The following is a 53956-nucleotide window of genomic DNA, read 5'->3' as shown; positions in this document are numbered from 1 at the left end:
GCGCCGCAGCACCCAGCTCAAGCCGGTCCACGATGTCGACCTCATCGTCGTCTTCGACCGGGAGCAGCACACCGACTGGGGTTCGCTGGGCACCTCGTCTCAGGACGCCCTCGATCACGTGCGCAAGCAGTTTGTGTCTGTTGCAGGATGCAGCGACGTGGACTGGTCGTGACTCGATCGTTGACCTGCTCCTAAAAGCTGCTGGCTGGCGAGTGGAATACGCCCTCCTCAAGGCCGACGTAGTCGAGGCGCTGACGGTGAACGGGATCGTCACAGACGCCAGCCAAGATCACCTGATTGAGGAAGCCCTCGCGCAGGCGCCACCATCGGGTGAGGAGCAAGTGTGAGCGGCCTCCTGGTCCTTGTCCCTTATCCTGCCGCGCAACGTATCCGCGACGGGGGGCAATGGGGTCAGGTCACCTACAAAGCTTCCGACACCGATAATGTCGGAGCGGTCACGGCGGTATCGCACGGCAACGATCCGATCCTGCCGGCCGCGCTTCAACCTAAGACCCATTTCCTTAACTCGGCTGATTCCCGTGGCGGCCACCGGTGGTACCGAGTCCCGCCCGAGTTGCATCTTCTTTGGTGGCACCTCCGCAAAATACGAGGTGGACTGAAGCTTGATGGATTCAAATCGTCGATCGACGCGGGATGGATGAGCCCCGGCGGAGGTAGCTATCTAGCGCTGACGGTTTCCGCCGACGTCCGCACCTCCTACCCGGAAGTGGATATTCCAGACATTGCCGCGTGGTACGTCACCCCGACCGCCGCGGAACCCGTGGATCTCGACGTTCAGGCCCCCGACCAGGGTATTCAGCAACTTGCCGGACATTGGCCCGTTGCTGACCTCGCCACGACGTCGGTGCTCGTAGTGGGTGCTGGCAGCATCGGAGGTGCTGCGGCCCATGCGCTGGCTACCTACGGAGTAGGGCGCCTGATCTTGCTCGATCCCGACCGGCTACTAGGACGCAACCTCGTCCGTCACCTCGGCGACGCCCGGTACGTCGGCCAGCGCAAAGTCGACGTACTTAAGCGGCAGCTCAGCGATCTTCGCCCTGCGGCTGCGCGCGCGTTGCTGGCCGTACTGATCGAACTGACCAAGGTACCGGTGCTCGACGGACCAGCGAGGGAGGCGACCGATGTCCGCTGAAATCAGCGACCCATGGTCGAAATTGGACGAGATCCTTGGGCTGGACGTGGCCGCGCCCGTTGACGAAGGGATCGGCGCCTTGGCCGTCTACGGGCGGTGCTCGACGGAGGACAACCAAGACCCGGAGACCTCGCGTGGCTGGCAGTTCGGGAACGCGCGGAAGTTCGTCGAGCCGCTGGGCGGCCGAATCGTGGCGGAGTTCTTCGACATCGGGCAGTCGCGCTCGGTCCCGTGGGAGCGCCGCACCGAGGGGTCGCAGTTGCTTGCCGCGCTTAAGAACCCGCGTCGTGGCTGGAATGCCCTGGTCGTCGGCGAGGGCACCCGGTGTTGGTTCGGAAATCAGTTCTCGCTCATCGCGCCGCGGTTCGCTGCCTACGGCGTGGACCTGTGGGTGCCGGAACTGGGCGGGAAGTTCGATCCGCGGAACCCGTCACACAAGATGCTGATGAGTGTGCTCGGCGGCATGAGCGAGTCGGAGCGGCAGCACGTTCAGGCTCGCGTGCGGGCTGCGATGGATGCGCAGGTTGGCAACGAAGGACGTCACCAGGGCGGCCGGGCTCCGTATGGATACGTCGTGGTCGACGGCGGGCTGCATCCGAATCCGAGAAAGGCAGCGGAGGGATTCCGGTTGCGCCAGCTCGCTCTTGACGAGTCTGCCGCCGAGGTTGTGCGTCGTATCTTCGCGGAATACCTCTCCGGCAATGGAGACCGGGCGATTGCGAACGGGCTAAATCGCGACGGCATCCCCTGCCCGTCGGCGCGGCGGCCGGATCAGAACCGGCATCGCCTTGCCGACGGCTGGCAGGGCAGCACGGTGCGAGCGATTCTGGAGAACCCGCGCTACACCGGCTTCGCGTTCTTTGGCCGGTGGGCGCGGCAAGAAATGCTGCTTGATCCTGACGACGTCGCAGCTGGGAACATTGTGCGGTTCCGGCGCGCCAAGCCGGATCGAGTGGTTCGCTCGCGCCAGCCGGCGCATCCCGAGATCGTGTCTGTCCAGGACTTCACGCAAACGCAGTTGATGCGGCGAGCCAAAGCGGCGGGTGGTCTGCAGACCGCGCGCAAGACCGAACGCGCCGGACGCACGGTCAAGCACGCGTACCTGTTCCGTGGACTCATTCGGTGCGCTGCCTGCGGACGGAAGATGGAAGGCAGCCCAAGAAAGCACGGCATGTACTACCGCTGCCCGGCCCGGACGCTCACGCCCGGCTCGCCAGCCTTGCTCACGCATCCGCCGACAATTTACCTCAAAGAAGAGCCACTGCGGGACGCCCTGAACGAGTGGATCGGTGGCCTGTTCGACCGGCAGAACATCGCGCGGACCGTCGAACAACTGGTTCAGGCTCAACCGACACCGCGGGCGGCGGACGACGGGCCCGCACGGAAGCAACTGGAGGACGCGGAAGCCAGGCTGCAGCGGTTCCAGAACGCCATCTCCGCTGGCGTCGACCCGTCCGCCGTTGTCGAGGGCATCAACCGGGCGCAAGCCGATCGGGCGGCAGCTCAGGCGGAACTGATGGCAGTTGGCGAGCCTGCTGGACTCGGCGAAGCCGAGGTCTACGCGATGATCGACTCGCTCGGCAACGTCAGCGCCGCACTCGCCGACGGTCAGCCGGGCCGGCTGGCCCAGCTGTACCGGGACTTGCGGCTTGACCTGCGGTTCGACCACGAAAGAGAGGCCGTCGACGTGACGGCCTCTCCGCGGGTGAATAATGCGTGTCCGAGGGGGGACTTGAACCCCCACGCCCGTTAAGGGCACTAGCACCTCAAGCTAGCGCGTCTGCCATTCCGCCACTCGGACCTGCTGAGGAAAGAGTATACGGCCGCCCCGTGGGGGTCTTCAGGGGGGTCTGGATCGACGGGCCTGAGGTGGCTGGGATGATCATGCGTTTTGGCGCTCCACTGTATCGATCCAGTCCTCTTGGCCTGCTCGGCTTCGGGCGAATGCTCGCAGGGGCTCCCGGTAGCTTTAGGTGTCCGGGCCTGCCGGTTCCAGTACCAGGGACTCCAGCAGCGCCACGGTGTCCGGTAGGGGGAGGTTCGGCGCCGGGAGCGAGATGGTGGGCGGTTCCAGGTGGGAGAGCGCGCGGAACGCTTGGGACTGGGCTGGGGACAGTTCGGCCAGTGCCGACTCGTACGGCTTCTCTATCGCGCCGCACTCCGGGGTGTGACCGGCGAACCTGGAGCCGGGCGGCCCAAGCGCTGCAGGCCTGGGGCATCGTCCAGCCCGGGCGGGATGCCACTCGGGCTCCCACCGCCTGCAGGACCTGGGGTAGGCCTGCTGTGCGGCGGATCAGTTCGTGGGTTGCCGACGGGTCACGAGTGAGTCGGGGGCCGATCAGGCGTTCCAGCAAGGTCAGGGACTCTGGAGTGGTCAGGCCAACCAGTTTCTGCCAGTGGGCGTACGGAAGGCCGTACAGGCGCTGGCGGACTGTGATCACCACCGCCAAACCTCCTGCTCCGGGGAGGAGGGGGCGGATCTGGTCGGCGTCTTGGGCGTCGTCCAGGATCAGGAGTAGGCGGCGGCCTGTTGTGCGGGTTCGCCACAGCTCTGCGCGCTCGCTTGAGAACGGCGGTAGGTCCCTGACGCCGATGCCTCTCAGCAGCTCGGCCAGGGGATCTGTTGAGACGGCCAGGTCCGTGAAGAGCTGGCCGTCCGGGAATGTTGGGCGAGCTGGTGGCCCAGCTGGACCGCCAGGGTCGTCTTGCCGATTCTTGCCGGGCCTTCCAGGCCGATCACCGGGACGCCTGGGCGGGTCAGGGCGTCGGACAGGGAGGTCAGCTCGCTTGAGCGGCCGGCGAACTCCGGGAGTTCTGGGGGTAGCTGCGTGGGGCGGGTGATCGTAGCGGCGAGGGTCGGGTCCGAGGACAGGATGCGGCGTTGCATTTCCCGCAGCTCGGGGCCTGGGTACAGGCCCCGCTCGTCCTCCAGCAGGCGCTGGATGCGGGCGAAGACGTCCAGGCGGCCGGAGCGGTACAGGGCCAGCATCTGCAGCTCGCGCGGGCGTTCGCGCAGCGGCTGCTCGGCGATCAGGTCGGACAGCACGGCCGTGGCTTCTCCGTGTCTGCCTGCCTCGATGTCGGCCGCCGCCAGGTCTTCGATCGCTTTCAGGCGCAGCTGCTCCAAGCGGACGCGCTCGGCTTCGAGGCCGTTGACGCCCGACAGTGGCGTGCCGTGCCACAAGGCCAGCGCGGCGCGGGGGTCGCCGGCGGCTAGCAGGTGGCTGAACTCCGTGAGGTCCAAGGCCGGCGTGACCATCGCGTAGCCGCCGCCGATGGACTTGATCGTGGTGTCCGGCTCCAGGGCGTGGCGCAGGCGGGAAATGTACGAGCGGACGATGCCGGTCGCCGTCCTCGGTTCCGCGCCGCTCAGAGGGCTTCGACCAGCTGGGCCGGCGACAGGGACGTGCCGCCCTGCAGCAGCAGGACCGCCAGCGCCGCCCGCTGCTGGGGCGGGCCTAGCTCGAGCTCGACGTCGCCACGCCACGCCGGGCCCAGCACCTCGAACCGCAGCGATTCGGTCACGCTCTGCGCAACCGCTGGTGGCGGGTGGCATTCCACCGCGGCGAGCGACCGGTCTCCTCCAGCGACGGGCCACCGCCGCAGATCGGCGAGTGGTCGAAGTATGGGCGGAACTCGGCGATCGCGTCCTGGGAGCGGCGCCGCATGAACGCCTGGCCGCCGATCGCCGTGTCGGCCCGGCCGTGACCGTGGTGCTCGAAGCGCTCGCGGTAGCGCCCGATCATCCGCCGGGTGTGCTCAACCGGCCAGAAGATGTTGTTGTGGAAGAACCCGTCGCCGTAAAAGGCCGCCTGCTCGGCGATCTGCGGGCTGCGGATCGACCCGTGCCAGACGAACGGCGGCACGCCGTCCAGCGGACGTGGGGTCGACGTGAAGCCCTGCAGCGGAGACCGGGACTTGCCCGATCAATCGATGACGTCTTCGCGCCACAGCCGCCGCAGCAACGCGTAGTTCTCGACGGCCGGCGCGATGCCAGCCAGGTGCCGAAGTCCTGCAGCCGCGGGTTCAGCTCGCACACGGCTTCCGGGTCGCGCGCGCCGGCGAAGACGTTCTCGTATTCGGCGTAGTAGAAGAACATGGTGGCCAGGTCGTCGGCGCCCGGGAACCCCTGTGCGCGCACCGCTTCGACGGTGACCGGCCGGTAGGCGACGTCCTGGCCGAGCTCCTTGGCGAACGCCGCCGCGTACTCCTCGCCGGACAGAGAACGTCGTCGGCACGCCCGCGTCGGCGAAGAACTCGTCGGGCGGCGTCGACCAGATGGCGTGCTGCAGGCCCGCGCTCTTGGCGGCCGTGGCCGGGTGATGGCCCGCAGCGCGAAGCGGCCGGCCGGGTCGTCGAGGGTGGCGGGGGCCAGGCCGCCGCCCTGCTGGCCGGTGGCACCGACGACGGCGGTGATCTTCTGCTCGGTCATGGGTTCTCCGCTGGTTCGGTGACCGGGACGTCCGGTCGTGAACCCGGGTAACCGCCGCGGTGTTGGCGGCTCGTGCACGTGGTTTACAAGACCCACCCGGATTCCTAGGATTCGCCGGGCACGAACGGGAGGTTCTGGATGGCGCGCCGTGCCCGGCGAGACGGCGACGAGATCACCGTCGAGGAGCTGCTGAGAGAGACCGGCGCCACCGCACGGCCGCTGACCGGCGGTTCCCTGCCACCGCGGCCGCCGGTCCCCGAGGCGATGTCGCCCGAAGAGCGCATCGAGCAACGGGCCAGGGAAGCCGCCGCCGCGCAGCAGCGGGCCGGGACGCGGATCCGCTGGGCCAGCGCGATCTGCGGGGCCGTGGTCGTGCTCGGCAGCGTCGTCGTCATCCTCGTGACCACCACCGGCTCGCCCGGGCGGGAGGCGTCGCCCGCGCTGATGCCGCTGCTGCCCGCGACCACGCCGAAGCCGTCCACCAGCGCGAAACCCCCGCCGAGCCCGACGCCGATCCCGACCGTCATGGCCGGGCGGCAGACCAGCACACCGGCGAAGACGACGACACCGGCGCCGTCCAGCGCAGCTGCTCCCCCGGCGCCCTGTTCGGTGCGGTTCACCGTGCAGGACCAGTGGAACGACGGCTTCACCGCGGCCGTCGCCATCACGAACAAGGGCGGCAAGACCTTCTCGCCGTGGACGCTGAGCTGGACGTTCGCGGCCGGGCAGCGGGTCACCCACGGCTGGGACGGCGACTACGACCAGAGCGGCGCCCGCGTCACGGTGAACGCCGCGGAGTGGAACACGACGCTGGCGCCCGGCGCGACCGTCACCACCGGGTTCAACGGCTCGATCCGCGGTGGCAACCCCGCGCCGGGCGCGTTCACGCTCAACGGCGCCGCCTGCGACGCGGGCTGACTCCTCAGGTGGTCTCTTCGGGACGGCGTCGCATCGTCGGTTCCGGGAATTCGGACCGGCGGTCGGAGTCGCGCAGGACCTCGCGGGCCTGAGCTTCGGGGTCGGCGCTCTCGACGGCCTGTTCCTCGGGCAGGAGCTCGGCCCGGCCCGCCGTGCGCTCGTCGTCGTCCTGTTCACGTGCCATGACGGCGAGGTACCCACGGGAGCGGTCTGTAACGCTTCCGTTCACCCGGACGACCTGCCTGCACAGGATCACCTGAAGGAGGCCTGATGCCGGACGCCAGCCCTTGGCCGGAGATCCACCGGGAACGCGCCGCGCTCGCCGACGACCTCGCGGGCGTGTCCGACGCCGCGTGGTCGACGCCGTCGCTGTGTCGCGGGTGGACAGTCCACGAGGTACTCGGCCACGTCGTCGCGACGGCGAAGCTGACGCCGGTCACGTTCTTCGGGCGGCTGGCCGGGTCCGGGTTCCGGTTCGGGGCGATGGCCGCGAAGAACGTCGCGCGCGAGACCGCCGGCGGCCCGGCGGCCACGCTCGCGCAGCTGCGGGCCCACGCGAACGCCACCACCGGGCCGCCGGGACCGGCGGACTCGTGGCTCGGCGAGATCGTCGTGCACGGCACCGACATCCGCCGCCCGCTCGGGCTGGAGCGCGCGTTCCCGACCGCGACGCTGGTCGAGGTCGCCGAGTTCTACCGCCGGTCCAACCTGCTGATCGGCGCGAAGAAGCGGATCGCCGGCCTGACGCTGCGGGCGAGCGACACGGACTGGTCGACCGGCAGCGGGCCCGAGGTGCGCGGCCCGCTGCTCGCGCTGATCCTGGCGATGACCGGCCGGGGCGCGGTGCTCGAGGAACTCGCCGGGCCCGGGGTGGACCAGCTTTCGGCTCGCTGCGGTGCTCAGGCTTGACCCGAGGTCAAGCCGGTTCGACGCGAAAGACCGCGATGCGGCCGGCCGCGTCGGCTACCGCGTCCGGAGTCGGAGCTTCGGCCAGGCCTGTGGTCACGTAACGGTTTCCGACGCTCGCGGGGCTCGTCGCCACCAGCTTGCGCAGGATCGGGCCGCGCTCCGGCACCGGGACCTCGACCAGCCGGGCGGTCGCCGCACGGCGGCCGCGGGTGAGGGTGACCGTGTCCGCGGCCCGGACGTTCGCCACCCAGGCCGCCTTCGGGTAGGCCTGGATGATGTAGCGCTCGCCGTCCTGCGGGATGACCGCGATGGGAAAGGTGCGCGGGACGCCCGTGCGGCGTCCCGCGACCGTGAGCAGCTGCATCGGGCCGAAGGCGAGGCCGAGCCGCTGGAGCCCGACCACCAGTTTGTTCCCGGCGTTGACCATCCGCCGGTAGTTCTGCGCTGTCGTCATGCCTTCGACGATACACCAACTCGTACGAAACTCATATCTTCGGGAACTCGTACGTCAGGTCGGGTCGGGACCCGGCGCGGATTCCGGTGGGATGGGATCCGGCACGGGCACCCCGCTGGGCTCGGGTACCGGCCGGTCCGGGCCCGGGCCCGGCGGCACGGGATCCGGGCCGGGCGGTGCCGGATCCGGGTCGGGCCCGACCGGGTCCGACGGGATCGGCTCGGGTGGTGCCGGGGGTGCGGTCATGCGGTCCGCTGCGATCGGCATCGATCTCCCTCCGCCGTCCGAGGCTCGGGCGGCTGTCACTCTTGGTTACCCAGAGCGGCAGTCCGGGAAAACCCCGGCGCGCCGTGTCGAGTTACGGTCGTGCCGTTCGTCATCCTCTGCGAACGACCAGTCATCGGGAGGATCTCGTGCTCTACCTGCTCCTCATCTACAACTGCGACCGGCCGGAACCCGGGGATCCGGGCTTCGAAGAGGCCCTGACCGCGGTGAACGCCTTCGCCGACGAATGCCGCCGCCGGGGATCGCTGCTGGCCGGGCACCCGCTGCAGCCCGAGCACACCGCGACGACGGTGAGCGTCCGCGAAGGCCGGACGCTGATCACCGACGGCCCGTTCGCCGAGACCCACGACCACCTCGGCGGGTACTACCTGCTCGACTGTCCCGACCTCGACGCCGCGCTCGACCTGGCCGCGCTGTGCCCGATGGCCGCGGTCGGCTTGATCGAGGTCCGGCCGGTCGCCGGGGTACCGGGTGTCGACCACCGCGCCGCCGGTGACCGCTGACCCGCTCGCGGCCGCGGTGGACCGCGTCCACCGCGAGCACCGGGCCCCGCTGCTCGCGGCGCTCGTGCGCGTCCTCGGCGACTTCGAACTGGCCGAGGACGCGCTGCAGGACGCCACCGCGCTGGCCCTGCAGCGCTGGGACGTCGTCCCGGACGACCCGGTCGCGTGGCTGCTGACCGCGGCCCGCAACAGCGCGATCGACCGCCTGCGCCGGGCCCGGCGGGGCCGGGAAAAGCTGGCGGAACTCGGCGAACGGCGGCCGCGGGTGACGGAGTTCGGCGAGGAACGGCTACTGGCCGTCGGGGACGAGCGGCTGAGCCTGATCTTCACCTGCTGTCACCCCGCGCTGGCCGAGGAAGCCCGCGTCGCGCTGACGCTGCAGGCGGTCGTCGGCCTGACCGCCGGCCGGATCGCCCGGATGTTCCTGGTCGGCGAAGCGACGCTGGCGCAACGGCTGGTCCGCGCGAAACGGAAGATCCGCGACGCCGGGATCGGCCTCGCCGTGCCCGCCGACCACCTGCTGCCGGAACGTCTTTCCGGCGTCCTGGCCGTGGTGTACCTGATCTTCACCCAGGGCTACACCGGCGCGGCCGGGGAGGCGCTGCGTGCGGAGGCGATCCGGCTCGGCCGGCTGATCGCCACGCTCATGCCGGACGAGCCCGAGGCGCTGGGCCTGGTCGCGCTGCTCCTGCTGCACGACTCCCGGGCCGCCACGCGGCGCACGGCCGAAGGGGACGTCGTGCTCCTGGCCGACCAGGACCGGACCCGGTGGGACCGCGGGGAGATCGTCGAGGCCGTGCGGCTGCTGGACCGGGCGCTGCGCCACGGCCGTCCCGGGCCCTACCAGCTGCAGGCGGCCATCGCGGTCCTGCACGCCCAGGCGCCGACGCCGGAAGCGACCGATTGGGCCGGCATCGCCGCGCTCTACACCGAACTGCTCGCCGTGGCGCCCTCGCCGGTGATCGCGCTGAACCGGGCGGTCGCGGTGGCGATGGCCACCACCCCGGACGAGGGCTTGGCGCTGGTCGAGGAGATCGACGGCCTCGACCGCTACCACCTGCTGCACGCCACCCGCGCCGACCTGCTGCGCCGCCTCGGCCGGCTCCCCGAGTCCGCCGCGGCCTACCGGCGCGCGCACGAGCTCGCCACCGAACCCGCCGACCGGCGTTTCCTCGCCGGCCGCCTGCGCACCCTGGAGTCCTGATGCGACTGTCCGTCCTGGACCGCGGCCACCGCCGCCGCGCGAAGCTGTTCATGGGCCTGACGTCCGCGATGTCCCGGGTGGACAGTCCGGACATCGTGCGGATGCTGTTGTACCGGCCGGGGTTCCTCACCCGGGCGCTGCTGGACCTCACCGCGCCCGCCATGCGCGGCCCGTCGTACTGGACGGCGGGTGAGCGCGAGTTCCTGGCGATGAGCATCGCGCGGGGGCACCAGTGCCCGTTCTGCCTGGACACCCACGCGGAGCTGGTCCGGATCGCCGGCCAGGGCGAGGTCACCCCCGACTCGGCCCGGCCGGAAGTGCTGCGGGCGCGGGACTTCCTGCTGTCCCCCGGCGACGGCGTCACCGGGCTGACCGACGACGCGGTGCTCGAGGCGCTGCGCGTGGGTCTCGTGTGGAACGTCGTCAACCGGCTGGCGAACGCGTTCGGGTTCGCGCTGCGCGAGGGCCAGCTGCACAGCGGAACCCGGGCGCTGCACCGCTTCGGCTACCGGTTCCCCGCGTTCCTGCTCGCCGGCGGTGACCGCCCGGACGGCGACGCCGTCGACGTTCTCCGGTACTCGGTGCTCGAGGCCCCCGCCGTGACGCCGGTGGAGCTGCGCCGGGCGGCCGCCGGGGACGGGCCGCTGCCGCAGGAGTGGCGCTCCTACGCCGAAACCGTCCGCGACGCGTCCTACCGGGTGACCGACGGCGACGTCGCGCGCCTGGCCGCCGCCGGCCACACCGAGGACGAGATCTACGAGGTCACCGTCGCGGCCGCGCTCGGCGCCGCCCTGCGCGCGTACGACGCGGGGCGGCGGGCTCTGTCAGGCGGGCACCGGTGACCACGCCCGGCGGCCGACGAACGCGAGCATCCGGGTCTGCGCGTCCGCGTCGGCCGGCGGGGTGAGCTCGGGGCCGAAGAAACCCGGCCGCCGCACGACGTTCGCCCGCGCCCACGCGTCGGCCAGCGCGACCAGGTCCGGCTCGAGGCGCGCGCCGCGGTCGACGTCCCAGGTGTGCACGACGTGGTCGGTGGTCAGCAGCGCCACGACGCCGGCCAGCGGGATCTCGCCGAGGCCGGGCAGCGTCACCGGGCGGCGCAGGGCCTCCTCGGTCAGCGTGGCCGCCGCTTCCGCCCGCGCGGCCCGCCAGGTCGCGACGGGGTCATCCCCGGCCAGCACACCCGGCTTCGGCGACCCCGGAGCGCCTGCCGTCTCGGCGTAGTCCTCGCCGGTCGCCCAGGCCCGCAGTTGGCGCTGGCCCCAGACGACGTGCCCGGCGACGTCCCGGACCGTCCACTCGGCACACGCCGACGGCGCATCCCACCGGCTCACCGCGGCCAGCGCCGCGTCGAACCCGTCCTGGGCGCGCCGGTACGACTCCATCGTGTCCATTCCCGCTCCTTCTCGAGGTGGTTGTTCCTCCCGAGGACGAGCGGGACCGGCCGGACTCGACACTTGACCCTGACACCGTGTCAGGCCGTACCCCTGGGGCATGACCTTCCGAACCGCCACCGAAGTGGCCACCGGGATCCGCCGTGGCGCGCTCTCGGCCCGTGACCTGACCGAAGAGCTGCTGGACCGCATCGACGGGTCCACCCTCAACGCCGTCGTCGAAACCCATCGAGACGTCGCGCTCCGCGCCGCCGAAGACGCCGATCGGGCGGTCGTGCGCGGCGACGACGTCGGGCCGCTGCACGGCGTCCCGATGACGATCAAGGACGCCTTCGCCGTCGCCGGGATGCACACGACCTGGGGTGAACCGGCGTTCGCGGAGTGCGTCGCGGACCGGGACGCGGCCGTCGTCGAGCGGCTGCGGGCCGCCGGCGCGATCGTCGTGGGCAAGTCGAACGTGCACCGGATGCTCGCCGACTTCGGTCAGACGGTGAACCCGGTGTACGGCCGCACGCTCAACCCGCGGGACCCGTTGCGCACCCCGGGCGGCTCGTCCGGGGGCGCCGCGGCCGCGGTCGCCGCGGGCCTGAGCTACCTGGAGTACGGCTCGGACCTGGCCGGCTCGATCCGGATCCCGGCCGCCTACTGCGGCGTCTACGGCCTCAAGCCGACCGCGGGAACCGTTCCCCTGCGCGGGTTCCAGCCACCCGGACCGCTCGCGGAGCCCGGGCGGGACTTCCCGTCGGCGGCCGGACCGCTCGCACGCTCGGCCGCCGATCTGCGGCTCGCCCTCGGCGTCACCGGCGGGCCGGACGGCGCGGAGGCGCACGCGTATTCGTGGCGGCTCGCGCCTCCGCGGCACACGCGTCTGGCGGACTTCCGGGTCGGCGCCGTGCTCGACGACCCGCGCTGCCCGGTGACCGCCGAGGTGGGTGACGCGCTCTCGGACGCCGTCGACACCCTCGTTCGCGCCGGGGTCGAGGTCACCGAGGGCTGGCCGGACGGCGTCGATCCGGCGGCCCAGGCCGAGTCGTTCGGGTTCCAGGTGGAGCTGTTCTTCGCCATGCACGAAGGCGACCTCAAGGGGGTCGTCGAGCAGGAACGACGGCGGCTGGCTTCGGCGGCGGCGTGGGCCCGGTACTTCCGGCACACCGACGTCTTCCTCTCCCCCACGGTGTTCACCACGGCGTTCCCCTGCGACGGCGAGCAGAGCCGCTACGACGACCAGGTGTTCTGGATCGCGCAGGCCTCGCTGCCCGGCCTGCCCGCGGTGACCGCGCCGGTCGGCGGCCCGCTGCCGACGGGCCTGCAAGTGACCGGTCCCGCGCACGAGGACGACACGGCGATCACGTTCGCCGAGCTCGCCGCGGACGTCACGGGCGGGTTCGTCCCGCCTGGGGAATGATCGGCGGATGTTCTCGATCGGGGACTTCGCCCGCCACGGCCGGGTGTCGGTCCGGATGCTGCGCCACTACGACGCGCTCGGGCTGCTGCGCCCGGCGCGGGTCGACCCCGCGACCGGCTACCGCAGCTACACCGCGGGGCAGCTGGCCCGGCTCAACCGGATCGTCGCGCTCAAGGACCTCGGGTTCACCCTCGAGCAGGTGGCGACGCTGCTGGCCGAGGAGGTGCCGGTCGAGCGGGTGCGCGGGATGCTGGACCTGCGGCGCGCGGAGCTGGCGGCCGCGGTCGCGGAGACCGCGGCGAAGCTGGCGCAGGTCGAGGCCCGGCTGCGGACGATCGAGGACGAGGGCCGCGCGCCCGCCTACGACGTCGTGGTCAAGGAGCTGCCGGCCACGCGGGTGGTGGAGCTGACCGGCGTCGCGGCGGGGTTCGCACCGGAAACGATCGGCCCGGTGGTGCGCCCGCTGTGCGCGGAGCTGGGGCGGCGGCTGCCGGCCGCGGACGTGACGCCGGCCGGGCGGCTGACGTGCTACTACGAGCAGCGCGCGGAGGACGAGGTCGTGGTGCACGCGGCGATCCCGGCGTCGGTCGGGCCGGGTGACCTGAACGGCCTGGGCGTCGCGGACCTCCCGGCGACCCGTGCGGCGACGCTGGTCCACCGCGGCGCGATCGACGGCGTGCTGCCGAGCTGGCAGGCGGTCGTCCGCTGGATCGAGGAGCATGGCCACCGCTCGGCGGGGGCGCAGCGGGAGCTGTACCTGGACTGCCCGGCGGACCCGGCGGGCTGGGTGACGGAACTGCAGGAACCGATCGGCTGAAATCGTTGCTATCGTTCCGCGGCGTGCACCACCTCGAAGAACTCACGGTCGTCTGGCGATCGGCGATCCTCCCGCGGGAGTACCGGCCGCGCGGTCCGCTCGTCGAAGTCCACCTGGTTCCGGCCGCGCCGGAACGTTATGGAACGCCGGAGCTCGAGCGGGTTCGTGACGAGCTCGCGGCGGGCTTCACCCGGGCCGGTTCCTCCGCGGGCGGCGCCTGGGCGTTCTCGACGGCCGAGGACCGCGGGCTCGCGGTGCTGAGCGGCGGCCAGCGGACGTGCTGGTTCCCGTTCGAGGAGGACGACCTCGCGGCGTGCGTCGCGGGCCGGCTGCACAGGCTGCTGGCCCTCGGGCTGCCGCTGCCGGACAGCTTCGCGCCGGCGATCGGGCTGGACCCGGTCGCCTCGACGATCAAGGTCGCCGCCCGCAGCGCGAGCAGTCCCGGGCGGATCCGGATCGGGACCGAAGAGGCGTTCTCACCGGACGAGCTGCGCCGGACGTCGCGGGAGATCGCCAAGGGACTCGTCGCGAGGCTCGCCGCGCCGCTGGGTTAGTCCGCGCGCGGGTGGTGCGGCTGGGTGTGCTCGCCCGGGGGCAGGTCGCGGTCCAGGTGGTCCGCGTGGTGCAGCGCCTGGGCCAGCAGGCCGCGGACGTGGTTGTCGGCCGCCGAGTAGTAGACGAACGTGCCTTCACGGCGGCCCTTGACCAGGCCCGCCAGCCGGAGTTTCGCCAGGTGCTGGCTGACCGCCGTCGGGGCCGCGCCCGCCAGGTCCGCCAGGCACGCCACCGAGGACTCACCCTGGAGCAACGCCCACAGGACCTTGATCCGGGTGGGGTCGGCCAGCAGGCGGAACGACTCCGCGGCCAGGTGGACCTGCTCGTCGGTGGGCATGTCGAACTCGGGCAGCTCCGCGTGCATGTGGACTACCCTACTACTTGCGTATATGCGTGTCTGCGCAGGTATGCTGCCACCATGAGCAAGGGACACGGACACGGCCACGGGCACCGCCATTCCCGGTGGCGGCCGCACAGCCACGACAGCGCCGACCGCGTCGACCACGCCCTCGAGACGAGCCGGCGCGGGATGCGGGCGCTCGTCCGGTCGTTCGCCGCGCTGTTCGTCACCGCCGTCGCGCAGCTGGCGCTCGTGCTCGTCACGGGCTCGGTCGCGCTGCTGGGCGACACCATCCACAACTTCGCCGACGCGCTGACCGCCGTCCCGCTCGGCATCGCGTTCCTGCTGGGACGGCGGGCGGCGACGCGCCGCTACACCTACGGCTTCGGGCGCGCGGAAGACCTCGCCGGCGTGGTCGTGGTGCTCGTCGTCGCGGCGTCGGCCGTGGTCGTCGGCTACGAGTCGGTGGTGCGGCTGCTCGATCCGCGACCGGTCGGTCACCTCTGGATCGTCGCGGCCGCCGGGGTGGTGGGGTTCATCGGGAACGAGCTGGTGGCGCGCTACCGGATCACCGTCGGGCGCGAGATCGGCTCGGCCGCCCTGGTCGCCGACGGCCTGCACGCGCGCACCGACGGCTTCACGTCCTTGGCCGTCGTGCTCGGCGCGGCCGGCGTCGCGCTCGGGTTCCCCGTCGCCGACCCGATCGTCGGGCTCGGCATCACCGTCGCGATCCTGTTCGTCCTGCGCGACGCGGCGAAGGAGGTGTTCCGGCGGCTGCTGGACGCCGTCGACCCGGCCACGGTCGAGCTGGCCGAAACCACCGCCCGGGACGTCCCGGGCGTGCTCGGCACCGGGCCGCTGCGGATGCGCTGGATCGGGCACCACCTGCGCGCCGAACTCGCCGTCACCGTCGAGACGACGTTGACCGTCGAGCAGGCCCACCGCATCGCCCACGACGTCGAGCACCGGCTGCTGCACGCGGTCCCGAGGCTGACGGCGGTCGCCGTCCACACCGAACCCGCCACCGGCGCCGACCAGGCCCACGAGGAGCTGGCCCACCACCACTAAGCCGAGCCTCGGGCCAGCGCCGCGAGCACGACGTCACCCGCCGCGCGGACCGTCGCCGGGAAGGCGCCCGGGTCCCGGCCGATGCGCTCGGCGCCCGCACGCATCGCCCCGGACAGCAGTTCCACCGCGAGCGGCACGTCGCCGACGTCGCGGAACTCCCCGCTCGCGATGCCGTCCCGGACGACGTTCTCCACCTCGGCCACGATCGCGTGGAACGGGCCTTCGGGCCCCTTCGGCACCTCGTCGACCAGGGGGCCGGAGCCGGGCAGGAACATCAGCTGCATCGCCTGGTCGGTGGACGCCGCCAAGACCGCGCCGACGATCTCCCGCAGCCGGGCGCCGGCCGGTTCGCCCGGCCGCGCGGCGATCGCGGCCACCCGCTCGACCAGCGGCCCGCACGCCCGCCGGGTCAGCGCCAGGACCAGCGCGCCCTTGTCCCGGCCGTAGTTGTAGAGCGTGTTGCGCGCGAGCCCGGCCCGGTCCGCGATGTGGCCCATGGTGATCGAGTCGTAGGACCGTTCGCCGACCAGCTGCCGCATCGCCTCGGCGAGAGCGTTCCACACCAGCTCGTGGTGCTCCTCGATGCTGGCTCCCCGGATCCGCGGCATGCGCTACCGTACCGACCCCGCGGCCGCGCCCGACAGGTGCGCGTTCTCCTGGTGGCTCGCGGTCAGCTTCACCCGGGTGAGCCGCCAGCCGCCGGCCGTGCGGACCGCCTCGTCGTCGTAGAAACCGGCCACCAGCCAGCGGTTCGGCCCGCCGGCGGCGACCTCGTCCGGGACCCAGTGCTCGGCGCGGACGTGCGCGTGGATCTTCGCGCGGTCGCCGTCGAGGTCGACGACGTGGCCCGTGATGACGTGGTGGGTGGCCACGAACGGCTCGAAGGAGGCGCGCAGGTTCTCGAGGTAGTCCCGCAGCGGCACGGTCATCGGCGGGAGGCCGACGACGGACTCGAAGTCGAGGGTCAGGGGATCGGTGAAGACGAGGCCGGGCAGCGTCTCGTACTCCTTGAGGTCGGCGATGTCGGCGTACCGGCCCAGCAGTTCGACGAGTTCGGCACGATCGGCGAGCAGGTTCATGAGACCTCCGTTTACGACAGCTTGTCGCAAACTATACGACAGCTTGTCGCAAAAGGCGTGCGCTAACCCTGTTTCTCACTCACGACCACCGGCTGCTCCGCCGGTTCCGGCTTCGGGGTCAGCACCCCGGCGAACACCGCCGCCAGCACACACAGCACCACCGGCACCGCGAACGTCACGTTCAGCGGCATCCACCTCGTCAAGCCGCCGATCAGCGCCGGGCCCGCCAGCAAACCCACGTAACCCAGGCCCACCACCCGGGCCATCAGCGCGCCCGAGTTGCGGGTGTCCAGGTTGCCCGCCGCCGTGAACAGCTGCGGCACGCCGCCCGAGAGGCCCAGGCCGAAGATCGCCCAGCCCACCAGCGACAGCGGGACCCACGGGGACGCGGCGGCGATCGACAGGCCGACCGCCGCCATCGCCGCGCCGTAGCGGACGATCGCCGCCGGGCCCGCCCAGGCCGCGACGCGGTCGGTCAGGAACCGCCCGGTCGTCATCGCCACCGCGAACGCGCCGTACGCGAACGCCGCCGTCGAGGCCGACGTGCCCAGGTCCTTCTCCAGGTGCAGCGCCGCCCAGTCGTTCGCGACGCCCTCCGAGAGCATCAGCGCCAGGGCCAGCCCGCCCAGCAGCCAGATCAGGCGGCCGGGGGTCCGGCGGCCGGCCGACGGAGCCGGGGCCGACTCCGAGGCCTCGGCCGGCGCGTCGGCCGGCTCCATCACGAACCGGGCCGCTCCCAGGGAAAGCAGGACGCACACCAGTCCCGTGCCCGTCAGGGTGACGCCGGTCGGGACGCCCGCGCCGAGCGTCGCGGCGCCGATCACCGCGGCCAGCGCGCCGCCGATCGACCACATCGCGTGGAACGACGCCATGATCGGGCGCGGGTAAGCCCGCTCCACGACCACCGCGTGCGAGTTCATCCCGACGTCGATCGCGCCGTTGCCGAAGCCGAACAGGATCAGCGAAAGCCCCAGCGTCCACCACGAGTTCGCGAACCCCGGCGCGCACACCGCGAGGCCGACGAACACCCCGGCCGCCGGCACCAGCCTGCGGTGCCCGAACCGGTCGACCAGCGGGCCGGACACCTGCATGCCGGCGAACGCCGCGCCGCCGAGCACCAGCAGCAGCGCGCCCAGCGTGCTGTGCGAAATGCCGGTCGCGCGCTCGACGTTCGGGATGTGCACCACCCACATCCCCATGCCGAACCCGTTGAGGGCGAAGAACATCCACGTCGCGACGCGGGCGGCACGCGGACGGGCGGAAACGGTCGTCATCGGTTCTCCAGCGGGTCTTGCAAGGGGACGGCTACGTGCACGAGCACACCCCGCTCGGCCAGCGCCGCACGCTGGTCCTCGGGCGCGCCCGGGTCGGTGATCAGGACATCGGGACGGTCGGCCGGGCACACGTGGGCGAGCGAAGCGTGGCCCCACTTCGCGCTGTCGGCGAGCACGATCGAACGCGCCGACACGGCCAGGGCCTGCTGCTTGACCTCGGCGTCGGCGAGGTCGAACGCGGTGAGCCCGGCCTCGAGGCCGAACGCGCACGGGCTCAGCACGGCGACGTCGAACCGCAGCGCCCGCAGCGACGCGAGGGTCAGCGGACCGACCAGCGCCTGCTCCCCCGGCCGCGGCTCGCCGCCGGGCAGCAGCAGCCGCACGCGCGGGGCGTCGGCCAGCTCGCGCACGGCGTGCAGGGACAGCGGCATCACGGTGACCGGACGGTCGCGCAGCAGCCGCGCCAGCTCCAGCGCGGTGGTGCCGCTGTCGAGGACGACGGTCTCGCCGTCGGCGATCAGCTCGGCCGCCGCGACGGCGATGGCCCGCTTCGCCGCGGTCGAGGCCGTCACGCGGACCGCGAACGGCGGTTCCACCCCGGACGGCGCCGCCGGCACGGCCCCGCCGTGCACCCGCCGCAGCACGCCCCGGGCGGCGAGGTGGTCCAGGTCCCGGCGCACGGTCATCTCGGACGCGCCGGTCACCTCGGCCAGCTCGGCGACGCCGACCTGGGCGGTGCCGCGCAGCCGCTCGACGATGACCTGCTGCCGTTCCGCGCTTTTCACCCCGCGATGCTCGCAAGAACCGAGCGTTCGCACAACTGATTTGTTCGACCGATCACGTGGCTTGTGCGAAATCCGGCTGCGGCATGATGGGACCGTGCACGACGCCGAGACCACCGCGACCCCGTGACCGGGGGTTACCTGAAGGGCCGGATCCGCCGCGAGGACATCATCACGGCGGCGGCCGCGGCGTACGGCGAGCTCGGGTACCACAGCTCGTCGCTGCGGGAGATCGCCAAACGCGTCGGGATCACCCACGCCGGCCTCCTCTACTACTTCCCGACCAAGGAAGCCCTGCTCGCCGCCGTACTCGAACGGCGTGACGCCGAGGACTCCGACCGGGAGCAGCTCGACGTCGCACCCGGGCTCGACGTCCTGCGCCACTTCGTCGCGCTGGCCGGGCACAACGTCCGCCACCCCGGGATCGTCGACCTCTACTCGCGCCTCGCCGCCGAGGCCGTGGCCCCGGACCACCCGGCGCACGAGTACTTCGTGCGCCACTACCGCGCCGCGCGCGCGAGCATCCACGAGTCGTTCGAGGTCCTCGCCGCGCGCGGCCAGCTGCGCGACGGCGTCGACCCCGCGATGGCGGCGCTGACGTTCATCGCTCTGATGGACGGCCTGCAGGTGCAGTGGCTGACCGTGCCCGGCGACGTGGACCTGGTCGGCTCCCTGCGGTTCGCCCTGCAGAACCTGCTCGCCGTCCCGCTCTAAAGCGTCTTCTACAGCGTCTTCTCAAAAGGATCCCAAGCCGCCGGCAGCGCGGGCGGTACGGCGACGACGCTCGCCACCTCCACGGACTGCCCGCGGGTCAGCGACTCGTCGATCGCCAGCATCGCGTCGAGCACGTGGTAGGCCAGCTCGCCGGACGCGCGTTCCGGCACCCCGGCGCGGATCGCCCGTGCCAGCTCCAGCGTGCCGGTGCCACGCGAGGCCGCGTGCCCCTGCGGTGCCAGCTCCTCGGGCCCGTCCTGGCCGAACAGGTGCAGCGCGGTCGAGCCGTCGAACCGGTTGGGGTCCGGCAGCACGGCGGTGCCGAGCGTGCCGGTCAGCTCGACGAACCCGGTGCGCGTCAACGCCGAGTCGAAGCTCAGCACGACCTGGGCCGACCCGCCCGAGGCGAACTCGACCAGCGCGGTGACCGTGGTCGGCACCGTCACCGGGAACTCCGTCCCGGCACGCGGCCCGGACCCGATGACCCGGGTGTCGCGCGCCCGGCCGCCGGCGCCGGTGACCCGGCGGATCGGGCCGAGCAGGTGCACCAGCGTCGTCAGGTAGTACGGGCCCATGTCCAGCAGCGGCCCGCCGCCGGCCTGGAACAGGAACTCCGGCGCCGGGTGCCAGCTCTCCGGCCCCGGCACCTGGAACAGCGCGAGCGCGGTGTTCGGCTGCCCGATCCGGCCGTCGTCGACCGCGCGACGCGCGGTCTGCAGCCCCGCGCCGAGCACGGTGTCGGGCGCGCTGGCCACCCGCAGCCCCTTCTCCCGGGCGCGGTCCAGCAGCTTGCGGCCGGTCTGGCGGTCGAGGGCCAAGGGCTTCTCGGCCCAGACGTGCTTGCCCGCCTCGAGCGCGGCCAGCCCGACGTCGACGTGCGATGCCGGAGTGGTCAGGTTGACCACCAGCTCGACGTCGGGGTCGTCGAGCAGCTCGGCCACCGTGCCCGAGCGCGGCACGCCGTGCTTCGCCGCCTGCGCCGCCGCGCGCCCGGTGTCGAGGTCGGCGATCCGCAGGACGCGGACGTCCGGGAAGCTCGTCAGGTTCTCCAGGTAGGTGCCGCTGATGACGCCGGCGCCGACGAACCCGACGCCGACCGGCCCGCCGGTCACCGCCGGTCGCCGGTCAGGAAGGTGTAGCTGGCGGAGATGGCCTCGAAGAGGTCGCCGTCGAAGGCGTCGAATTCGACGACGCGCAGCGCGTCCGGCGCGGCGGCGAGCACCTCGGCGACCGGGACCTGGCCCTGGCCGGCGGGGAGCTGGCCGGTGGCGTCGGTGGCGAGGCCGCCGTCCTTGACGTGGATCGCCTTGACGCGGTCGCCGAGGCGGCCCAGCAGCGCGGCCGCGTCCTCGCCACCCGCGGTGGCCCAGTAGGTGTCGACCTCCAGTGCGACGGCGGGGTCGAGCTGGTCGGCGAACACCTCGAACGCGGCGCGGCCGTCGATCCGGGACTCCAGCTCCCACCAGTGGTTGTGGTAGCCGACGGTGACGCCGTGCTCGGCCGCGACCTTGGCGGCGGCGTTGAGCGCGTCGGCCGTCGCGGCGATGTCGGCCGGGTCCTGCCACCGCTCGGGCTTGACCAGCGGGTCGATCACGAGGCCGATGCCCAGTTCGGCGGCCGCGGCGAACACGGCGGGCTGGTCGGTCCCGATCAGCTGCGCGTGCGCGGTCGGTGCGGACAGGCCGTTGGCGGGCAGCCCGGCCCGCAGCGCGTCGACGTTCTCGACGACGCCGTACGGCTCGACCTGCGTGAAGCCGATCGCGGCGAGGCGCCGCAGGGTGTCGGCGGGATCGGCCGCGAAGGCGTCGCGGACCGAGTACAGCTGCACGGAAAGCAAGCTCATCCCCAGCTCCTGAGTTCACGGTGGCGGACGCCCGCCACGGCTCCACAAGATTTCTACCACCTGGTCAAAATTCACACCAGGTCCTTCCCGGTGACCCGGCCGGACAAGTCTGGGGTTTTCCCGGACCTCTTCGAGCGTGCCCCGGCTCACCGGCGCCGGGGGTTTTGGCGGCCGCCGGTCGGGGCAGTAACGCACCACGGGCAGGGGACCAGACCGAGACCGGGAGGTGCCGGGAGTGGACAGGCCAGGGGACGAAGCGGACACGGGGGCCATCGGGCACCCGGCGTCCCGTCGCGACCTGACGGAACTGTCCGAGGCCGCGCGGGACCTCGACCGGCGGATCGAGCAGCACCTGGCGCGGCTGCGCCGCGAGCGCGCCCGCCGCGACGCGTTCCAGGACGACATCCCCGACCAGCGGCTTCGCCCGAGCGGCTGACCTCGGGTTCACCGCGCGGACGCGACCTACTACGCTGGGTGGCCCACGCCGCCCGCCGATGTCCTGCGAGGTCGCCATGTCCGACGCTCCCTCTGTGAGTTCCCCCAGCCAGAAGCCGGTGGGGGTGGATCCCGAGCGGCCGAGCATCGCGCGGATCTACGACGGGTTCCTCGGCGGTCACAACTTCTACGAAGTCGACCGCGTCGTGATGGAGAAGATCCGGCAGGCGGTCCCGGAGGCCGTGGACATCGCCCGCGGCAACCGCGGGTTCCACAACCGGGCGCTGCGGATGCTGGCGAGCCAGACCAAGATCCGGCAGTTCGTCGACTGCGGGTCCGGGCTGCCGACCGCGGAGAACACGCACCAGATCGTGCAGCGCATCGACAAGGACACGAACGTCGTCTACGTCGACAACGACCCGGTCGTCCTGGCGCACGGCCGCGCGCTGCTCGCCGAGAACGACTTCACGCACATGGTCGAGGCGGACATCTTCAAGCCCGAGGCCTTGCTGGACAACGACGAGGTGCTGCGCCACATCGACTTCGCCGAGCCGGTCGCGCTGCTGCACGTCGGCACGATGCACCACTTCGAGGGCGACGGCGCCGCCGACGTCATGCGCGCGTACATCGACGCGCTCGCGCCGGGCTCGTACGTGGTGCTGTCGCACTTCTTCGACCCCGAGGTGCCGGAGCTGACCGCGATCGCCAAGCGCATCGAGGACATCCTGACCCAGGGCCCGCTCGGCGCCGGCCGGTTCCGCACCCGCGCCGAGATCGAGGCGATGCTGGCGGGCCTGGAGTTCCTGCAGCCCAACGCGACGTCGGAGCCGGGCCTGGCGGTCTGCGACGAGTGGTGGCCCGACGGCCCCCGGCTCACGCCGCTCAGCAACTCCGCCCGGTGCGTGGCCGGGATCGTCGGCGTCAAACGCTAGCGCAGCCGCCAGAGGTGGTCCGCCGTCCCGTTGTCGGCGAACTGCACCACCTGCGCGCTGTCCGCCGTGGACATCCCGTCCACGCCCAGCACCTTGCCCGAGTTGCGGTTCTTCAGCCGCCACCAGCCGTCGCCGTTGTCGAGCAGCTGCCAGAGGTGGTCCGGGGTGCCGTTGTCGGCGAACTGGACCACGCGCGCGCTGTCCACAGTGGACATCTGATCCACGCCGAGCACCTTGCCCGAGTGGTGGTTGCGGATCCGGTACCAGCCGTCGCCGTCGGCCATCAGGTGCCAGACGTGGTCGTCGGTCCCGTTGTCGGCGAACTGCACGACCCGCGCACTGTCCGCTGTGGACATCTGGTCGACGCCGAGTACCTTGCCGGAGTTGCGGTTCTCGATCCGGAGGCCCGCTCCCCCGCCGCCCGGCACCCACGGGTGGCCGTCCGGGGCGGCGGTCGGGAACGACGTGACGCGCAGCCGCGCCGCGCCCATCGGGATCAGCGTGACCGTTTCGACCGGCGCCGCGCTCTTCGCCGGTGACGCCTGCAACGGCATGACGACGTGCTGGTCGTCCGCGGTCCACTCGGCGATCTTCCGCGCCGGCGCGGTGATCTTGACCGGCACGGCGTCCGGCGTGAACGGGTTGGCGGGCAGCGCCCCGCCGGCCGCCGAGAAGGTCAGCGCCGCGCCGGGGGTCAGGCCGTAGTTCCACGGCGTCGTCGCGTGCACCGCGTACTGCGGGAACTGCGCGGTCCCGCCCAGCGACTCGTAGCTCTCGCCGATCTTCAGCGAGTACGTCAGCGGGCCGTGGTCGACCGACACCGAGTCGTGGTTCGCGCCCCAGGTCCGCACGGTCGTGCGCTGCGGCAGGGTCAGCGTGACGACGTCGCCGTCCACCCACGTGCGCGAGACCTTGGCGAACGTCGGACCGGCGGCCACCGCGACCGACGCGCCCGCGACGGTGAGCCGCGGCGCCGCGCACCACGCGGGAATCCGGAAGTACAGCGGGAAGGCGAGGCTCCGAGGCGTCCGGACGGTGAAGGTGACCTGCTCGGAGAACGGGTAGGTGGTGTCCTCGGTGATCGTCACGGCGGTGCCGTCGGCGACCTTCGCCGTGACGCTGCCGGCCGAGTACATCGCGGCCGCGAGGCCGTTGTCCGGCGTGGCGAGCCAGAGTTCCTCGGTGAAGTACGGCCAGCCCATGCCGTAGTTGTGCGGGCAGCAGCGGTACTGGTCGACGCCGGGCAGGAAGGCCTGCATCGCGAAGCCGTTCTGGAACTGGCCCTCGCTCTTGGGCACGTTGTCGAGGTCGACGCTGTTCGCGCTGGTGACGTAGTGCACCGCGCGCCCGGCCGGGTCCAGCGCGGCGGGCAGGGAGTTGAAGGCGAGGTCCTCGCAGCGGTCGGCCCATACCGGGTCGCCGGTCAGCCGGGTGAGCAGCTGGTGGCTGGCCATGAACTCGACGATCCCGCACGTCTCGAAGCCCTGCCGCGGGTCGCCGAAGCCGGGACGCGCGTTCTCGTCACCAGCGAACCCGCCACCGGCGAACTGGCCGTACGTGGCCATGATCGTGGTGTAGTCCTGGTAGGTGGCCTGGGTCAGCGACGCCGAGCCGTTGCGCAGCGCGTACTGCGCGGGCTCTCGGAAGCCCTGGGCGACGTTGACGTTGTGCAGGCTCGGCAGGTTCCCGACCCAGTTGGCGCCGTAGGTGTGGATCTTGTCGGCGAGGTCGAGCAGGAACGGGTCGCCGGTGCGGTTGAACAGCCAGAACACACTGTCGAGGCCGTCACCCCAGCGCACCGACACCCAGCTGGAGTTGAACGCGCTGGGCCCTTGCGCGTTCATGTAGCGCAGGAAACGGGTCAGGAACGGGACGACACGCGTGTCACCGGTCCACTCCTGCCACGACCGCAACGCCTGCAGCAGCGGCAGGTACGGCCAGAAGTCGGGGCCGTTGTTGAGTGCCGTGCGCAACGCGGCCGGGCCGAAGAAGCCGTCGGACTGCTGGGTGGCCAGGATCGCGTCGATCCACTTGCCGGCGGTGGCTTTCGCGGTGGTGTCGCCGGTGACCGCGGCGAGGTCGACGTACCCGCGCAGCCAGTACGGCACCTCCTCCCAGCCGGTGCGCTCCGGGTGGACCCAGCCGCTGGTGGCGAAGTCGAGGAAGTGCGAGGTCTCGGCGTAGTGCCCGCAGAGGCCGTCGAGCTGCAGGCGCAGCTGGCCGGCGAGCCAGCCGCGCGCGGTGACGGCGCCGGGCGGGAGCTTGAGGAAGGCGGTGGGTTTGAGCGGAGCCGCGTTCGGGGTGTAGAGCCCACCGGCCGCGGGCCCGACCTGCCGGCTGCCGAGGGTGGCTCCGGCGTCCCGCGCACTCGCGAGCAGGCCCGCGGCGACGGTTCCGGCGACGAACTGCCTGCGGCTCAGTGACACGGGGACCAGCCTCCGCTCGTCGTTACAACGTTGTAAAAACAGTCTTACCGGGTGAATACAACGTTGTAAATCCGCCGTTCGCCGGACCCCGGTAAAGGACTGGGCGGCCGGTGGACGAGCTGATAGCGTCGCGGCGACCGTGAGACGGCCCGAGGAGGTGAGACCCGTGAACGCAGTACGTACGTGGGTGCTCCCCCTTCCGCCGCGGTCGGACGGCTGACACAGGTGTCGCCGGGAGCGCCCCAGGCTCTCCCCGAAAGGCAATCACCTTGCGATTCACCTCTGTGACGACGTCGGACGGCGTCGTCGAACGCGACTTCACCCTCGGTGAGATCACCGGCGTGCTCTGGTCGCCGGCAGCCGGCACCCCGCACGCGCCCCTGGTGCTGATGGGGCACGGCGGTGGCATCACCCTCGGCACCGGGATCGGGATCCCGCTGACGGCGGCCGAACCGCGGATCGCCGCCGCGATCTTCGGCGGCGGGTTCGTCGTGCACGACGGCCTGCTCGAGGCGGCGCGGCGGATCACCGTGCCGGTGCAGTTCCTGCTCCCGTGGGACGACCAGCACGTCGGCCGCCAGTCCGCCCTCGGGCTGTTCGACGCCTTCGCCTCGGCGGAGAAGACGTTGCACGCCAACCCGGGCGACCACCGCACCATCCGCTGGACCGGCCTCGACGACGGGTTCCTGGCCCGCCACCTCGCCCCGGCCTGACCGGCTCCGGTGCCGGCGCCCGGCAGGCGCCGGCACCGGAGCTCAGGCGAGGGTGCGCACCCGGCGGATCGCGAAGAACACCAACGCCGCCGTCAGCACCGCGAAGAGCCCGGTTTCGATGCCCTGGAACGTCCAGAACCGCGCCCCCGGCTGGTATTCCACCCAGTTGTAGGCCCCGGGGCCGGCACCGGTGTCGCCACAGCCCGCGGGTCCGCACGGGCCGACCTGCGCGTTGGGCAGGACCATCTCCCCCGCCGCGTTGCGGATGCCCTGGTCCATCACCCAGTCGCCCGCCGCCGGGTTCGGCGTCAGCTTGCTGTCCGGGGCGTAGGTGTAGCTCTGCGCGGGCAGGTACCGCGGCCGGGCGAAGAGCTCGACCGCCACGCGCACCACGGCGTACCCGACGAGCGCGATCCCCATGGCGGGCAGCACCTTCGGCCAGTAGGTCCCGGCGAAGACGCCCAGCGCCAGCGCGAAGAGCGTGTAGACGACCGGGACGACCCCCTGGACGTCGAAGGCGAAGTAGCCCAGCCGGCTGGTCGTGCTGACCAGCGGCCCGAACCACCACGACACCCCCAGCGCGTACCCGACGGCCAGCACCGCGGTGATCGCGCCGACCAGCCCGAACTTGACCAGCGCCCAGTGCGCCCGGCTCACGCCCTGCGTCCACACCAGCCGGTGGGTGCCCTGCTCGACCTCGCGGGAGACCAGCGGCGCGCCGAAGAACACGCCGACCAGCACCGGCAGGATCACGAACAGGATGGCGACGTAGACCAGGTTGCCGAACTGCTGCTCGAACTGGTGGGCCAGGCTCGCGCAGTTCGAAACCGCTTCCGTCTGCGTGATCATCGGCGCCTTGCCGAGCGCGGCCTGGCAGGCGGCCAGCCCGGAACTGTCGTACTTCGCGTGCATCGCCAGGCCGGTGGGCACCACGATCAACGCCAGCACCCCGAGGGTGACGAGCGTGAACAGCGCCTGCCTGCGGTGCTGTCGCCAGGTCAGCCAGATCATGCCGGCACCCCCCACGCGGCCGCCGTGACGCGGGGTTCCGCCGCGGCCAGGTGCGCGAGCACCAAGTCCTCCAACGTCACTTCGTGCTCCGTCCACAGTGGATCGATCGGAACGGCGGGGTCGCGGCGGACCAGCAGCGTCGACTGCCGTTCGGTGTGGCTCGCGCGGACGACCTCCGCAACGCCGGCGATGGACTCGCTCCCGGCACGCGGGCCGACGAGGGTGCGGTGCGCGTCGACCAGCTCGTCGACCGCGCCAGTCAGCTGGACACGCGCGGTCTGCAGGACGATGAGGTAGTCGCAGCTGCGTTCGAGGTCGGCCAGCAGGTGCGAGGACAGCAGCACCGTCGTCTCGCTCTCGGCCACCGCGCCCATCAGCGCCTGCATGAACTCGCGGCGGGCCAACGGATCGAGGCTCGCGATGGGCTCGTCCAGCAACAGCAACCGTGGCCGCTTGGCCAGCGCGAGCGCCAGCGCGACCTGGGCCCGCTGGCCGCCCGAGAGCTTGCCGGCCGGCTTGTCCGGTGGGATGCCGAGCGCGGCGAGCCGGTCACGGGCCAGCGCGGCGTCCCACCGGCGGCGGTTCAGCTTGCCGCCCATGGTGATCAGCTCCGCCGGGGTGAAGTCCCGGTACACCGGGGTGTCCTGCGCGACGAACCCGATGTCGGCCAGCACCGAAGGCCCGTCACGCGGGTCGCGCCCGAAGACGCGCACCTCCCCCGCGTCGGGCCGCAGCAGCCCGACGGCCAGGTGCAGCAACGTCGTCTTGCCCGCGCCGTTCGGGCCGACCAGCGCGGCGATCCGCCCCGCGGGCACCTGTAGCGCGCAGTCCCGCAGCGCCCAGGTGCGCCCGTAACGCTTGCCCAGCGCTCTGGTCTCCACCGCCAGCTCCATCTTCGGACTCCCCTCAGCTTTGCTTCTGATCCTGCGGCGCCGCGGCGCCGCGCAACGTGGTCTCGATCAGGGCGTTGATGTCGTCACCCGACATCCCCGCGGCTTCGGCGCGCTCCAGCCAGGCCAGCAGCTCGTCACGCAGCCGGGCCTGGTGCCCCAGCGACGGGCCGGCGAGGGTGCCGGTGACGAACGTCCCGACCCCCGGCTTGCCCTCCGCCAGCCCCTCCAGCACCAGCTCGCGATAGGCCTTGAGCACCGTGTTCGGGTTGATCGCCAGCGCTTGGGCCACTTCGCGCACCTTCGGCAGCTGGTCACCGTCCCGCAGCAGGCCGACGCGCAGCGCCTGCTTCACCTGCAGGACGAGCTGCATGTACGTCGCGACCCGCGAACGGCCGTCCAGGACGAACTCGATCACCCGCACCCTCCCATTGTCCTACGACAATAAGACAACACCCGCGAACGCGGACCTGTCAAGGACCCGGTTCCCGGTTTAGGGTCTCGATCGAGACGTTCACCCGCACCGGGAGGCAGGCATGTCGTTGTTGGACGGACTGGGCCAGGCGATCACCTCGGGGGCGGTCGAGATCGTCGACCTCACCGCACCGCTGAGCTCGAGCACGCCGATCCTCCAGCTGCCCGAACCGTTCGCCAACACCATCCCCTTCCGGCTGGAGGAGATCAGCCGCTACGACGAACGCGGCCCGCGCTGGTACTGGAACGACATCCACACCGGCGAGCACACCGGCACCCACCTCGACGCGCCCGTGCACTGGGTGTCCGGAAAGGACGGCCACGACGTCTCCCAGGTGCCGCTGAAGACGCTCGTCGCGCCCGCGGTCGTGCTCGACTTCTCGGCGCGGGCGGCGCAGGACCCGGACTTCCTGCTCTCGATCGACGACGTCACGGCGTGGACGGCCGAGCACGGGCCGCTGCCGGACGGCGGCTGGCTGCTCTACCGCACCGGCTGGGACACCCGCAGCGAGGACTCCGGCGAGTTCCTCAACGCCGACGAGGCCGGCTCGCACACCCCCGGCGTCTCCCCCGAGTGCGCCCGCTGGCTCGCCGAGGAAACACCGATCACCGGGCTGGGCGTCGAGACCGTCGGCACCGACGCCGGCCAGGCACCCGGGCTGGAGCCGATGTTCCCGTGCCACGAACTGCTGCTGGGCGCCGGGAAACACGGCCTTACGCAACTGCAGAACCTCGCCTCGCTGCCGCCGACCGGGGTGCTGCTGATCGTCTCGCCGCTGCCGATCGTCGGCGGCTCCGGCAGCCCGGCCCGCGTGCTGGCGCTGGTGGAGCGGTGAACGTCGCCGAACTGGTCGGCCGCACGCTGGCCGGCCTCGGCGCCGGCACGGCGTTCGGGGTGGTGGGCAGCGGCAACTTCGAGGTCACCAACGCGCTGCGCGCGGGCGGCGTCCGGTTCGTCGCCGCCCGCCACGAAGGCGGCGCGGCGAGCATGGCCGACGCCTACGCGCGGATGAGCGGCAAGGTCTCGGTGCTGTCGCTGCACCAGGGCTGCGGGCTGACCAACGCCGTCACCGGGATCACCGAGGCGGTCAAGAGCCGGACGCCGATGCTCGTGCTCACCGCGGACTCCGCGAGCGCGTCAGTGCTGTCCAACTTCCGCGTCGACCAGGACGGGCTGGCCGCGGCGGTCGGCGCGGTGCCCGAGCGGGTGCACTCCGCCGCGAGCGCGGTCGCCGACACCGTGCGGGCCTTCCGGACCGCCCGGCAGCAGCGCCGGACGGTGGTGCTGAACCTGCCGCTGGACGTCCAGGCACAGGCCGCGCCCGATCCGCTTCCGGTGCTGCCCGCGGTGCCCGGCCCGGCTGTAGTACGCCCGGACGCGGCGTCCGCCACCGCGCTGGCCGAGCTGCTGGCCGCCGCCGAGCGGCCGGTGTTCATCGCCGGGCGCGGCGCCCGCGGGAGCCGGGAACCGTTGCGGGAGCTCGCTTCGCGCAGCGGTGCGCTGCTGGCCACGTCGGCCGTGGCCAACGGTCTCTTCCACGGTGACGAGTTCGCGCTCGGCATCTCGGGCGGGTTCGCCTCGCCCGCCGCCGCCGAGCTGATCGTCGGCGCCGACCTGGTCGTCGGCTGGGGTTGCGCGCTGAACATGTGGACCACCCGCCACGGCGCCCTGCTCAGCCCGCACGCGAAGCTCGCCCAGGTCGACGTCGAGCAGTCCGCGCTGGGCGCGCACCGCCCGATCGACCTCGGCGTGGTCGGCGACGTCGGGTGCACCGCGTCGGACGTCCTCGCCCTCGTGCCGGAGCGGCCGGGCTACCGCTCCCTGGACGTCGCCGGCCGGATCGCCGCGACCGGGCGCTGGAACGACGTCGAGCACGACGACCTGTCCCGCGGCGGCCGGATCGACCCGCGGACCCTCAGCCGCCTCCTGGACGACCTCCTGCCCGCGGAACGGATCGTCTCGATCGACTCCGGCAACTTCATGGGCTACCCGAGCGCCTACCTCTCGGTCCCCGACGAGCTGGGTTTCTGCTTCACCCAGGCGTTCCAGAGCATCGGCCTGGGGCTGGGCACGGCGATCGGCGCCGCGCTCGCCCACCCGGACCGGCTGCCCGTGCTGGGCACCGGCGACGGCGGGTTCCACATGGCACTGTCCGAATTGGACACCGCGGTCCGGCTCCACCTGCCGCTGGTCGTGATCGTCTACAACGACGCCGCGTACGGCGCGGAGGTCCACCACTTCGGCGACGCCGACATGACCACGGTCCGCTTCCCCGACTCGGACATCGCCGCCATCGCACGCGGGTTCGGCTGCGACGGCGTCACCGTGCGCTCGACCGAGGACCTCTTCGCGGTGAAGGACTGGCTCGCCGGCCCGCGCGACGCCCCCCTGGTCATCGACGCGAAGATCGCCGACGACGGCGGTTCCTGGTGGCTCGCGGAGGCGTTCCGGCACTGACCACGCCCTTGACACGGCTCGGGCGTGACGCGGCACCCGCTCTGCTCGCGGCGGTCACCGACCATCCGATCGTCGCGAGGTCCAGCCCGGACGCTGGTGTTCGACCTCGTCCGCGACCCGCGCTGTCCCGGCGTGGTGAACGACATCGCCGTGGCGTTCGGGAACTCGCGTCTCCAGCCGCTGCTGGACGCCTGCATCGCGGGCGCCGACGTCCCGGACGTCAGCGACGTCTGGCGGGACACGACGCTGCCGGCGAACCACCCGCCGGGTTCCCTTGCCTGGCCGGAGTTCTTCTTCGACCGGGAACGCTCGTCCGGGGTGCCGCAACTGCGGCCTCAACGTAATCATCCGTTCGTGTGATGAACATGCGTTCGAGAGTCGGTAATCTTGGTGTGTGGACAGTGAAACGGTGCGGAAAGCGGATGCGGTGGCCTTGGCCGACCGCAGCTCCACGCTGCTCGGTGTCGTGCGGTCTGCTGAGGCCGAGATCGGTTCTCTGCTGGTGGCGATCGAGTCTCGTGGTGTGATGGAACTGTTCGGATATCCGTCTGTTGCTCGGTTGTTCGAGCAGCTGGCTGATGTTCCCAAGGCTGGTGCCGAACGTGTGGTGAAACGAGCGCGGGCCCTTAACTCAGGGCGTGCTCTTGATTGTGGGCCGGCGCCCGCTGTTGCTCCGGCCACCGGTGCCGCCGCCTTGGACGGGCGGCTGAGCACGCCGATGATCGACACCATTGTCGAGGTGCTGGCGCAGCTTGCGCCCGAGCATCGTGATGACGCTGAACGGAGTCTGTTGTCCTTCGCCGAGGGGGCTGGGCACAAGCAGGTTGCGGCATTGGGTGCGCGGATCGTGGCCCACCTCGATCCCGACGGTGTCGACCCCGACTCCGCCGAACCGGCCACCCTCAGCCGTGAGCTGTCGTTGCGCCGCAAGAGATCCGGGGTGTGGGAGCTGACCGGCCGATTCGACGAGGAGACCGGCACCCGTGCCGGCGCCTTGCTCGACTCACTGGCCGAGCGTCGCAGCAGCGACGAGGGCGCGGACTTCCGATCCCTGCCGGAACGCTACGGCGACGCCTTCTCCGACGCTGTCGATCTCGCGTTGAACTCCCCGGACCTGCCGATGCAGGCCGGTGAACGAGCGCACGTGATGGTCGCGGTGTCGCTGGCGGACCTGAAGTCCGGCGTCGGCCAGGCCACCCTTGGTGACACGGGCACGATGACCGCGGCCGAAGCGCGAGTCCACGCCTGCGACAGCATGCTCATCCCGGCGGTACTGGGCGAGAAAAGCGAACCGCTGAACCTGGGCCTTTTGTCGTCTGATCTCGGCGGGGCTGCGCCGTGCGTTGTTCCTGCGTGATGGTGGCTGTGCGTTCCCGGGCTGCCATCGCCCGCCGCGGCATTGCCAGGGTCACCACATCCGCCACTGGGCCGAGGGCGGTTCCACGGATCTGGGGAACTTGGTCTTGTTGTGCGCCCATCATCACCGGCTGCTGCACCGGTCGGGCTGGGAAGTCCACATCGCGCCGACGGCCTACCGGAGTTCCGGCCACCAGTGTTCCTGGACAAACAGCGAAAACCCAGGCGCAACAACTTCCACCAACCGTTGCCCGTTCGCGGCCTGACCAACCGACCAGGGAAAAGCCCGCGGCCAAAGGCTGCGGGCCCACACCCACGCACACGCCTCCGAATCGCGTCGACCAACTACTGCTTGGCCCGCATCGACGGCGGCTTGGACGAGGAGCAACCGCCCAGCGGGCCTCGGCCGTCGGGACGGACACGGGGCGAGGGCACCTGGGACCTCCACGGTGCCGTCGCGGCCACCCACCGGCAGCCGACCGTGATCTCCGGGCGACGGCGACGTCAGTGGCCGCGGGACCAGGACTCCAGTGCGATCAGCGTCTTGGTGCCGGTGACCTGGTGGTGCCGGCGGATCTCGTCGATCGTCGTCTGCAGGTGGGCCATGTCGCGGACGCGCAGCCAGACCAGGGCGTCCGGGTCGCCCGCGATGGTGAACACCGCCTGGGCCTCCGGCATCCGCGTGGTGGTCCGGAGGATCTCGGCGACCTTCGTGTTGCCGACGAACCGCAGCTCGGTGAACGCTTCGATGCCCCAGCCGAGCTTCGCGTGGTCGACCTGGACCGTGAACCCCGTGATCACGCCCGTCTCGCGCAGGCGGTCGATGCGGCGCTTGACCGCCGCCGTCGACAGGGTGACCCGGCCGGCGATGTCGGACAGCGTGCGCCGGGCGTCCTCGCGCAGCAGCCCGAGGATCTCGTGGTCGGTCGCGTCGAGCAGCTCTTCGGTCATGCGGGCGAGCGTAACTCCGCGCAAAAAACCGGGCCAATCGTCGATCATGACCACCGATGTTTGCGTACCGAAGGGTGAACCCGCCGCGGCTGTTGCGTGGGACGTCGCTAGCGTGTGCTGTGGCCCGCACCGCACTGTGCGCCGGAGCACAGCCGCGCGAGGGCGAAGGGAGCCGCGTCGTGGAGACGTTCACGCTGGAGGACCGCTACCTGCGGGAGGCGGGGACCGTGCACCTCACCGGGGTCCAGGCCCTGGTGCGGCTGCTGTTCGACCGCGTCCGCCACGACCGCGCCCACGGTGGCGACCCCGCCGTGTTCGTCTCCGGCTACGAGGGGTCGCCGCTGGCCGGGTACGACCTCGAGCTGGGCCGCCGCGCGACACTGCTGGACAAGCACGACGTGGTGCACCGCCCCGGCCTCAACGAGGAGCTGGCCGCGACGTCGGTGATGGGCAGCCAGCTCGTCGCGGGGGCCGGCGGGCAACGCGGTGTCACCGGGTTCTGGTACGGCAAGGCGCCGGGTCTCGACCGCGCCTCCGACGCCCTGCGCCACGCCAACCTGGCCGGCACCGATCCGCGCGGCGGCGCGGTCGCGCTGGTCGGCGACGACCCGAACGCCAAGTCCTCGACGGTCCCGTGCGCCTCCGAGCTGGCGCTGGCCGACCTGGCCATCCCGATCCTGTACCCGGCCGACTCGCAGGACGTCCTGGACTTCGGGATGCACGCGGTCGAGCTGTCCCGCGCCAGCGGCCTGTGGTCGTCGCTGAAGGTCGTGGCGAACGTCGCCGACGCGTCCGGCACCGCCCAGGTGAATCCCCAGTGGACGGCACCCGACCTCGGCGAGCGGGCGTACCGGCACGCGCCGACGTCGAAGCTGCTCGGCGCGAGCCTCGCCGCGCTGGAGCGCAGCCTCTTCACCGTGCGGCTGCCGCTGGCGCTCGAGTACCTGCGGCTGAGCGGCGTCAACCGGATCACCGCGCGCGGGACGGCCGACCGGATCGGCATCGTTTCGGCCGGGAAGTCCTACCTGGACGTCCAGCAGGCGCTGCGCATCCTCGGGCTGACCGAGGAAACCCTTGGGCAGCACGGAATCCGGATCCTCAAGCTCGGCGCGATCCACCCGCTCGAGCCGTCGATCGTCCGCGAGTTCGCCGAGGGGCTCGACGAGATCGTCGTCGTCGAGGAGAAGCGCTCGTTCCTCGAGTCCGCGCTCAAGGAAGTCCTCTACGGCGTCCCCGGCGCGCCCGCCGTGCACGGCAAGAAGGACGCCGACGGCCGGACGCTGTTCACCGAGCTGGGCGAGCTGGACCCCGACGTCGTCGCCACGGGCCTGGCCCGGCGGCTGCCGGACGGGATCGCCTCGGTCGAGGCCTGGCGCGGACGCCGCCGCCGCGAGCGCATCTCCGTGCCGCTGCTCGCGCGGACGCCGTACTTCTGCTCGGGCTGCCCGCACAACTCGTCCACGAAGGTGCCGGAAGGGACACTCGTCGGCGGCGGCATCGGCTGCCACACGATGGCCCTGTTCATGGAGCCCGACCAGGTCGGCACCGTCCTCGGCGTGACGCAGATGGGCGGCGAGGGCACCCAGTGGATCGGCATGGCGCCGTTTGTCGAGGCCGAGCACTTCGTGCAGAACATCGGTGACGGCACCTTCACCCACTCCGGCAGCCTCGCCGTGCGCGCGGCCGTCGCGGCCGGCGTCAACATCACCTACAAGCTCCTCTACAACTCGGCCGTCGCGATGACCGGCGGACAGGACGCCGTCGGCGCGCTGCCGGTCGAGAAGGTCGCCGAGCTGCTGCTCGTCGAAGGCGCGAAGCAGGTCGTGATCACCAGTGACGCCCCCGGGGCGCTGCGCCGCCGGAAGCTGCCCGCCGGCGTCGAGGTCCGCGACCGCACCGAACTCCTGCGCACGCAGGAGGAACTGGCCGCCGTCCGCGGGGTCACCGTGCTGATCCACGAGCAGGAGTGCGCGGCCGAGAAGCGGCGGAAACGCCGCCGTGGCAAGCAGGAGACGCCCGCGACGCGCGTGGTGATCAACGAGCGCGTCTGCGAGGGCTGCGGCGACTGCGGCACCAAGTCGAACTGCCTGTCGGTGCAACCGGTGGCCACCGAGTTCGGCCGCAAGACCACGATCCACCAGTCGTCGTGCAACGTCGACTACTCCTGCCTGGCCGGGGACTGCCCGTCGTTCGTGACGGTCGTGCCGACCGGCCGCAAGCCGCACCGCGAGCTCGCCGAGCTGGCCGCCGACGCCGTTCCGGCGCCCGTCGCGGCGGCGAAGGACTTCACCGTGCGGATCACCGGCATCGGCGGCACCGGCGTCGTCACGGTCACCCAGATCCTGGCGACCGCGGCGGTGCTCGACGGCAGGCACGTCCGCACGCTGGACCAGACCGGGCTGGCGCAGAAGGGCGGCGCGGTCGTCTCCGACCTGAAGGTGACGGCGGAGCCGGTCGCCCAGGCCCCGAAGCTCGCGACCGCGGAGTGCGACCTCTACCTGGCCTGCGACGCGCTCGTCGGCGCGGACCCGGTGAACCTGGGGGTCGCCGACCCGGCGCGCACGACGGCGGTCGTGTCCACCACCGAGGTGCCGACCGGCCGGATGGTCGTCGACACGACGGTGGCGTTCCCCAGCCCCGGCAGTGTCCTCGCGCCCCTGGAGGCCGCGGCCGCGCGCACGGTCTCGCTGGACGCGCGCGGCCTGGCCGAGACGCTCTTCGACGACGACCAGTTCGCGAACGTCCTGCAGCTAGGCGCGGCCTTCCAGACCGGCGTGATCGGGCTGCCCGTCGCGGCGATCGAGCGGGCGATCGAGCTGAACGGCACCGCGGTGGCCGCGAACCTGCAGGCCTTCCGCCGCGGCCGTCAGCTCGTCGCCGACCCGGCCGCGCTGGAGGCCGCGCTCACCCCGGCGCCGGTCGCGGCGCCGAAGCCCGCGGCCCCGGCCGTGCGCGCGCTGGTGCACGCGGAATCCGGGTCGGAGCTGGCCCGGCTGCTCGACATCCGGATCCCCGACCTGGTCGCCTACCAGGACGAGGCGTACGCGCGGGCGTACGCCGAGTTCGTCGAGCAGGTGCGGGTGCTGGAGGACGGGCCGACGGCGGTCACCGAGGCCGTGGCGAAGCACCTGTACAAGCTGATGGCGTACAAGGACGAGTACGAGGTCGCGCGGCTGTCGCTCGACCCGGCGTTCACGGCCGGGCTCGAGGACCAGTTCGGTGCGGGCACCCGGTACGCCTTCCGCCTGCACCCGCCGGTGCTGCGCGCGCTCGGCATGAAGCGCAAGATCAGCCTCGGCCCGTGGTTCCGCCCGGCGTTCCGGCTGCTGCACGCGCTGCGGCGGCTGCGCGGCACGAAGTTCGACCCGTTCGGCCGCGCCGAGGTGCGCCGCGTCGAGCGCGAGCTGGTCGAGGACTACCGGAGTGTGGTCGTGCAGGCGTTCCGGGCCGAGGACGTCGACCTCGCGCAGGTCCTCGCGCTGGCCGAGCTGCCGGACCTGGTGCGCGGCTACGAGGACGTCAAGCTGGCGAACGTCGAGCGGTACCGCGCGAAGCAGGCCGAGGTTCTGGCGCTCACGCACGCAGGTAGCTGAGCATCGCCTGGGCTTCGTCGGGGACGCGCAGTTTCGAGCTGACGTCCCCGGCGTGCCGGCGCGCGGCTTCGGTGCCGATGCCGAGCAGCCGCCCGATCGCCGGGACCGAATGCCCCTCGGCGAGCAGCGCGACGACCTCGCGTTCGCGGGCGGTGAGCGTGGTGACCGGGTCACCGGGCCGCCGCCGGGCCAGCTGCAGGGCCACGACGTCCCGGTCGAGCACGGTGCCGCCGGCGGCGACGCGCTGGAGGGCGTCGAGGAACTCGTCGGCCTTCCCGACCCGCTCCTTGAGCAGGTAGCCGGCCCCGCCGCCGCCCGCGGCCAGCAGGTCGCCCGCGTAACCGTCCTCGACGAAGGCCGAGAGCGCGAGGATGGCCAGGCCCGGTGCCCGGCGGCGCGCTTCGAGAGCGGCGCGCAGGCCTTCGTCGGTGAACGTGGGCGGCAGCCGCACGTCGACGACGGCCAGGTCGGGCGCCTGCGTCCCCACCACGGCGAGCAGGTCGTCGGGGTGGTCGACGGCGGCCGCGACGTCGAAGCCGGCGCTGCCCAGGAGCAGCACCAGCCCTTCTCTCAGCAGTGCGTCGTCTTCGGCGATCACGATCCGCACGACAGCGTCCTCCTCACGTCGATTGCGCCCCTGCTGGAAAGCACGGACAGTGAGGCGGAAACGTTCAGGAAACGCCCGTGGTCCGGAACCGCGCCCGGTAGTCGCTCGGCGTCACGCCCAGACCACGCGCGAACGACCGCCGCAGGGTCTCCACCGAACCGAAGCCCGACCGGCGGGCGATCACGTCCAGCGGGTCGGTGGTGCCCTCCAGCTGCTGCTGGGCGAACTCCAGGCGGATCTGCTCGACGAACCGGGCCGGCGTGCGGCCGGTCTCCTCGCGGAACAGCCGCGTCAGGTGGCGGACGCTCACGCCCGCGCGGGCGGCCATGTCACCGAGGGTGTGCGGGGCCGACGGGTCCTCAGCGACCGAGTCCAGCAGCGCCCGCAGGACTTCGTGGCGTGGCCGGCCCGTCTCCAGCCGCACGCTGAACTGCGACTGCCCGCCCGGCCGCTGCAGGAACACCACCAGGTGCTTGGCCACCAGCCGCGCGACGTCCGGGCCGAGGTCCTCCTCGACCAGCGCGAGCGCCAGGTCGATGCCGGAGGTGACCCCGGCCGAAGTGATCACCGGGCCGTCCTTGACGAAGATCGCGTCGACGTCGACGCGGACCAGCGGGAAGCGGCGGGCGAGCTGGTCGAGCAGGTCCCAGTGCGTCGTCGCGCGGCGGCCGTCGAGCACGCCCGCCGCGGCCAGGGCGAACGCGCCCGCGCACACCGAGGCCGTCCGGTTCGCGCCGTCGGCGAGGCGCCGGATCTGGGCGATCAGCTCGGTGTCGGCGATCGTGCGGGCCCACACCGGGCCGCCGGGCACCAGCACCGTCGCCCCGCGCGGGTCCGCCGCCGCCAGGTCCAGGTCGGCGCCGAGGCGCGTCCCGGTGTTCGCGCGGACGTCCGCGCCGCCGGGCGACGCCGTCCGCAGCTCGTAGCGGCCGCCGTGCTCGTTGGCCTCGGCGAACACCTCCAGCGGACCGGAGACGTCGAGGAGGCGGACGCCGTCGTAGAGGACGACGAGGACGGGACGGGCTTTCACCGGTCCAGTATCACCGGCTCCCCGTCCGGGAAAGCCCGGGCTCAGCCCTCGCCGGACCAGCCGCTCAGCCGGGTGAGCAGCCGTTCCAGGACCTGCGGGTCGGCCGCCACCGGGTCACCGGAGACGGGCTCGTCGACCAGCGTCCGGCGATCGCCCCGCCGCGGCAGGCGGACCTGCTTCGCCGTCATCCCGCCCGGCAGCGGCAGCTCGCACCAGGTGGTGCGGCCGCCGCCCGGTGCCGGGTCGACGCCGATGCGCTCGCCGGGCCGGGCCTGCGGCGCCGGCAGGTGGGGGAGGTTGTCGTCGACCTCCACCAGCAGGTACTCGGCGCTCAGCCGCAGCCGCAGCGTGACGAACGGGGGTGCCTTCGGATCGCCGGCGTCGATGACCGCCTCGACCAGGCGTCTCGCGGTCGCGGTGACCTGATCGAGCATCGGCTTCAACGACCAGTCCGTGAGGATCAACCGGACGAACAGGTCCGTCACCGGCAGCGCGCTGGGCTGCGCGACCAGCCGGAGATCGTCCATCTGGGAGGTGTGCGCGCTCAAACCTGACCTTCCTCGGCCCGGGTGCCACTGTTCGAGTCACGCATCATGCCACCCGTCCGGGAACCACCCGTAAGGAGGACGTCACTCGACGCCGAGCATGACCTCCGTGGACTTCACAAGCACGGTCACCGGCTTGCCGGGCGCCAGCTCCAGCTCCTCCGTGGCGTCCTTCGTGATGGACGCGACGACCTGCTGGCCGCCGTCGAGCTCGACGGTCACGACGGACATCACGGCGCCCGGCTTGATGGCCGAAACGGTGCCGGTGAGCTGGTTGCGGGTGGAGAGACGCATGGTGTTCCTTTGCGGTACCGGGGGTGCGAACCGCGCCAGGCTACGGTCTTTTCGCAGGTCACGCCGCCGGAAGCAGCCCGGCACGATCGGGTGATGCGGCAGCGGGCCGGACCGGATCACCGCAGCTGCGCCGCGACTGGAGGCGCCGAGGAGCACCCGCGAATCCGGCGTGACTTGCTACCGTCGGGCCATGGGCGAGCTGGTCGAGGACGAAGCGCTGCGGGCCGAGCGGCTGCTGGACGCGCAGGCGAAGGCGGTCGAGCTGTTCGCCGCGGTCGAGGAGCGCGGGATCCTCGCGCCCGGCGTGCGCGAGACCGAGGCGAGCGACGCGATCCGCGACCTGGCCGGCGACCTGCTGGGCATCCGCCGCTACTGGCACAAGCGGATCGTCCGCGCCGGGGTCAACACGCTGCGGCCCTACCGCGAGAACCCGCCGGACCGCGTGCTCGGCGAGGACGACATCGCCTTCGCCGACTTCGGCCCGATCTTCGAGGACTGGGAAGCCGACTTCGGCCGCACGTTCGTGCTGGGCGACGACCCGGTCAAGCACGCGCTGCGCGACGCCCTGCCGAAGGTCTTCGACGCCGGGCGCGCGTACTTCGACGCGCTGCCCGACATCACCGGCGAGCAGCTGTACGCGCACATGGTCCAGCTGGCGCACGAGGCGGGCTGGGAGTTCGGCGGCGAGATCGCCGGGCACCTGGTCGGCCAGTTCCCGCACGAGACGATCGACGGCGCCCGGATCGCGTCCTACATCGCGCCGGGCAGCGACCAGCCGATGCGACGCCCGGACCGCAACGGCCAGGCGTCGCACTGGATCCTGGAGGTCCACCTCGTCGACCGCGAACGCGAGATCGGCGGTTTCCTCGAGCAGCTGCTCGACCTGGGCCCGGCCGCGTCGTAACGGTTCTCCTCACCGGCCCCCGACGCCGGTGAGGAGAAACCGGCCGCGTCAGACCCGCGCGGTCGCCCACAGTTCGTCGATGGTGCGCTCGGCCGTCGCGAGACTGGCGTCGGCCAGCGGGATGAGCTCCGCCATCGCCGGGTTCACGTGCGCCAGCGTCAGCTCGGCGGTGATGAACCGCGGCTCCAGGCCGGTCAGCGAGAGGCCGTGCGGCAGCCACGCCTCGGCGTGGTCCCAGCCGGCGCGGGGCGTGCCTTCGCCGTACCCGCCGCCGCGGCTGGCCAGCACGATGAGCTCCCGGCCGCCGAGCAGGCCGGACATCGTCGCGTGGTCGACCGAGAGCCCGGGGGCGATGAGGTGGTCGACCCACGTCTTGACGCTGCTCGGCGGGCCGAAGTTGTAGAGCGGCAGGCCCAGCAGCACGGTGTCGGCCGCCTGGATCTCGCCGACGAGCTCCCGCGTGAGCGCCCACGACGCCGCCTGCGCGGGCGTGTGCTGCTCCGGCGGCACCGCGCGGGCCGTCCCGCTCGCCGCGTCGAGGTGCGGCAGCGGGTGTTCCCCCAGGTCGCGGTAGGTCACCGTGCCGTCGGGGTGGGCGGCCCGCCACGCGGCCGCGGCCCGCGCGCTGAGCCTGCGGCTCACCGAAGCCTCGCCGGTGATGCTCGAGTCGATGTGCAGGAGATGCGCCATGTTGTTTGCCGTCCATAGATCGTTGGTGTTAGACAAACCATTAATAGCACATCGATCATCGAGTCGCCCATATACTGGGCGCATGACCTCGCTGCCGGTCGTCAACCAGCCGCCCCACCGCTGCGGCGCGCTGCTCGACCACCTCGCGCGCCGGCTGCGGCTGCGCAGCGAGTCGGTGCTGACCCCGCTGGGGTTGCGGCCGCGGCACCTGATCGCCCTGACCGTGCTGCGCGACCACGGCGGCAGCTCGCAGCAGGACCTGGCGAAGATCCTGGAGATCGACGGCACGAACGTCGTCGGGCTGCTCAACGAGCTCGAGGCGGAGAACCTGATCGAGCGCCGCCGCTCGCCGGCCGACCGCCGGCGGCACATCGTCGAACTGACCGACGTCGGCGCGAAGCTGCTGGCACGAGCGGAGTTCGCGCTCGCCGCGGTCGAGGACGAGGTGTTCCGCGACCTGGACGAAGACCAGCGCGAGACGCTCTACACGCTGCTGCAGCAGGTCACGAACACGACGAACGCGGAAGCCTGCACGGCAGCGGTGACCCGCCCCGGCTGCTGAGGCTCAGCCGATGCGGTGGCCGCTCGCGGAGTCCGGCGCGACGGACTGGTTACGGGAAATCTGCGGCGACGGCCTGACCGGGTTCATGCCGCCGCCGATGCCGGACGCGGCCTGGGTGCTCAACGCGATGTACGAGCACGAGGACGGGCCGGCCGAGATGTCCGTCCACGAATACCGCCAGGCCCGTATCGCGGACGGAAGTGTCCGGCCCCACACCGTCAACGGTGTCGACCTCGAAGCCGTGAGCACGGTGACCGGGGGCGGACTGGGCCGCGCCGGGCACCCCGGCCCCGGGTGGCGGCGGCTGCGCTGGGCTGAGCTCGCCCGGCGCACGGGCGATCCCGTCGTCCCGGACGGCCTGCTGCCCTCGCACCGATGCTTCCCCTCGGCCAAGAAGGACGGCAGCTGGCCGCTCGGCATCGTTCCGCCCACCGAGGGGAGCCTGGACCGCGAGACCTGGACGCGGCTGATCGGCATCCTCACCGAGCACAGTCACGCGGGCCCGGAAACCCGCTGCCTGGCCTACTACAGCCCGCTGACGCTCGAAACCACCGAGTTCGAGAAGCTCCCCGTGCGGGCGGGAAACCTCGGCGACGCCGGGATCCTGTACGACGACCCCGAAACCGGCTTCAGCCCGGCCAACCTCTGGGCCGAGGACCGCTCGTGGTGCCTCTGCACCGACTACGACCTGTGGGCCACCAAGGTCGCCGGCTCCCCGCTCCTGATCGACGCGCTGGTGAGCGACCTCGAGATCGAAGCGGTCCGGCTTCCCTGAGTCCCTAGCCGCCGGCGATGTCGTGGGCCAGTTGGCGTGCTTCGGGCACGGTGAACTCTCCCGAGATCTGCGTTTCGCCGCCGGTGATCGCGGACTGGACGGCCGGTGCCGTCAGCACGCGGCTCTGGAGCACCATCGCCACCTGCTTGCCGACGTTCCCGCCCGTCCAATCGGCCCACGTCCTGGTGCCCGCCGTGGTGAACCGGAGCCCGATGACCGCTCTCCCGGTCTGCGGATCGAGCCGGGCGTCGACCCAGCCGACGTCGGCGCCGGTCAGGAACGCCGGGCCCAGCACGTACTTCGTGCCCTTCGCGCGGTCGCAGCTGACGAGCGGCAGCGCCGGGTCGTCCCGGCCTCCCAGCGGGTCCGGGCTTCCCTGGGCGCAGTCGAGCGCGGCCACGGCGGTCTGTTGCGCGGCCGGATCGGCGCTCTGCCGGTCCGGCGCCGAGCCGGTCGGCGGCGAAGGCGGCAGCTCCGCCAGCACCGGCCGGAAACGCAGCTGCGTCCCGTCCTTGACGACGAAGCCGGTTCCCGACGGCTGAGCCGTGCCGGGCACCTGCGCCGAACACCCGGCGACAGCGAGGAGGACGGCCAGCGCCGCGAAGATCCGCACGGCTGTCATTGTGTCGTCCTGGCGCCGGATCGGGAACTTACCACTGGTAAATCCTTGACATTACCAATGGTAAGCCTCACGCTACTGAGGCCAATTCGTCTAGACCAATCTGTCCGCTCTTCGAGGTACCTCCCCCGAGAGGAGAGACACCACCATGTCCCCCCGCAAACCGGCCAAGACCGCCGCCGCGCTCGCCGCCGCGACGGCCACGGCGGCCGCGCTCGTGCTCGCCCACGGCGCCGACGCCAGCCCGGCCGCCGCCCCCGCCACCACCGCCGCAGCCTGCGGCGTCCTGTTCGACGACTTCCACTACGCCTCCCCCACCGACTCCGCCTTCGGCGCGGCCGGCTGGACCACCCGCAACGACGTCGGCAGCCCCGGCGTGCCCGGTGCGCGCTGGCTGACGAGCAACATCAGTTTCCCCACGGTGAACGGGGAAAAGGTGGCGCAGCTCAACGCGTCCACCGACGGCAGCGCGAACGGCACCACCCACGCCGAGATGTACCAGAACCAGCTGCGGTTCCAGGAAGGCACCTACGCCAGCCGGGTCAAGTTCACCGACACGCCCACCAGTGGCACGGACGGCGACCACGTCAACGAAACCTACTTCACGATCTCGCCGCTGCGGTACGACCGCGACCCGCTCTACAGCGAGCTCGACTTCTCCGAGTACCTGCCCAACGGCGGCTGGGGCGGCTCGACCGCGAACTACCAGACGTCCTGGTACACCTACTGGAACAACCCGACCTGGGACGGCCTGCGCACCTCGACCTCGCAGAACCGCAGCTTCGACGGCTGGCACGACATCGTCACGCAGGTCTCCGGCGGGCACGTGAAGTACTACCTCGACGGCGTGCTCACCGCGGACCACACCACCGACGCCCAGGGCGACCCGGTCTACCCGCGCACGCCGATGTCGATCAACTACAACATGTGGTTCATCGACACGGCCGGCCACACGAGCGGCACCAGCACCTACACCGAGCAGGTGGACTGGACCTACTACGCGGGCAACCAGGTCGTCGCGCCGTCGGCTGCGATCGCCCAGGCCGCGACCTACCGCGGCGCGGGCACCGCGCACGTCGACACGGTCGGCTCCGGCGGCTGCACCACGCCGACCAGCCCGCCGCCGACGACCACGCCCACCACCCCGACGACACCCACCACGCCGACGACCCCGACCACGCCGACCCAGCCGGCGAACTGCTCGAGCGCGGCGGAGTGGGACTGGGGCACCGTCTACCTCGGCGGTCAGCGGGTCAAGCACAACAACCACCTCTGGCAGGCGAACTGGTGGACGCAGGGCTCCGAGCCCGGCCTCACCGCGCAATGGGCCGACCTCGGCCACTGCTGAGCCAGGCCGGGCCGTCCCCGGGACCGGACGGCCCGGCCTACCCCGCGGCAAGCACCGCTTCCAGCCCGGACGCCTGGGTCCGCCAGTCCGTCGTGTTCGGCGTACCTCCCGCCCAGCGCTCGCCGATCCGGTTGAGCGAGTCGCGATCGCTCGCCCACAGCGTGTCGGCCTGCTTCTGCGCGAAGGCACGGTACGTCGACGAGCCCGTGGCGTTCGCGAGGTCGCCGAAGTAGCGCATGAAGATCCCCTTGAACTGCTTTTGGTTGTCGTCACAGGAGTTCGCGGCGTCGCAGGACTCGACGAGCACGCCGTTCGAGGTGAGCCGGGACACCGCCGCGTCGGCCAGCCGGCGCGCGGCGTCCAAATAGGACGTGACGCCGGTGGCCCGCCAGAGTTCCACGAGCCCGCCGATGCCGAGGCCCTGGTTGTACGTCCAGACGGTCTGGCCGTTGTTCGCGCACGACGACGTCAGGCCGTCGTTGACCAGGCCGGAACCGTTGATCAGCCCGCTGTTCAGGTACCAGTCACCCGCGGTCCGGGCCCGCTGGCCCCACACCGTGTCGCCGGCGATCCGCGTGTGCAGGGAGGCGGTCAGGCGCAGGTACAACCCGCTCGTGACGGCGTTCTTGTACGTGCGCTCGCGGTTCCACCACACCCCGCCGCCGCACGTGCTCGTGTCCCAGAACCCGTTGACGTAGTTGGCGATCGTCGTCGCTTCGGTGAGGTAACGCGCGTCGTGGGTGCGGTCGTAGACGGCGACCCAGGCCAGCCCCCACCACGCGCTGTCGTCGATGGCGCGGCTGACGAAGTCACCGTCGATCGGGTCGGAACTGCGTCCCCCGGCGGGGAAAGCGGCCCGGTTGACGTCCAGGGTGCGGGCCATGGCGGCGTCGAAGCCGCCCGCGTCCGCGACGGCCGTCACGGCGACGGCCGAGTTCCACCAGCTCGACGGCCACCACGCGGTGTAGGGCTCGTAGGACCACATCAGCGCGTCGACCGCGCCGGCGGCCCGGGTCGTCGCCGGGCGCGCCCAGGCCGTGCAGCTGCCCGAGGCGTGCGTGGCTTCGCGGCCGCACGCGCGCACGGCGCCGCCGTACAGCCGGCCGCGCGGGTCGCGCGTGGCGAACGCCGTGGTGTGCGTACCGGTCGCGCCCGACGCGACGCTCGTGCGGCCCAGCGACGAACCGTCCGGCCAGCTCGCCCCGGCGTCCCAGGAGCGGTCGAGCCAGATCTCGTCGCCTGCTCCGCCCGCCTCGATCCCGGCCCACGCCATGCCGCGGCCGTCGAAGTGGAGCCGGATCGTGCGGCCGTACAACGTCGTCGGCGCGACCGGCTGGGCGTCCCCGGTGCCCGGGGCGCTGCGGTCGCACGCCGCGTCGCAGACGTCCGGGTAGATCCACGCGGTGCAGGCGACCCCCTGCGCGTCCCCGCAGGCCCGGACCAGGCCGCGGCGGTGGTGCGCCGGATCGGTGAGGTTGTACATCAGCGTGCGGGTGCCGGTCCACGAACCGGGGATGGTGGCCTTGCCCAGCAGGCCTTCCCAGCTCGCGCCGCCGTCCCAGGACCGGTCGAGCCAGACGGCGTCGCCGGCCACGCCGTTGTCGATGCTCGCCCAGGCCATGCCGTCGGGGTCGGAGGCGTGCAGGCGCACGACCCGGCCGTTGATCACCTTGTCGGGCAAGGGAAAGCTCTCTCGCGCGGCTCGCGAAGGATCCAGTGTGTCGCAGGAGGTCACGCACACCGTGGTGGCCGCCGCGGCGGGCCGTGGTGCGAGGGGTGACAGGGCACCGAGGACGAGCAGGAGCACGAGCAATGTCCGCATCGACATCCCTCTCCACGCACCGGGTTTTTTCTTTTCAGGATAGGAAATCCGGCGGCGGGAGAAAAGGATTCAGCGCGGTTCTGGCTCGTTCCGGACATCGGCCGACGGGGATTCGAACAGCCGCGGCATGACCGCCAGCATCAGCGAGGACCAGACCACGTGCGTCAGCACCGGCGCCTGGACCCCGCCCGACCGTCCGCGCTGCCACGCGAACACCGTCCCCATCACCGCCGACGCCAGTACCAGCGCGGGGTTGCGGGTCGCGCACGTCGACAGCACGTACACCGCGGTCGAGCGGCGGGTGCCCAGCGCGTCGTACAGCGGGCCGCGGAAGAAGACCTCCTCGGCCGCGCCCGTGACGAGCGTCGTCACGACCACCGACGTCGTCGACCCGCGGTGGGCGTAGTCCAGCACCCCGGCGATCGCGCGGCGCAGCGGCGGGATGTGCCGCGAAACCAGCGCACAGCCGTAGAACACGCCGAACGCGCCCGCCCCGGCCAGCACCGGCCCCGCGACGTCACGGCGGCCCCGGCGGACCGGCCCGGCCGCGCGGGCTCCGGCCAGCCAGGTCGTGGCGACCCCGGCGGTGAGGCCGTAGAACCGCTTGGACGCGGGCGGGCTGGCCAGTGACGCGCCGAGCAACGCGGTCCCGGCGGCCGTCACCGCTGTCAGGAACCGCCCCTTCACCCGGCCCGCCGGCTCTGCGCGCGCTCCTTGAGGGCCTGCGCCACGGCTTCGTCGTAGTCCATCGGCTCGAACTCGACGATCCGGCGGATGCTGTCGTCGCGGACGACGACCTCGTTCGTCATCGAGTCGATCAGCGAGCGCCCGGTCTGCACGTCGATGTCGGTGACCAGGGAGAGCCAGTACGACGAGAGCCGCGGCGACAGCAGCGGGACCGGCACGATCACCAGCGGCCGGCCTTCGATCGCCGCGACGCGCTGCAGCATTTCCCGGTAGGCCAGCACGTCCGGGCCGCCGATGTCGAACGCGCGGCCCTCGGCCTCCGCGTGGTCGAGCACGCCGACCAGGTAGCGGACGACGTCGGCGATCGCGATCGGCTGGGTGCGGGTGGCGACCCAGCGCGGGGTGATCATCGCCGGCAGGTGCTCGACGAGCTGGCGGGTCAGCTCCCACGACGTGCCGCCGTGGCCGATCACGATCCCGGCACGCAGCACGGTGACCGGCACGCCGGTTTCGCCGAGCAGCTCTTCGACCTCACGGCGGCTGGCCAGGTGCTCCGACAGGGAATCGTCGTCGTCGCCGAGCCCGCCGAGGTAGACGATCCGGCCGACCCCGGCGTCGGCCGCGGCGCGGGCGAAGGCGCGCGCCGCTTCGGCGTCGCGGCGCTTGAAGTCCGAGCTGTCGAGCGAGTGGACCAGGTAGTAGGCGGCGTCGGCGCCCTTGAGCGCGTCACGCAGGGAGCCGACGTCGGCGACGTCGGCGCGCACGGGTTTCCCGGCCCCCTCGTAGCCGTCGGGACGGCGGGTCATCGCGAGCACGTCGTGCCCCGCTTGCTCCAGGGCCGGGCACAACCTGCTGCCGACGAAGCCCGAAGCTCCAGCTACCAGTACTCGCATGCTCGTGACGCTAGCCCGGACCGCGCCGGTCCGCAGGTCGCCGGGTCCCGGCGAAGCAGACGGCGGCGAGCACACCGGCGCAGCCCACGAGCTGCAGGACGGCGGGCGTCTCGCCCAGCAGGCCGATGCCCAGCAGGACCGCGCCGACCGGCTGCAGCAGCATCAGCGTCGCCCCGGCGGTGGCCGGCATCCGGGGCAGCGCGGCGGAGATGAGCAGCCATCCGGTCAGCTGGCCGACCAGGGCGAGCGCGATGAGCCAGCCGAACGCGGGCCAGCCCGGTGCCAGGTCGAGCGTGCCGGACGGGAGGCCGAGCACCAGGGCGACCGTGCCCGCGGAGAGCGTCGCCAGCAGCAGGGAGTGCGACTGCGTCCCGGCGCCGCCGCTGAGCCGGATCAGGAAGAGGTAGACGGCGTACCCGGCACCGGCGACGAGCGCGGCGACGGCGCCGGTGACCGGGTCGGGCCCGAACGCGCCGGTCCCGGCGAAGCCGCCGGCCAGCACGACCCCGCCGAGCAGCACCGGCGCGGCCACGAGGAACCGCTTCGACGGCCGTTCCGCGAGGAACGCGAACGCCAGCACGGGCACGATGACCACCTGCACCGCCAGCAGCACGGTCGCGATGCCGGCGCCGACACGCGGGATCGCCTCGCCCCAGAGCACGAAGTCCAGGCCGAGCCCGGCGCCGGCCAGCAGCGGGAACAGCACCCGGCGCCGCGTCGCGGGGCCCGCCTTGCGCCGCTCCCACCAGGCCAGCGCGAACAGGACCGGCAGCGACAGCAGGCAGCGCCAGAACGCGCTGGTGGCGCCGCTGGTGTGCGAGACCTTGATGAAGACCGACGACAGCGAGATGCAGAAGCTGCCGAGCGCGGCGAGCAGGCGCGGGTCGATGCGCTGGGTGAACGTCGGCTGGGTGGCAGTCAGGGTCACGCCTCCAGCGTGAGCGCGCCGACTGTCAAGGACAAGCGAATGTTTCTGCGGGTAATTCGGTAGGATCGCTACCGTGTTCGGACTCGAGCGGATGCGCGCGCTGCACGCCGTCGCCACCCAGGGCTCGGTCGCCGCGGCGGCCGCGTCCCTGCACGTCACGCCCTCGGGCGTCTCGCAGCAGCTGGCGAAGCTGGAGAAGGAGGCCGGGCAGCCGCTGCTGGAGCCACGCGGCCGCGGCGTCCGGCTGACGAAGGCGGGTGCGGTGCTGGCCGGGCACGCCGAGCGGATCCTCGCGCAGGTCGCCGCGGCGAAGACCGACCTGGAGCTGCTGCGCGAGGACGTCATCGGGCCGCTGCGGATCGGCGCGATCCCGACGACCGTGCACGCCCTGCTGCCCCCGGCGCTGGCCACCCTGGCCGCGCAGCACCCGCGGCTGGCGGTGACGCTGCACGAGGGTGAGGCCGAGCAGACGATGCCCCGGGTGCTGGCCGGCGACCTCGACGTCGCGGTGCTCGAGAGCTGGGCGGACCGCCCGACGGTCATCCCGCCGTCGACGACCCGGATCGAGCTGTTCTCCGACGTCGCGGACCTCGCCCTGCCGGCCGGGCACCGACTGGCGCACCGCAAGACCGTCGATCTGTCCGAAGTGGACGACCTGCCGTGGATCGGCTGGACGGCCGGCTCCGGGTGCTACGACTGGCTGGTGCAGGTGCTGCGCAAGCAGCGGCTGGAGCCGCGCATCAGCTGCACGGTGGGCGGTTACCCGACCCAGCTGGCCCTGGTGGCGGGCAACGTGGGCGCGGCGCTGGTCCCCCGCCTGGCCCGCGAGCGGCTGCCGGACGGCGTCCGCATCCTGACCACCCGGCCGGCCCTGACCCGCACGATCCACGCGATCTGCCGAACGGGCGAGGAGGACCACGGCGCGGTCCGGGCGTGCCTGGACGCGCTGCGCGAGGCGTCGGCCCGCTTCGAGAGCGCGATGCGGCCGGCAAACTGAGTCAGGGTGTCGCCGGCTCCGCGGCCCAGCTGGCCAGCAGCCGCAGCCGTTCCTCCGACGGTGACCCCGGCTCCACCGTGTGCACTCCCAATACCTGGTCCTGGTCGCCCGTCGGCGCCAGCGCCTCGTAGCCCAGGATCAAGTCGCCCACCACCGGGTGCCGGTAGTGCTTCGTGCCGTGGGTGCGCTGGTAGACGTCGTGGTCGGCCCACCAGCGGCGGAAGTCGTGGTCCCGCACCGACAGCTCGCCGATCAGCTCGGCCAGCTTCGGGTCGTGGGGATTGCGGCCCGCGTACAGGTGCAGTGTCGCCACCACGCTGCGGGCCGACGACTCCCAATCCGCGTACAGCTCGCGGGCCAGCGGGTCCAGGAAGACGAACCGGGCCATGTTGCGCTCGCGCGGGGGCACCGCGTCGAAGTCGCGGTAGAGCGCCTTGGCCAGCGGGTTGGCGGCCAGGAGGTCCAGGCGGCGGCCGGTGACGATCGCCGGGACCTCGGTCAGGGTGTCGAGGATCCGCTGCAGCCCCGGCCGGACGCGCTCGGGTGCGAGCGCCCGCGGCCGGCGTCGGCTCGGCTTGGCCAACGCGACCAGGTGCCGCCGCTCGGTCTCGTCCAGCTGCAGCGCCCGCGCGATCGCGTCCAGCACCGACTCCGAGACGTTCAGGTTCCGCCCGCGTTCGAGCCGGACGTAGTAGTCGACGCTCACCCCGGCCAGCCGCGCGACCTCTTCCCGCCGCAGCCCCGGGACCCGCCGGGCCCCGGGTTCCGGCACCAGACCGGCGTCCGCGGGCGTCACCCGGGCGCGGCGGGCCCGCAGGAAGTCCCGCAGTTCCGCGTTGCCTTCGCTCATCCCTCCAGCGTAGGGCGGCCGCGGCGCGCGTGCGGGGGTCTGCTGGACCCCCGGTGGGACCGGTCCTCCCACCCGGCCGCCCGGCGGGGGTTACCTGGAGGCACGTCACCGAGAAGGAAGAACGAGATGGAACGCGAAATCCTGGGCGGCACCGGCATCTCCGTCAGCCGCTTCGCCTTCGGCGCCATGATGCTGGGCGCCATGGGCAACACCGACCGCGCCGAGTCGGTGCGGATGATCCACGCGGCGCTGGACGCCGGGATCAACTTCGTCGACACCGCCGACGTCTACTCCCACGGCGAGTCGGAGGTGATCGTCGGCGAAGCGCTCAAGGGCCGCCGCGACGACGTCGTGCTCGCCACGAAGTTCTCCATGCCGATGGGCCAGGACGCCAACCAGGCGGGCGGCTCCCCGCGGTGGATCAAGCTGGCCGTCGAAGCCAGCCTGCAGCGGCTCGGCACCGACCACATCGACCTCTACCAGATGCACCGGCCGGACCACCGCACCGACATCGACGAGACGCTCGGCGCCCTGTCCGAGCTCGTCCGCGCGGGCAAGGTGCGCGCGATCGGCTCGTCGACGTTCCCGGCCGAGCTGATGGTCGAGGCGCAGTGGGCCGCCCGGCGCGGCGGGCACCACCGGTTCCGCACCGAGCAGCCGCGGTACTCGATGCTCACCCGCATCATCGAGAACGACGTCCTGCCGACGGCCCAGCGCCACGGCATGGGCGTGCTGACCTACGGGCCGCTGTCCAGCGGCTGGCTGACCGACCGCGACCCCGGACGCAGTCACCGCGCGGGCATGATGCCCGAGGTGTTCGACCTCTCGATCCCGGAGAACCGCGTGCGCGCCGAGACGGTCGAGCAGCTGCGGAAGGTCGCCGCCGAAGCGGGCCTGCCGCTCGCCCACCTCGCGCTGCGGTTCGTGCTGAGCCACCCGGCCGTGACGTCGGTGCTGATCGGCCCGCGCACCCCGGAGCAGCTCGACGACCTGCTGGCCGCGTCCGGTCCGCTGCCCGGTGACGTGCTGGACCGGATCGACGCGATCGTGCCGCCCGGTACCGAGGTCAACCGGCACGACAACTACAAGGCGGCGGCGCCCGCCATCGAGGACCCGCGGCTGCGGCGGCGGTGAGTCAGGCCTGTCGAGTTCCGGCCCGCAGCCGGTCCGCCATCTCCGTCACCAGCCGGCCCGGGCGCTTGTGGTGCACCAGGAAGACGTCGCGGGCCGGCTGGGCGTCGGCCGCGTCGCGGACCTCGATCCGCGCGCGGCCGGCGCGCTCCAGCACGCTCTCGGGCACGAACGCGATCCCCAGCCCGGCCTCGACCAGCGCCAGGATCACCTGGTAGTCACGGGATTCGTGGGCGACGCGCAGCGTCACCCCGGCCGCGTCCGCGAGCTGCTCGAGGCAGACCCGGTTGGGCACACCGGGACTGCCCGAGATCCAGTCCTCCCCCGCGAGCCCGCGCAGGGTGAGGCGGCGGACCCGGGCCTTCGGATGCCCTTCCGGCAGGATCAGCCGGAACCGCTCCGAACGCAGCAGCGTCCGCTCGAGGCCGCGCGGGTCGGGCAGCGGCGCCCCGGGGTAGCGGTGGGTGATGAGCAGGTCCAGCTCACGGGAGCTGACCAGGCCGTACCCGTCGGGCGGCTCCAGGTCGAGCAGGCGCAGCGCGACGGCGGGGTGCGCCTCGCGGAACCCGGCGAGCGCGGGCGGCACGAGGGTCGCGCCCGCGCTGGCGAACGTGCCGACGGTCAGCTGCGCCGGCTCCTCGCCGAGCAGGGCCCGCACGGTCCGCTCGGCGGTCCGCAGCTCCCCGACGATGGTTTCGGCGTGCGTGAGCAGCCCTTCGCCGACGGCGGTGAGCGTCACCCCGCGCGGGTTGCGGTGCAGCAGGCGCGCGCCGACGTCGCGTTCGAGCTTGGCCAGCTGCTGCGAAACGGCGGACGGCGTGAACGAAAGCCGTTGCGCCGCACCGGCGATGGACCCCGCGTGCGCGACCTCGGCGAGCAGGGCCAGGCGATGGGCGTCGAGCACGGGGGCCTCCAGCCGTAAGCGTTGCTGATGGCAGCATAGGAGACGTCGCTGGTGCTTACGTCCGGCCGCGCGCATGCTGGGGCCATGATCAGCACTTCGGACGTCGAACGCGCCGCCACGAGGATCCGGGGCCGGGTCCGCCGGACCCCCGTCTTCTCCGACGACGGCGTGTGGTTCAAGCTCGAGCACCTGCAGCACACCGGGTCGTTCAAGGCCCGCGGCGCGTTCAACCGGATCATCGCCGCGGGTGAGCTGTCGGGGGCCGGGGTCGCGGCCGCGTCCGGGGGCAACGCGGGCCTCGCCGTGGCCTACGCCGCCCGCGAATTCGGCGTGGCCGCAAGGGTTTTCGTCCCGGCCACCGCTCCCGCGGTGAAGGTGGCGAAGCTGCACGCGTTCGGCGCGGCCGTCGAACTCGTCGGCGACAAGTACGCCGACGCCTACGACGCGGCCGTGAAGCACGCCGCCGACAGCGGCGCCCTGTTCTGCCACGCCTACGACCAGCCGGAGATCTGCGCCGGGCAGGGCACCGTCGGGCTCGAACTGCTGGACCAGGTGGACGGGCTCGACACGATCCTGGTCGCGGTCGGCGGCGGCGGGCTCCTGGCGGGCATCGCCGCGGCGGTCGAGGGCCGGGCGCGCGTGGTCGGCGTCGAGCCGCGCACGATCCCGACGCTGCACTCGGCCCTGGCCGCGGGCGAGCCGGTCCAGGTCGAGGTGTCCGGACCGGCCGCCGACTCGCTCGGCGCGTCCCGGCTCGGTGACATCGCCTTCGCGGTCGCCACCCGTACGAACGCGGGCTCGGTCCTGGTCGAGGACGCCGCGATCGCCGAGGCCCGGGCGACGCTGTGGGACCGCTACCGCCTCGCCGTCGAAGCGGGCGGGGCGACGGCCTACGCCGCGCTGCTCGGCGGCGCCTACGTGCCCGCGCCCGGCGAGCGCGTCGCCGTCCTGCTCTGCGGCGCCAACACCGACCCCGCGACGCTCACTTCCCCGTCAAGCGCTCCACCAGCGGCGCGAACTCCTCGATGAAGGCGCTGTTGACGCTGACGTAGGACACGCCGAGTTCGTCGCGACGGCGTTCCAGCTCCGCGGCCATGTCGTCGACGCTGCCGCGGAGCATCGTCAGCGAGTCGTGCTCGATGAGCGTTTCGGCGTCGACGCCGATGAACCCGCGGATCCACGGCGGGACGACCTCGCCGACGACGAAGACGTTCAGGGCCAGCTCGAGGTCCCGGCCGTCCGCGGCGGTCCGGATCTCCTCGACCTGCGCCTTGAACTCGTCGCGGGTGGTCAGCACCCCGCCGGCCAGCGTGATGATGTCGGCCTTCGCGGCGCCGAGCCGGCGCGCCTTGGGCCCGCCCGCGGCGAGCATCACCGGCGTGTGCGCGTCACCGTCGAGCCGGCGGACGTGGTCGATGGTCTCGGAGATCGAGTCGAGCCGCTCCTGGCCGTTGCCGTAGGGCAGGCCCAGCTCTTCGGCCTGCTGCCGCATCGACGGCAGGCCGGTGCCGAGGCCCAGCTCGAACCGGCCGTCGGTCATGACCGTCAGGCTGTGCGCCTCCCAGGCCGCCGCGCGCGCCGTGCGCAGCGGGCTGGCCAGCACGAACGAGCCGACGCGCAGGGTCGTGGTGACCGCGGCCGCCGTGGCGAGCGACGCCGTCGGGGTCGGCAGGTTCAGGTTGTCCGGCGAGAGCAGCGTCGAATACCCCAGCTCTTCGGCGCGGCGCGCGGTTTCCCGCCACTTCGCGCCACCCTCCTGGGCCGCCGCGACCACACCGAACCGGAACGCCTTCTCGGACATCGGATCACCCCTGTTTCCCTTGCCTCCGATCCAACCACCGGTCGGCCCCGCCGTGCCACCACGACCTTCCGTGAAGGCCACCTTGAGGGACTCTGAGTCCCTCAAGGTGGCTCGGAGTCATGGGGTCGTTGCAACACCACCTCGATGAAAGGTGGAATTGCAGATGGTGCGAGAGCATCGCTGGCTACCACGAACAGCCCA

At 72.3% G+C, this 53956-nt stretch carries 59 protein-coding genes, 1 tRNA gene and 2 pseudogenes (1 of these 62 cut by a window edge); 29 read left to right on the top strand and 33 right to left on the bottom strand.

Translation table 11 applies throughout. The annotated features are described in order from the left end of the window. The 4 genes in view from ACGFMK_RS25945 to ACGFMK_RS25930 are tightly spaced (at most 40 nt apart) and all read left to right on the top strand, a layout consistent with a single transcriptional unit that may run on beyond the window. On the top strand, positions 1 to 172 hold the 3' portion of the coding sequence (locus tag ACGFMK_RS25945; RefSeq protein WP_392768118.1) for a nucleotidyltransferase domain-containing protein. Its footprint begins 149 nt before the window's first position; only the last 172 of its 321 coding nucleotides appear in the window; the start codon falls outside the window, past its left edge; its stop codon occupies positions 170 to 172. A 40-nt stretch (positions 173 to 212) separates the two neighbouring features. Continuing rightward, positions 213 to 347: a hypothetical protein gene (locus tag ACGFMK_RS25940; RefSeq protein ID WP_392768115.1), complete on the top strand. Its 135-nt coding sequence runs from the start codon at positions 213 to 215 to the stop codon at positions 345 to 347. Next, positions 344 to 1153, top strand: a complete 810-nt coding sequence (locus tag ACGFMK_RS25935) for a ThiF family adenylyltransferase (protein ID WP_392768112.1) — start codon at positions 344 to 346, stop codon at positions 1151 to 1153. The genes ACGFMK_RS25940 and ACGFMK_RS25935 overlap by 4 nt, the downstream gene beginning before the upstream one ends. After that, the gene (locus ACGFMK_RS25930; protein ID WP_392768110.1) at positions 1143 to 2906 is read left to right on the top strand and encodes a recombinase family protein; all 1764 of its coding nucleotides are present in this window, start codon (positions 1143 to 1145) and stop codon (positions 2904 to 2906) included. The genes ACGFMK_RS25935 and ACGFMK_RS25930 overlap by 11 nt, the downstream gene beginning before the upstream one ends. Here the strand turns inward: ACGFMK_RS25930 and ACGFMK_RS25925 are convergent. The 4 genes and pseudogenes from ACGFMK_RS25925 to ACGFMK_RS25910 all read right to left on the bottom strand — a co-directional run. Continuing rightward, positions 2871 to 2954, bottom strand: a tRNA-Leu gene (locus ACGFMK_RS25925). The two genes, ACGFMK_RS25930 and ACGFMK_RS25925, sit on opposite strands and share 36 nt — an antisense overlap. A 798-nt stretch (positions 2955 to 3752) precedes the next feature. Further along, complete coding sequence (locus ACGFMK_RS25920; protein WP_392768107.1) at positions 3753 to 4397, bottom strand: BTAD domain-containing putative transcriptional regulator; 645 nt, start codon at positions 4395 to 4397, stop codon at positions 3753 to 3755. Positions 4398 to 4522: 125 nt separating this feature from the next. Further along, positions 4523 to 4678 (bottom strand): hypothetical protein, encoded by a 156-nt coding sequence (locus tag ACGFMK_RS25915; RefSeq protein WP_392768104.1) that lies wholly within the window; start codon positions 4676 to 4678, stop codon positions 4523 to 4525. Then, positions 4675 to 5148: pseudogene (locus ACGFMK_RS25910) on the bottom strand (LLM class flavin-dependent oxidoreductase); the annotation flags it as partial. The gene ACGFMK_RS25915 and the pseudogene ACGFMK_RS25910, both read right to left, overlap by 4 nt. Before the next feature lie 575 nt (positions 5149 to 5723). Here ACGFMK_RS25910 and ACGFMK_RS25905 point away from each other — a divergent pair. Beyond that, positions 5724 to 6503 (top strand): cellulose-binding domain-containing protein, encoded by a 780-nt coding sequence (locus ACGFMK_RS25905; protein ID WP_392768101.1) that lies wholly within the window; start codon positions 5724 to 5726, stop codon positions 6501 to 6503. A gap of 4 nt (positions 6504 to 6507) precedes the next feature. Here ACGFMK_RS25905 and ACGFMK_RS25900 read toward each other — a convergent pair whose 3' ends face one another. After that, the gene (locus ACGFMK_RS25900) at positions 6508 to 6687 is read right to left on the bottom strand and encodes a hypothetical protein (protein ID WP_392768098.1); all 180 of its coding nucleotides are present in this window, start codon (positions 6685 to 6687) and stop codon (positions 6508 to 6510) included. Between the two features lie 86 nt (positions 6688 to 6773). On the opposite strand from ACGFMK_RS25900, the gene ACGFMK_RS25895 reads away from it, so the two are divergent. Next, complete coding sequence (locus ACGFMK_RS25895; RefSeq protein WP_392768095.1) at positions 6774 to 7412, top strand: maleylpyruvate isomerase family mycothiol-dependent enzyme; 639 nt, start codon at positions 6774 to 6776, stop codon at positions 7410 to 7412. A 7-nt stretch (positions 7413 to 7419) separates the two neighbouring features. Here ACGFMK_RS25895 and ACGFMK_RS25890 read toward each other — a convergent pair whose 3' ends face one another. Both ACGFMK_RS25890 and ACGFMK_RS25885 read right to left on the bottom strand, forming a co-directional pair. Continuing rightward, a complete protein-coding gene (locus ACGFMK_RS25890) occupies positions 7420 to 7866 on the bottom strand; it encodes a nitroreductase family deazaflavin-dependent oxidoreductase (protein ID WP_392768092.1) in 447 nt (148 codons plus the stop codon). 54 nt (positions 7867 to 7920) lie between these two features. Next, positions 7921 to 8133 (bottom strand): hypothetical protein, encoded by a 213-nt coding sequence (locus ACGFMK_RS25885; protein WP_392768090.1) that lies wholly within the window; start codon positions 8131 to 8133, stop codon positions 7921 to 7923. Positions 8134 to 8279: 146 nt separating this feature from the next. Here ACGFMK_RS25885 and ACGFMK_RS25880 point away from each other — a divergent pair, with 146 nt between their 5' ends. From ACGFMK_RS25880 to ACGFMK_RS25870, 3 genes are read left to right on the top strand one after another with little or no spacing between them, the layout of a single operon-like run. Continuing rightward, positions 8280 to 8654, top strand: coding sequence for a YciI family protein (locus tag ACGFMK_RS25880; RefSeq protein WP_392768087.1), 375 nt, complete (start codon positions 8280 to 8282; stop codon positions 8652 to 8654). Next, positions 8644 to 9858, top strand: a complete 1215-nt coding sequence (locus ACGFMK_RS25875) for an RNA polymerase sigma factor (RefSeq protein WP_392768084.1) — start codon at positions 8644 to 8646, stop codon at positions 9856 to 9858. The genes ACGFMK_RS25880 and ACGFMK_RS25875 overlap by 11 nt, the downstream gene beginning before the upstream one ends. Further along, positions 9858 to 10700 carry a hypothetical protein gene (locus tag ACGFMK_RS25870; protein WP_392768082.1) on the top strand — a complete coding sequence of 281 codons (843 nt, stop codon included), beginning with the start codon at positions 9858 to 9860 and terminating at the stop codon, positions 10698 to 10700. The genes ACGFMK_RS25875 and ACGFMK_RS25870 overlap by 1 nt, the downstream gene beginning before the upstream one ends. Here ACGFMK_RS25870 and ACGFMK_RS25865 read toward each other — a convergent pair. After that, a complete protein-coding gene (locus tag ACGFMK_RS25865; protein ID WP_392768079.1) occupies positions 10683 to 11252 on the bottom strand; it encodes a TIGR03086 family metal-binding protein in 570 nt (189 codons plus the stop codon). The two genes, ACGFMK_RS25870 and ACGFMK_RS25865, sit on opposite strands and share 18 nt — an antisense overlap. A gap of 100 nt (positions 11253 to 11352) precedes the next feature. Here ACGFMK_RS25865 and ACGFMK_RS25860 point away from each other — a divergent pair, with 100 nt between their 5' ends. From ACGFMK_RS25860 to ACGFMK_RS25850, 3 genes are read left to right on the top strand one after another with little or no spacing between them, the layout of a single operon-like run. Further along, on the top strand, positions 11353 to 12657 hold the full coding sequence (locus ACGFMK_RS25860) for an amidase family protein (protein WP_392768077.1): 1305 nt from the start codon (positions 11353 to 11355) through the stop codon (positions 12655 to 12657). 7 nt (positions 12658 to 12664) lie between these two features. Next, positions 12665 to 13474, top strand: a complete 810-nt coding sequence (locus ACGFMK_RS25855; RefSeq protein ID WP_392768074.1) for a MerR family transcriptional regulator — start codon at positions 12665 to 12667, stop codon at positions 13472 to 13474. Positions 13475 to 13497: 23 nt separating this feature from the next. Beyond that, positions 13498 to 14028 (top strand): hypothetical protein, encoded by a 531-nt coding sequence (locus tag ACGFMK_RS25850; RefSeq protein ID WP_392768071.1) that lies wholly within the window; start codon positions 13498 to 13500, stop codon positions 14026 to 14028. Here ACGFMK_RS25850 and ACGFMK_RS25845 read toward each other — a convergent pair. Beyond that, positions 14025 to 14393 (bottom strand): ArsR/SmtB family transcription factor, encoded by a 369-nt coding sequence (locus ACGFMK_RS25845; RefSeq protein ID WP_392768069.1) that lies wholly within the window; start codon positions 14391 to 14393, stop codon positions 14025 to 14027. The genes ACGFMK_RS25850 and ACGFMK_RS25845 overlap by 4 nt on opposite strands. Before the next feature lie 54 nt (positions 14394 to 14447). Between ACGFMK_RS25845 and ACGFMK_RS25840 the strand changes: the two genes are divergently transcribed. Then, positions 14448 to 15437, top strand: a complete 990-nt coding sequence (locus tag ACGFMK_RS25840; protein ID WP_392768067.1) for a cation diffusion facilitator family transporter — start codon at positions 14448 to 14450, stop codon at positions 15435 to 15437. Here ACGFMK_RS25840 and ACGFMK_RS25835 read toward each other — a convergent pair. The 4 genes from ACGFMK_RS25835 to ACGFMK_RS25820 all read right to left on the bottom strand — a co-directional run bounded on the left by ACGFMK_RS25835 (position 15434) and on the right by ACGFMK_RS25820 (position 18575). Then, positions 15434 to 16045: a TetR/AcrR family transcriptional regulator gene (locus ACGFMK_RS25835; RefSeq protein ID WP_392768063.1), complete on the bottom strand. Its 612-nt coding sequence runs from the start codon at positions 16043 to 16045 to the stop codon at positions 15434 to 15436. The two genes, ACGFMK_RS25840 and ACGFMK_RS25835, sit on opposite strands and share 4 nt — an antisense overlap. Before the next feature lie 3 nt (positions 16046 to 16048). After that, complete coding sequence (locus tag ACGFMK_RS25830) at positions 16049 to 16516, bottom strand: nuclear transport factor 2 family protein (RefSeq protein WP_392768061.1); 468 nt, start codon at positions 16514 to 16516, stop codon at positions 16049 to 16051. Between the two features lie 62 nt (positions 16517 to 16578). Further along, entirely contained in the window at positions 16579 to 17790 is a 1212-nt protein-coding gene (locus ACGFMK_RS25825) for an MFS transporter (protein ID WP_392768058.1), read from the bottom strand. Continuing rightward, positions 17787 to 18575, bottom strand: coding sequence for a DeoR/GlpR family DNA-binding transcription regulator (locus tag ACGFMK_RS25820; RefSeq protein ID WP_392768055.1), 789 nt, complete (start codon positions 18573 to 18575; stop codon positions 17787 to 17789). Before ACGFMK_RS25820 ends, ACGFMK_RS25825 begins: the two co-directional genes overlap by 4 nt. A gap of 123 nt (positions 18576 to 18698) precedes the next feature. Here ACGFMK_RS25820 and ACGFMK_RS25815 point away from each other — a divergent pair, with 123 nt between their 5' ends. After that, positions 18699 to 19286, top strand: coding sequence for a TetR/AcrR family transcriptional regulator (locus ACGFMK_RS25815; protein ID WP_392768052.1), 588 nt, complete (start codon positions 18699 to 18701; stop codon positions 19284 to 19286). 8 nt (positions 19287 to 19294) lie between these two features. On the opposite strand, the gene ACGFMK_RS25810 is transcribed toward ACGFMK_RS25815, so the two are convergent. Both ACGFMK_RS25810 and ACGFMK_RS25805 read right to left on the bottom strand, forming a co-directional pair. Then, a complete protein-coding gene (locus tag ACGFMK_RS25810; protein WP_392768049.1) occupies positions 19295 to 20398 on the bottom strand; it encodes a Gfo/Idh/MocA family protein in 1104 nt (367 codons plus the stop codon). After that, positions 20395 to 21129 carry a sugar phosphate isomerase/epimerase family protein gene (locus ACGFMK_RS25805; protein WP_392768046.1) on the bottom strand — a complete coding sequence of 245 codons (735 nt, stop codon included), beginning with the start codon at positions 21127 to 21129 and terminating at the stop codon, positions 20395 to 20397. Before ACGFMK_RS25805 ends, ACGFMK_RS25810 begins: the two co-directional genes overlap by 4 nt. A gap of 235 nt (positions 21130 to 21364) precedes the next feature. Between ACGFMK_RS25805 and ACGFMK_RS25800 the strand changes: the two genes are divergently transcribed. Next, positions 21365 to 21565 carry a hypothetical protein gene (locus ACGFMK_RS25800; RefSeq protein WP_392768043.1) on the top strand — a complete coding sequence of 67 codons (201 nt, stop codon included), beginning with the start codon at positions 21365 to 21367 and terminating at the stop codon, positions 21563 to 21565. A gap of 76 nt (positions 21566 to 21641) precedes the next feature. Beyond that, complete coding sequence (locus ACGFMK_RS25795; RefSeq protein WP_392768041.1) at positions 21642 to 22496, top strand: SAM-dependent methyltransferase; 855 nt, start codon at positions 21642 to 21644, stop codon at positions 22494 to 22496. Here ACGFMK_RS25795 and ACGFMK_RS25790 read toward each other — a convergent pair. After that, entirely contained in the window at positions 22493 to 24922 is a 2430-nt protein-coding gene (locus ACGFMK_RS25790) for an RICIN domain-containing protein (protein ID WP_392768038.1), read from the bottom strand. The genes ACGFMK_RS25795 and ACGFMK_RS25790 overlap by 4 nt on opposite strands. Before the next feature lie 269 nt (positions 24923 to 25191). Here ACGFMK_RS25790 and ACGFMK_RS25785 point away from each other — a divergent pair, with 269 nt between their 5' ends. Then, entirely contained in the window at positions 25192 to 25635 is a 444-nt protein-coding gene (locus ACGFMK_RS25785; RefSeq protein ID WP_392768036.1) for a hypothetical protein, read from the top strand. Positions 25636 to 25677: 42 nt separating this feature from the next. On the opposite strand, the gene ACGFMK_RS25780 is transcribed toward ACGFMK_RS25785, so the two are convergent. Genes ACGFMK_RS25780 through ACGFMK_RS25770 form a run of 3 tightly spaced genes read right to left on the bottom strand, consistent with a single transcriptional unit; the run spans position 25678 to position 27954 of the window. After that, the gene (locus ACGFMK_RS25780) at positions 25678 to 26646 is read right to left on the bottom strand and encodes an ABC transporter permease (RefSeq protein WP_392768035.1); all 969 of its coding nucleotides are present in this window, start codon (positions 26644 to 26646) and stop codon (positions 25678 to 25680) included. After that, on the bottom strand, positions 26643 to 27539 hold the full coding sequence (locus ACGFMK_RS25775) for an ABC transporter ATP-binding protein (RefSeq protein WP_392768034.1): 897 nt from the start codon (positions 27537 to 27539) through the stop codon (positions 26643 to 26645). The genes ACGFMK_RS25780 and ACGFMK_RS25775 overlap by 4 nt, the downstream gene beginning before the upstream one ends. Positions 27540 to 27552: 13 nt before the next feature. Then, entirely contained in the window at positions 27553 to 27954 is a 402-nt protein-coding gene (locus tag ACGFMK_RS25770) for a GntR family transcriptional regulator (protein WP_392768032.1), read from the bottom strand. A 118-nt stretch (positions 27955 to 28072) separates the two neighbouring features. On the opposite strand from ACGFMK_RS25770, the gene ACGFMK_RS25765 reads away from it, so the two are divergent. The 4 genes and pseudogenes from ACGFMK_RS25765 to ACGFMK_RS25750 all read left to right on the top strand — a co-directional run. After that, complete coding sequence (locus tag ACGFMK_RS25765) at positions 28073 to 28846, top strand: cyclase family protein (protein WP_392768030.1); 774 nt, start codon at positions 28073 to 28075, stop codon at positions 28844 to 28846. Beyond that, positions 28843 to 30468, top strand: a complete 1626-nt coding sequence (locus tag ACGFMK_RS25760; protein ID WP_392768027.1) for a thiamine pyrophosphate-binding protein — start codon at positions 28843 to 28845, stop codon at positions 30466 to 30468. The genes ACGFMK_RS25765 and ACGFMK_RS25760 overlap by 4 nt, the downstream gene beginning before the upstream one ends. Positions 30469 to 30564: 96 nt before the next feature. Then, positions 30565 to 30828: a hypothetical protein gene (locus ACGFMK_RS25755; protein ID WP_392768025.1), complete on the top strand. Its 264-nt coding sequence runs from the start codon at positions 30565 to 30567 to the stop codon at positions 30826 to 30828. Between the two features lie 49 nt (positions 30829 to 30877). After that, positions 30878 to 32077 (top strand): annotated as a pseudogene (locus ACGFMK_RS25750) (DUF222 domain-containing protein); the annotation flags it as partial. A gap of 251 nt (positions 32078 to 32328) precedes the next feature. Here the strand turns inward: ACGFMK_RS25750 and ACGFMK_RS25745 are convergent. Then, positions 32329 to 32775: an Lrp/AsnC family transcriptional regulator gene (locus ACGFMK_RS25745; protein ID WP_323326141.1), complete on the bottom strand. Its 447-nt coding sequence runs from the start codon at positions 32773 to 32775 to the stop codon at positions 32329 to 32331. A gap of 179 nt (positions 32776 to 32954) precedes the next feature. Between ACGFMK_RS25745 and ACGFMK_RS25740 the strand changes: the two genes are divergently transcribed. Continuing rightward, on the top strand, positions 32955 to 36368 hold the full coding sequence (locus ACGFMK_RS25740) for an indolepyruvate ferredoxin oxidoreductase family protein (RefSeq protein ID WP_392768022.1): 3414 nt from the start codon (positions 32955 to 32957) through the stop codon (positions 36366 to 36368). On the opposite strand, the gene ACGFMK_RS25735 is transcribed toward ACGFMK_RS25740, so the two are convergent. The 4 genes from ACGFMK_RS25735 to ACGFMK_RS25720 all read right to left on the bottom strand — a co-directional run bounded on the left by ACGFMK_RS25735 (position 36349) and on the right by ACGFMK_RS25720 (position 38844). Further along, positions 36349 to 36975, bottom strand: coding sequence for a response regulator (locus tag ACGFMK_RS25735; protein WP_392768019.1), 627 nt, complete (start codon positions 36973 to 36975; stop codon positions 36349 to 36351). The genes ACGFMK_RS25740 and ACGFMK_RS25735 overlap by 20 nt on opposite strands. Positions 36976 to 37039: 64 nt before the next feature. Further along, complete coding sequence (locus tag ACGFMK_RS25730) at positions 37040 to 38005, bottom strand: GlxA family transcriptional regulator (protein WP_392768017.1); 966 nt, start codon at positions 38003 to 38005, stop codon at positions 37040 to 37042. A 41-nt stretch (positions 38006 to 38046) separates the two neighbouring features. Then, positions 38047 to 38553, bottom strand: coding sequence for an ATP-binding protein (locus ACGFMK_RS25725; RefSeq protein WP_392768014.1), 507 nt, complete (start codon positions 38551 to 38553; stop codon positions 38047 to 38049). Positions 38554 to 38634: 81 nt separating this feature from the next. Beyond that, a complete protein-coding gene (locus ACGFMK_RS25720; RefSeq protein WP_326951012.1) occupies positions 38635 to 38844 on the bottom strand; it encodes a TOBE domain-containing protein in 210 nt (69 codons plus the stop codon). Positions 38845 to 39034: 190 nt separating this feature from the next. On the opposite strand from ACGFMK_RS25720, the gene ACGFMK_RS25715 reads away from it, so the two are divergent. Continuing rightward, positions 39035 to 39748, top strand: a complete 714-nt coding sequence (locus ACGFMK_RS25715) for a M24 family metallopeptidase (protein WP_392768011.1) — start codon at positions 39035 to 39037, stop codon at positions 39746 to 39748. Positions 39749 to 39796: 48 nt separating this feature from the next. On the opposite strand, the gene ACGFMK_RS25710 is transcribed toward ACGFMK_RS25715, so the two are convergent. Continuing rightward, entirely contained in the window at positions 39797 to 40438 is a 642-nt protein-coding gene (locus ACGFMK_RS25710) for an FMN-dependent NADH-azoreductase (protein WP_392768009.1), read from the bottom strand. Between the two features lie 82 nt (positions 40439 to 40520). On the opposite strand from ACGFMK_RS25710, the gene ACGFMK_RS25705 reads away from it, so the two are divergent. Next, complete coding sequence (locus ACGFMK_RS25705; RefSeq protein WP_392768006.1) at positions 40521 to 41000, top strand: MarR family winged helix-turn-helix transcriptional regulator; 480 nt, start codon at positions 40521 to 40523, stop codon at positions 40998 to 41000. A 10-nt stretch (positions 41001 to 41010) separates the two neighbouring features. Continuing rightward, on the top strand, positions 41011 to 41775 hold the full coding sequence (locus ACGFMK_RS25700; RefSeq protein ID WP_392768003.1) for a hypothetical protein: 765 nt from the start codon (positions 41011 to 41013) through the stop codon (positions 41773 to 41775). A gap of 4 nt (positions 41776 to 41779) precedes the next feature. On the opposite strand, the gene ACGFMK_RS25695 is transcribed toward ACGFMK_RS25700, so the two are convergent. Next, positions 41780 to 42397, bottom strand: coding sequence for a precorrin-3B C(17)-methyltransferase (locus tag ACGFMK_RS25695; RefSeq protein WP_392768001.1), 618 nt, complete (start codon positions 42395 to 42397; stop codon positions 41780 to 41782). 145 nt (positions 42398 to 42542) lie between these two features. Here ACGFMK_RS25695 and ACGFMK_RS25690 point away from each other — a divergent pair, with 145 nt between their 5' ends. Further along, positions 42543 to 43742 carry a carbohydrate-binding protein gene (locus tag ACGFMK_RS25690; protein WP_392767999.1) on the top strand — a complete coding sequence of 400 codons (1200 nt, stop codon included), beginning with the start codon at positions 42543 to 42545 and terminating at the stop codon, positions 43740 to 43742. A 37-nt stretch (positions 43743 to 43779) separates the two neighbouring features. Here the strand turns inward: ACGFMK_RS25690 and ACGFMK_RS25685 are convergent, their stop codons facing one another. From ACGFMK_RS25685 to ACGFMK_RS25670, 4 genes are all read right to left on the bottom strand, one after another. Next, positions 43780 to 45564, bottom strand: a complete 1785-nt coding sequence (locus ACGFMK_RS25685; protein WP_392767996.1) for a glycoside hydrolase family 76 protein — start codon at positions 45562 to 45564, stop codon at positions 43780 to 43782. Between the two features lie 69 nt (positions 45565 to 45633). Then, complete coding sequence (locus ACGFMK_RS25680; protein ID WP_392767993.1) at positions 45634 to 46227, bottom strand: CPBP family intramembrane glutamic endopeptidase; 594 nt, start codon at positions 46225 to 46227, stop codon at positions 45634 to 45636. 20 nt (positions 46228 to 46247) lie between these two features. Continuing rightward, positions 46248 to 47144, bottom strand: a complete 897-nt coding sequence (locus ACGFMK_RS25675; RefSeq protein WP_392767990.1) for an NAD(P)H-binding protein — start codon at positions 47142 to 47144, stop codon at positions 46248 to 46250. 10 nt (positions 47145 to 47154) lie between these two features. Continuing rightward, positions 47155 to 48072 (bottom strand): DMT family transporter, encoded by a 918-nt coding sequence (locus tag ACGFMK_RS25670; protein ID WP_392767987.1) that lies wholly within the window; start codon positions 48070 to 48072, stop codon positions 47155 to 47157. A gap of 73 nt (positions 48073 to 48145) precedes the next feature. On the opposite strand from ACGFMK_RS25670, the gene ACGFMK_RS25665 reads away from it, so the two are divergent. Continuing rightward, a complete protein-coding gene (locus ACGFMK_RS25665; protein WP_392767985.1) occupies positions 48146 to 49069 on the top strand; it encodes a LysR family transcriptional regulator in 924 nt (307 codons plus the stop codon). 1 nt (position 49070) lies between these two features. On the opposite strand, the gene ACGFMK_RS25660 is transcribed toward ACGFMK_RS25665, so the two are convergent. Next, positions 49071 to 49919, bottom strand: coding sequence for a helix-turn-helix transcriptional regulator (locus ACGFMK_RS25660; RefSeq protein ID WP_392767982.1), 849 nt, complete (start codon positions 49917 to 49919; stop codon positions 49071 to 49073). Positions 49920 to 50045: 126 nt separating this feature from the next. Between ACGFMK_RS25660 and ACGFMK_RS25655 the strand changes: the two genes are divergently transcribed. Further along, positions 50046 to 51053 carry an aldo/keto reductase gene (locus ACGFMK_RS25655; RefSeq protein ID WP_392767981.1) on the top strand — a complete coding sequence of 336 codons (1008 nt, stop codon included), beginning with the start codon at positions 50046 to 50048 and terminating at the stop codon, positions 51051 to 51053. A 1-nt stretch (position 51054) separates the two neighbouring features. Here ACGFMK_RS25655 and ACGFMK_RS25650 read toward each other — a convergent pair whose 3' ends face one another. After that, positions 51055 to 51954 carry a LysR family transcriptional regulator gene (locus ACGFMK_RS25650; protein WP_392767978.1) on the bottom strand — a complete coding sequence of 300 codons (900 nt, stop codon included), beginning with the start codon at positions 51952 to 51954 and terminating at the stop codon, positions 51055 to 51057. A gap of 84 nt (positions 51955 to 52038) precedes the next feature. Here ACGFMK_RS25650 and ACGFMK_RS25645 point away from each other — a divergent pair, with 84 nt between their 5' ends. Beyond that, positions 52039 to 52983 carry a threonine/serine dehydratase gene (locus ACGFMK_RS25645; RefSeq protein WP_392767975.1) on the top strand — a complete coding sequence of 315 codons (945 nt, stop codon included), beginning with the start codon at positions 52039 to 52041 and terminating at the stop codon, positions 52981 to 52983. Here ACGFMK_RS25645 and ACGFMK_RS25640 read toward each other — a convergent pair. Beyond that, positions 52937 to 53755, bottom strand: coding sequence for an LLM class flavin-dependent oxidoreductase (locus tag ACGFMK_RS25640; protein WP_392767972.1), 819 nt, complete (start codon positions 53753 to 53755; stop codon positions 52937 to 52939). The two genes, ACGFMK_RS25645 and ACGFMK_RS25640, sit on opposite strands and share 47 nt — an antisense overlap. Positions 53756 to 53956: the final 201 nt, after the last annotated feature.

Source organism: Amycolatopsis sp. NPDC049252, from assembly GCF_043197175.1.
Lineage (GTDB): Bacteria > Actinomycetota > Actinomycetes > Mycobacteriales > Pseudonocardiaceae > Amycolatopsis.
This window is presented reverse-complemented; position numbering and strand designations above follow the sequence as displayed.

What these genes read in the sequence shown, in the direction of transcription:
- ACGFMK_RS25930 (WP_392768110.1), top strand. Translation starts at nt 1,143, where the DNA reads ATGTCCGCTGAAATCAGCGACCCATGGTCGAAATTGGACGAGATCCTT.
- ACGFMK_RS25905 (WP_392768101.1), top strand. Translation starts at nt 5,724, where the DNA reads ATGGCGCGCCGTGCCCGGCGAGACGGCGACGAGATCACCGTCGAGGAG.
- ACGFMK_RS25900 (WP_392768098.1), bottom strand. Translation starts at nt 6,687, where the DNA reads ATGGCACGTGAACAGGACGACGACGAGCGCACGGCGGGCCGGGCCGAG.
- ACGFMK_RS25895 (WP_392768095.1), top strand. Translation starts at nt 6,774, where the DNA reads ATGCCGGACGCCAGCCCTTGGCCGGAGATCCACCGGGAACGCGCCGCG.
- ACGFMK_RS25890 (WP_392768092.1), bottom strand. Translation starts at nt 7,866, where the DNA reads ATGACGACAGCGCAGAACTACCGGCGGATGGTCAACGCCGGGAACAAA.
- ACGFMK_RS25885 (WP_392768090.1), bottom strand. Translation starts at nt 8,133, where the DNA reads ATGCCGATCGCAGCGGACCGCATGACCGCACCCCCGGCACCACCCGAG.
- ACGFMK_RS25870 (WP_392768082.1), top strand. Translation starts at nt 9,858, where the DNA reads ATGCGACTGTCCGTCCTGGACCGCGGCCACCGCCGCCGCGCGAAGCTG.
- ACGFMK_RS25865 (WP_392768079.1), bottom strand. Translation starts at nt 11,252, where the DNA reads ATGGACACGATGGAGTCGTACCGGCGCGCCCAGGACGGGTTCGACGCG.
- ACGFMK_RS25860 (WP_392768077.1), top strand. Translation starts at nt 11,353, where the DNA reads ATGACCTTCCGAACCGCCACCGAAGTGGCCACCGGGATCCGCCGTGGC.
- ACGFMK_RS25855 (WP_392768074.1), top strand. Translation starts at nt 12,665, where the DNA reads ATGTTCTCGATCGGGGACTTCGCCCGCCACGGCCGGGTGTCGGTCCGG.
- ACGFMK_RS25845 (WP_392768069.1), bottom strand. Translation starts at nt 14,393, where the DNA reads ATGCACGCGGAGCTGCCCGAGTTCGACATGCCCACCGACGAGCAGGTC.
- ACGFMK_RS25840 (WP_392768067.1), top strand. Translation starts at nt 14,448, where the DNA reads ATGAGCAAGGGACACGGACACGGCCACGGGCACCGCCATTCCCGGTGG.
- ACGFMK_RS25835 (WP_392768063.1), bottom strand. Translation starts at nt 16,045, where the DNA reads ATGCCGCGGATCCGGGGAGCCAGCATCGAGGAGCACCACGAGCTGGTG.
- ACGFMK_RS25830 (WP_392768061.1), bottom strand. Translation starts at nt 16,516, where the DNA reads ATGAACCTGCTCGCCGATCGTGCCGAACTCGTCGAACTGCTGGGCCGG.
- ACGFMK_RS25825 (WP_392768058.1), bottom strand. Translation starts at nt 17,790, where the DNA reads ATGACGACCGTTTCCGCCCGTCCGCGTGCCGCCCGCGTCGCGACGTGG.
- ACGFMK_RS25805 (WP_392768046.1), bottom strand. Translation starts at nt 21,129, where the DNA reads ATGAGCTTGCTTTCCGTGCAGCTGTACTCGGTCCGCGACGCCTTCGCG.
- ACGFMK_RS25795 (WP_392768041.1), top strand. Translation starts at nt 21,642, where the DNA reads ATGTCCGACGCTCCCTCTGTGAGTTCCCCCAGCCAGAAGCCGGTGGGG.
- ACGFMK_RS25780 (WP_392768035.1), bottom strand. Translation starts at nt 26,646, where the DNA reads ATGATCTGGCTGACCTGGCGACAGCACCGCAGGCAGGCGCTGTTCACG.
- ACGFMK_RS25775 (WP_392768034.1), bottom strand. Translation starts at nt 27,539, where the DNA reads ATGGAGCTGGCGGTGGAGACCAGAGCGCTGGGCAAGCGTTACGGGCGC.
- ACGFMK_RS25765 (WP_392768030.1), top strand. Translation starts at nt 28,073, where the DNA reads ATGTCGTTGTTGGACGGACTGGGCCAGGCGATCACCTCGGGGGCGGTC.
- ACGFMK_RS25745 (WP_323326141.1), bottom strand. Translation starts at nt 32,775, where the DNA reads ATGACCGAAGAGCTGCTCGACGCGACCGACCACGAGATCCTCGGGCTG.
- ACGFMK_RS25720 (WP_326951012.1), bottom strand. Translation starts at nt 38,844, where the DNA reads ATGCGTCTCTCCACCCGCAACCAGCTCACCGGCACCGTTTCGGCCATC.
- ACGFMK_RS25715 (WP_392768011.1), top strand. Translation starts at nt 39,035, where the DNA reads ATGGGCGAGCTGGTCGAGGACGAAGCGCTGCGGGCCGAGCGGCTGCTG.
- ACGFMK_RS25710 (WP_392768009.1), bottom strand. Translation starts at nt 40,438, where the DNA reads ATGGCGCATCTCCTGCACATCGACTCGAGCATCACCGGCGAGGCTTCG.
- ACGFMK_RS25705 (WP_392768006.1), top strand. Translation starts at nt 40,521, where the DNA reads ATGACCTCGCTGCCGGTCGTCAACCAGCCGCCCCACCGCTGCGGCGCG.
- ACGFMK_RS25700 (WP_392768003.1), top strand. Translation starts at nt 41,011, where the DNA reads ATGCGGTGGCCGCTCGCGGAGTCCGGCGCGACGGACTGGTTACGGGAA.
- ACGFMK_RS25695 (WP_392768001.1), bottom strand. Translation starts at nt 42,397, where the DNA reads ATGACAGCCGTGCGGATCTTCGCGGCGCTGGCCGTCCTCCTCGCTGTC.
- ACGFMK_RS25690 (WP_392767999.1), top strand. Translation starts at nt 42,543, where the DNA reads ATGTCCCCCCGCAAACCGGCCAAGACCGCCGCCGCGCTCGCCGCCGCG.
- ACGFMK_RS25685 (WP_392767996.1), bottom strand. Translation starts at nt 45,564, where the DNA reads ATGCGGACATTGCTCGTGCTCCTGCTCGTCCTCGGTGCCCTGTCACCC.
- ACGFMK_RS25675 (WP_392767990.1), bottom strand. Translation starts at nt 47,144, where the DNA reads ATGCGAGTACTGGTAGCTGGAGCTTCGGGCTTCGTCGGCAGCAGGTTG.
- ACGFMK_RS25660 (WP_392767982.1), bottom strand. Translation starts at nt 49,919, where the DNA reads ATGAGCGAAGGCAACGCGGAACTGCGGGACTTCCTGCGGGCCCGCCGC.
- ACGFMK_RS25655 (WP_392767981.1), top strand. Translation starts at nt 50,046, where the DNA reads ATGGAACGCGAAATCCTGGGCGGCACCGGCATCTCCGTCAGCCGCTTC.
- ACGFMK_RS25645 (WP_392767975.1), top strand. Translation starts at nt 52,039, where the DNA reads ATGATCAGCACTTCGGACGTCGAACGCGCCGCCACGAGGATCCGGGGC.
- ACGFMK_RS25640 (WP_392767972.1), bottom strand. Translation starts at nt 53,755, where the DNA reads ATGTCCGAGAAGGCGTTCCGGTTCGGTGTGGTCGCGGCGGCCCAGGAG.